The organism is Burkholderia sp. E168m22, assembly GCF_001319805.1.
In the GTDB taxonomy this organism is placed as follows: Bacteria; Pseudomonadota; Gammaproteobacteria; order Burkholderiales; family Burkholderiaceae; genus Burkholderia; species Burkholderia orbicola.
Genome location: NZ_BBSK01000122.1, coordinates 1 through 57,122 on the forward strand (window position 1 = coordinate 1; position 57,122 = coordinate 57,122).

Sequence of the window (57,122 nt, forward strand, 5' to 3'; positions counted from 1 at the left end):
ACTTCGGCGCGAGGCCGGCCGGGTCGACTTCGCGGCCGTTGCGTTCGAGCGCGGCGATCTGCGCCATGTCTTCGTCGGTCAGGCGCAGCGTCTGCGCGAGCAGGTTGCTCGCGAGGTTCTCGCGCTTGGTCGACGACGGAATCACCGAGTAGCCGAGTTGCAGCGCCCACGCGAGCGCGACTTGCGCCGGCGTCGCGTCGTGACGCTGCGCGATCGCGCCGATCACCGGGTCGCCGAGCACCTTGCCGTACGCGAGCGTCATGTACGACGTCACGTGGATGCCTTCGGCGTTCAGGAACTCGACCAGCTTGCGGTTCTGCAGGTACGGGCTCAGTTCGATCTGGTTCGTCGCGATCGCGTCCTTGCCGACCGCCGCGATCGCTTCCTTCGTCAGTTCGATGTTGAAGTTCGAGATGCCGATCTGGCGCGTGAGGCCCTTCGCCTTCGCATCGGCCAGCGCGGTCATGAACGCGTCGATCGACACGCCGTTGCCCGGGGCCGGCCAGTGGATCAGCGTCAGGTCGACGACGTCGGTGCGCAGCTTGCGCAGGCTTTCCTCGAGGCTGGCCGCCAGTTTCTCCGGCGCGTAGTTGTCGACCCAGATCTTCGTCGTGAGGAACAGGTCTTCGCGGCGCACGCCCGATGCGGCGATCGCTTCGCCGACTTCGGCTTCGTTGCCGTAGATCTGTGCGGTGTCGATCGCGCGGTAGCCGACTTCGAGGCCATTGCGGACCGAGTCGATGACCACCTGGCCTTGCAGGCGGAAGGTACCGAGGCCGAATGCGGGAATCTTGCTCATCATGTGCTCCTGAAAGAGGGGGAACGATTGCGGGATGGACGTCATTCTGGCGCTTGAGACTGATGAAATAAACGCCTTTAGAGGTCAAAAATATTTGATTTGAAATCAAATATTGGCCGGCAATTCGCCTATTGGAAGACGCTCGCCGGCCTTATGCGGCGAGCGTCTGCGGATTCGTTTTCGGATGGAATGCGGGCAGCACGTCCGCTGCGATTTCGGCCATCGTCTCGTCGAGCGGCCGCCGGTTGCGGCGGAAATGCAGGCCGATGTGCCGCACGCCTGCGTCGCGCATCGCCGCGAGTTCCTCCGTCAGCGCGATGCGCCCCGCGCGGGCGCCGAAGCGGTGCCGCTGCAGCGGTTCGTGCGGATCTTCCGCGAGGTCGAGGTGGATGAAGCTCACGTACGGCTTGTCGCCCGCCACCGCCCGCCAGTTCGCGGCGCGCTGCAGGTGATCGGCCGGCGTGCCCGGATACGCGAGGCAGCCGTCCATGTGCTCGCCGATCCACGCGGGCGTCTGCTGCGCAAGGCCCGCGACGAGCAGCGGCACCGGCGAGCGGGCGGCGGGCAGCACTTCCAGGCCGGGCGGCAGATGCCCGCGCGCGCCGTCGCGCAGCAGCGCGATCTGGTCGCGGAAGTTCGCGCCGCGCGACGCGAAGTCGCGGCCGAACAGCGGATATTCGACCGGCCGGTCGCCGCTCGCCACGCCGAGCAGCAGGCGCCCGCCGCTCAGTTCCTGGATCGTCGCGGCCGATTTCAGCGTCAGCAGCGGCTCGCGCAGCGGCAGCACGACGGCTGCGGTGCCAAGCAGGATGTCGCGCGTGATGCCGGCGAGGTAGCCGAGATACGAGAACGTTTCGAACACCTGAGCGGCGTCGCCGAACGACGGGTCGTACACCGGCACGTCGCGCACCCAGAGCGCGCGAAAGCCGAGCGTGTCGGCCAGTTGCGCGAGCTCCGCGTGGATTTCCAGGTCGGGCTCGCCGGGGTGGCGGCCGTCATGCCGGCGTTTCGCGTTGCCGGACGGCGTCCAGTCGTTGTCGAGCGGCAGTTCGATGCCGATGCTGAAGCCGCCGGCGGCGAGCTTGTCGAGGGAGGGGGACATGATCGGGTTGCTCCGTTCAGACCGCGCGCAGGCTGCCGTCGAGCCGGTAGAAATCGAGCGACGAAGCGGTGAAGAACGAGCGCGACGTGCCGGCGGCGAAATCGTCGATGTGCACGACAGTGGCGCGATCGGCTTCCTGCCACGAGATCGCGTAGGTCTCGCCGGCGATGGGCTGCCACGTGTATTCGACTTCGCCCTTCGCGCCCGCGTACGGGCCTTCGGTGATCTCGTAGCGCATGTGGCGGCCGTCCTCGTCGTACGCGTTGAGCGCGGTGAGGCCGTCGTAACGGACTTCGAAAGTCTTGCCGGCGAACGGCGGACGTTGGGTCGATGCGTTCATGCTGGTGGCTCCTGTGAAAAGGTGACGTTCAATGGGCGAGTTCGACGGGTTCGGCCGTGCGTGCCGGCAGGCCCTGACGGCTGTCGAGACGGCCGCTCAATGCGGTGAGCGCAAACGCGCCGAGCGTGACGGCGGCGGCGATCCACGGCGTGTGGCCGAGGCCGACGTTCGCGACGATCAGGCCGCCGAGCGACGAGCCGCCGGCCACGCCGAGGTTGAAAGCGGCGATGTTGAAGCCCGATGCGACGTCGGTGGCGTCCGGCGCGAAGTGGCGCGCCTGCTTGACGACGTACACCTGCAGCCCCGGCACGTTGCCGAACGCGACGGCGCCCCACGCGAGCATCGTCAGCACCGCGAGCCATTTCACGTGGATCGTGAAGGTCAGCGCGAGCAGCACGATCGCGAGCAGCAGGAAGATCCGCTTGAGCGCCTTCACGGGGCCGACGGCGTCCGCGAGCTTGCCGCCCCACACGTTGCCGACCGCGACCGACACGCCGTAGCCGACGAGCACGAGGCTGACCTGCGACGGCGTGAAGCCGGCGATCTGTTCGAGCAGCGGCGCCATATAGGTGAACGCGATCAGCGAGCCGCCGTAACCGACGGCCGTCATCGCATAGACGAGCAGCAGGCGCGGCTGGGCCAGCACGCGCAGCTGGCGGGCGAGCGGCGCGGGCGGCGTCTGCGGCAGCCCGCGCGGCACGAACGCGACCGCGCCGACGAACGCGACGAGGCCGAACAGCGCGACGATCAGGAACGTCGCGCGCCAGCCGAAGTGCTGGCCGATGAAGGTGCCGAGCGGAATGCCGGCGACGAACGCGACGGTCATGCCGCTGAACATCGTCGCGATCGCGCTGGCGGCCTTGTCCTTCGGCACGAGCGTGGTCGCGATGATCGAGCCGACCGAGAAGAACACGCCGTGCGCGAGGCCGGTGAGGATGCGCGCGACGATCAGCGATTCGTAGCCGGGCGCCTGCCATGCGACGAGGTTGCCGACGGTGAAGAGCGCCATCAGTCCGGCAAGCAGCGCCTTGCGCGGCACGCGGCCGGTGAGCGCGGTGAGGAGCGGCGCGCCGATCGCGACGCTCAGCGCGTACAGGCTGACGAGCAGGCCGGCGGACGGCAGGCTGACGCCGAGGTCGGCGCCGATCGTCGGGATCAGGCCGACGATCACGAATTCGGTGGTGCCGATGGCAAAGGCGCTGATGGTCAGCGCAAGCAACGCGAGTGGCATGACGGGATCCGGGTTTCAGTAGGAATGGATCGCAGTGTGCCGGCTTTACTTTTGCTGAAAAACTGGTCTATAAACCAAATTGTTTTGATTTCAAATCAACAATGAAGATCACCCTCGACGAACTCCAGGCCTTTGCCGCCGTGGTCGACACCGGTTCGATCACCGCCGCCGCCCAGCAGCTCGACCTCACCGTGTCGGCGACGAGCCGTACGCTCGCGCGGCTCGAGGAGAAGCTGAAGACCACGCTGCTGCGCCGGACCACCCGTCGGCTCGAACTGACGGAAGAAGGGCGCGCATTCCTGCAGAACGCGCGCGCGATCATCGAATCGGTCGAGACCGCGGAAGAGCAGATGCTCGCGCGGCGCGAGATGCCGTCCGGGCGCCTGCGCGTCGACGCCGCGACGCCGTTCATGCTGCACGTGATCGTGCCGCTCGTGCGCGGCTACCGCGAACGCTTCCCGAAGGTCGAGCTGGAGCTGAACAGCAACGAGGGCATCATCGATCTGCTGGAGCGGCGCACCGACGTCGCGATCCGGATCGGCCGGTTGAAGGATTCGACGCTGCACAGCCGGCGCATCGGCAACAGCCGGGTGCGCATCCTGGCAAGCCCCGACTACATCGAAGCGCATGGCCAGCCGCGCAAGGTCGAGGATCTCGACAAGCACACGCTGCTCGGCTTCACGCAGCCCGAATCGCTGAACGTATGGCCGATCCTCGGCACGGACGGCGAAGCATACCGCATCGAGCCGGACGTGTATTCGTCGAGCGGCGAAACGCTGCGGCAGCTTGCGCTGGAGGGCACGGGCGTCGTCTGCCTGTCGGATTTCGTGACCGCGCAGGATCGCGAAGCGGGGCGGCTGGTGCAGGTGCTCGCGCGCCACACGCTCGACGTCCAGCAGCCGATTCACGCGGTGTACTACCGCAATACCGCGATCTCGTCGCGGATCGCGTCGTTCGTCGACTACCTGATCGAGGTGCTGGGCGGCGGCGGCAGCGGCGGCGATGCGCCGGCGCGGCGCAAGGCCGCGTGGATGGAGCCGCAGTAGCGACGCAGCGCAGGCGGCGCTGCGCTGCGGGAGCGGGCGTGCCGCGCGGCGGCACGCCGTCGTGCTGCGATTACGCCTCTTCGGCCCACGACATCCCGTCGCGCGCGAGGAGCGCCGACGAAGCCGCGGGGCCGAACGTGCCGGCCGTGTACAGGCGCGGCCGGTCGCCGAGCTGCTTCCAGCCGTCGAGGATCGGCTCGACCCACGACCACGCGGCTTCCAGTTCGTCGCGGCGCATGAAATGCGTGAGGCGGCCGCGGATCACGTCGATCAGCAGCCGTTCGTACGCTTCCGCGCGCCGTTCCGGAATCGCCTGCTGCAGATCGAGGTTCAGGCTCACCGGCACCATGTTCATGCCGCTGCCCGGCTCCTTCGCGAGCATCTGCAGCTGGATCGACTCTTCCGGCTGGAGCTGGATCACGAGGCGGTTGCCGTAATTGCGCGGGCCGGTCGGGATGATCGAGAACGGCATGTCCGCGAACTCGATCACGATTTCCGACTGGCGGCGCTGCAGCCGCTTGCCGGTGCGCAGGAAGAACGGCACGTTCGCCCAGCGCCAGTTGTTGATGTGCGCGCGCAGCGCGACGAAGGTTTCCGCGCGGCTGTCCGCCGGCACGTTGTCTTCCTCGAGATAGCCCTTGACCGGCTGGCCGTCCACCGCGCCGGCCGTGTATTGGCCGCGCACCGTGTCGCGTGCGACGTCCGACAGCGACATCGGGCGCAGCGAGCGCAGCACCTTCAGCTTCTCGTCGCGCACCGCATCCGGATCGAGCGACACCGGCGGCTCCATCGCGACGATGCACAGCAGTTGCAGCAGGTGGTTCTGCACCATGTCGCGCAGCGCACCGGTATGGTCGTAGAAGCCCGCGCGGCTGCCGACGCCGACCGTCTCCGCGACCGTGATCTGCACGCTGCGGATGTTCGGCGCCTGCCACAGCGGCCCGAAGATCGGGTTGCCGAAGCGCAGCACCATCAGGTTCTGCACGGTTTCCTTGCCGAGATAGTGGTCGATCCGGTAGATCTGCGATTCCTCGAAGTGCTTGCCGACCGCATCGTTGATCGCCTTCGCGGACGCGAGATCGTGGCCCAGCGGCTTTTCGAGGACGACGCGCGAGTGCGCGTCGACGAGGTGCGCGGCCGACAGGTTGTCGCAGATCGTCGTGAACAGCTCCGGCGACGTCGACAGGTAGAACACGCGCACCGCGTCGCTACGCGCCGCTTCGGCGAGGCGCAGGTAGTCGTCCGGCGCGTTCACGTCGATCAGCACGTACTTGAACAGGTCGAGAAAGCGGCTCCACGCGTCGGCGTCGAACGCCTTCTCGTCGATGAACGGGCGCGACTGCTCGTCCATGAACTTGCGATAGCCGTCGATGCCCCAGTCGCGGCGGCCGACGGCGATGATGCGCGTCTCGGGCGGAAGATTGCAGTGCAGGTGCGCCATGTACAGCGCGGGCAACAGCTTGCGGGCGGCCAGGTCGCCGCCGCCGCCGAAGATGATCATGTCGACGGGCCGGTCGGCCGCCGTCTGGGAAGGCTGATTCGTCATGGGAGGTTCGCGGTTTGAAACGGTGAACGTGAAACGAACGTCGAGGGCAATGGGGCGCCGGATGCTCGGGCGCCGGTACGGCAAAACGCAATAGTGCACCGTTTTGATGGTTTGCGTATGCGTTCCCCCGGATGTAACAGGGCTTGCGTTCCGGATACCGTGTTGATTATGATTGAGCGCTCACTCATTAAAGGAATCGAACGTGGCCCGACCGCGCAGTCCCGACAAGCACGATGCCATCCTCGCCGCGGCCGCGCGTGCGCTCGCCGAGGACGGCGCGAGCGCGACGACGGCGCGTATCGCGAAGCTCGCCGGCGTGGCGGAAGGCACGGTGTTCACATACTTCGAGACCAAGGATGCGTTGCTGAACGCGCTGTACCTGAGCCTGAAGGCCGGCCTGCGCGAGGCGATGATGACCGGGTTTCCGGAACACGCGCCGGCCGAGCAGGCCGTGCGGCATGCGTGGAACGGCTACGTGTCGTGGGGCGTCGCGAATCCGGACGGGCGGCGCGCGCTGCAGCAGCTCGGCGTGAGCGGCCGCATCGACGATGCGCATCGGGCGGCCGGCGCGGAAGGCTTCGGCGGGATCGGCTCGCTGCTGCGTGAACAGGTCGGCGCGTCGGGCACGCTGAACCGCGACGAAGCCCATGCGTTCTGCTCGGCGTTGTTCACGTCGATCGCGGAAACCGCGATGGAATCGATCGCACGTGATCCGGCGCGGGCCGATGCATACCGGGAAGCGGGGTTTCGCGCGATGTGGGCCGTGTTGCACACGGTGTGAGTCAGGGATTGCCGTCGTGGCGGCGTGTGCCGCGACGACGGGCAGGGCGTTTCAGGCAGGGCGATGCAGGTCATGAACGATCGATACGTCGCCCAATTAATGAGTGAGTAATCATTCATTTTCATCGTTTCACCATCATCATGGAGTGGAAAATGTCGAAAGTCTGGTTGGTAACGGGGGCCGCGCGCGGCCTCGGGCGAGCGATTTCGGAAGCGGTGCTGGCGGCGGGCGACCGGCTGGTGGCGGGCGCACGCGATCCGGCGCGACTGGCCGATCTGGCCGAACGGTATGGCGACCGGCTGCTGCCGGTCGAACTCGACGTCACCGACGAAGCGGCGGCCGCGCAGGCCGTCTCGGCGGCACGCGCGGCGTTCGGCCGCATCGACGTGCTGGTGAACAACGCGGGCTACGGCCACACGGCGTCGTTCGAGCAGATGAGCGCCGACGCTTTCCGCGACCAGATCGAAACGAACCTGTTCGGCGTGATCAACCTCACGCGCGCGGTGCTGCCGACGATGCGCGCGCAGCGCGCCGGGCACATCTTCCAGGTGTCGTCGGTCGGCGGGCGCACGTCGACGCCCGGATTGTCCGCGTATCAGGCCGCGAAGCGGGCGGTCGGCGGGTTCAGCGACGTGCTCGCGAAGGAAGCGGCGCCGTTCGGCGTGCGCGTGTGCACGCTCGAGCCGGGCGGGATGCGCACCGAATGGGCCGCGCAGGCGAAGCGCGGCGTCGACGATCTGCTGCCCGACTATCAGCCGTCGGTCGGCAAGATTCTCGACCTGCTCGGTGCGTATGGCGGCCACGAGATCGGCGACCCCGCACGCATCGCGGCGCTGATCGTCGACCTGTCGCGCCGCGACGACGTGCCGCTGCGTTTGCTGCTCGGCGGCGATGCGCTGTTCGTCTGCGAGCAGGCGGAGCGGCAGCGTGCGGAAGAGGCGGCGCGGTGGCGGGACGCCACGCTGTCGACGCAGTTTCCGGATGCGAAGCTGCCGGACGGGCTCGATGCGTTGAAGGTGATCGAGTAACGGTGGCCGGCAGCATGGCCGCTGCGTTCAGCGTGCGCCGTGCTGCCGCTGCGCGGCTTTCTCCCATGCCGCGCCGGCGGCGTCGATCGCTTCGATGATCGGCGACGGATTCCACGTGCCGGGCTTCCACACCGCGACGATCGAATGGACGAGGCTGCCATGCCCGACCTCCGTGTCGATGCGCGTGACGGACGGCCAGCAGTTAGCGTCGAAATGCGTCGGCAGGAAGCCCCAGCCATGCCCGTGCTGGAGCAGGTGACGTACGGTTTCGAGTTCGTTCGCGTACACGAGCCGGTCCGACACCTGCAGCAGTTGCGCGAACTGCGTGCTCAGCGACCGGTGCATCACCACTTGCGGCTTCGCGGCGAGCGCGGGGACCGTGACCGGCGACCCGTTCGCCGGAAACAGGTCGGCCGACGCGTAAAAGCCGATCTCGATCGCGCCGACGGCCCGCCATTCGAGCTCGGCCGCGATGAACCGATTGCGTGCCAGGCTGATCGCGACCTGCGCGGCGCCGGACACGAGCGCCGCCTCGGCCTCGTCGCGGGACGCGCTCCACGTGCTGACGTCGATGCCCGACGCGGCGAGATCGTCGATCAACGCATGCAGCAGCGTGCGCGGCACGAACGGATCGTAGGCGATGCGGATCGCGTCGGCGATGCCCGACGGCACGCCTCTCGCCGCGGCGCCGAACGCTTGCGCCTGCCGCAGCAGCAGGCGCGCCTGGCGTTGCAGGCGTTCGCCCTCCGACGTCAGCGACAGCACCCGTCCACTGCGCGCGAAGAGCGGAAAGCCCAACTCGATTTCGAAGAATTCCAGCAGTTCGCTGACGGTCGAGCGGTCCTTGCCGAGATGCGCGGCGGCTTTCGTGATGCTGCCGTGTTCGGCAATGCACGCGAACGCCTCGATCTGCGCGAGCGAGTAAGTCAGTGCGCCCATGATGTCCCTTCCGGCGGATGCGGGGGATTTTCCCACATGTGCCGTTTTGCCTCGTCGACGCGCGCACTCGATACTGATTTTCGAGGGCGCGATGCGGGAGCCGCCGTGGGCGTGATCGACGCGCGTATGCCGCGCGTCGGACGCCGGTGACGATGGCACCGCCCGCGCCGCGCCCTGAAACGTTCGGGCCGTGCGGCGGAAACCTTCTTGCGCAGGCGCGACCGGACATCGTCGACAAGGACACACACAATGAAACCGAGGTTCGATCGTTCATTCGGCATCGCGCTTGCAGCGGCCATCGTCGCGGGCAGCGCAGTGACGGCGTCGTTCGCGCAAGCCGCGTCGTCTGCCGCGCTGCCCGCCGCCGCGACGTGCGGCGGCGTCGCGCTGGCCACGTGCCCCGCACCGTTCGACGCGACGCTGCCCGACCCGAAGCGGATGCTGACGTGGAGCCAGCCGGATCGCGTGATCGGCTTTCGCAACGACTATCGCAACTATCCGGGCGACGTGTTCCACCATGGCGCGGCCATGCCGTTCGTCGATGCCGCCCGCATGCTGACCGACATGTCGTACGAAGTGCACGGCAAGCGCTACACGCTGAAGGACTACCTGAAGCATCAGGACGTGGCCGGCCTGCTGGTGCTGAAGGACGGCAAGATCGCATACAAGTATCTCGGCGACGGCAACACCGATACGACGTTGTGGACGTCGCGCTCGGTCGGCAAGTCGGTCGTGTCGACGCTGGTCGGGGTCGCGTTGCAGGAAGGGAAGATCAAGTCGCTCGACGATCGCGTGACCGATTACGAGCCGGACCTGAAGGGCACCGCGTGGGACGGCGTGACGCTGAAGCAGTTGATCCAGCATACGTCCGGTGTCGCGTGGAACGAGAGCTACACGAATCCGGACTCCGATTTCGCGAAGCTCACCCAATGCGAGGCGCGGCCCGGCACGTATGCGTGCGTGCGCACGCTGGTCAAGGGGCTCGGCCGCGCGCATCCGCCCGGGCAGACCTGGTCGTACAGTTCCGGCGGCGCGTGGCTGCTCGGCGACGTGCTCGAACGCGCGACCGGCATGTCGCTCGCCGCTTATCTCGAAAAGACGATCTGGAAGCCGTACGGGATGGCGAGCGATGGCGTGTGGCACGCGTATCGCGAAGGGCAGCACGACGTCGGTGCGCATGGTTTCAACGCGACGCTGGAAGACTGGGGGCGCTTCGGCGAATTCGTGCTGGGTGGCGGCAAGCTGCCCGACGGCACGCGGATCTTGCCGGACGGCTGGCTCGACCGGGCGTCGGACTGGACGCAGGCGCGACAGTCGGTGTCGGCCGGGCACCCCGACGGCATTTACGGCTACCAGTGGTGGAACAACGCGGTGCCGGTCGATGCGAAGGGCACGGACCCGACGCCCGCAGCGTCGATGCGCGGCGCGCTGTGGGCGCTCGGCATCTTCGGCCAGGTCATCATGGTCAACCGCGCGGAGCATCTCGTGGTCGTGCAATGGTCGACGTGGCCGAAGGCGGAGCCGTCGTTCGATACGCTGCCGCTCGAAGCGTCGGTGTTCTACAGCGCGATCGCGCGGGAGTTGCGGCATTGAGCGTGCGCGTCGCGGCCACCTTGTTGCGGTGCATTGCCTGCCGCAACGCGCGGAAGGCCGGACGCAGGCGCGCCGGCCTTCCGGGGTGACGATGGCGCGATCGGGGTTCTCAGCGCCCCAGCGCGTAAAACGCCGCGTTGGGCCGCATGTTGGTCACGTTCGCGATGCGGTTGGACATCCCGAAGAAGGCCGAGATCGCCGCGATGTCCCAGATGTCGTCCTCGGTGAAGCCGTGCGTCTTCAGCGTGTCGAAGTCCGGCTCGCCCACTTGATGCGCGGCCTGCGACACCTTCATCGCGAAGTCCAGCATCGCCTTCTGCCGGGCGGTGATGTCGGCCTTGCGATAGTTGGTGGCGACCTGGTCGGCGATCAGCGGGTCCTTCGCGCGAATCCGCAGGATCGCCCCGTGCGCGATCACGCAGTACTGACACTGGTTCGCGGCGCTGGTGGCCACGACGATCATTTCGCGTTCGGCCTTGCTGAGATTGCCCGGCTTGTCCATCAGCGCGTCGTGGTACGCCATGAACGCGCGAAACTCGTCCGGGCGATGCGCGAGGGTGAGGAACACGTTCGGGATGAAGCCCGATTTCTCCTGGACGGCCGCGATGCGTGCGCGAATGTCGTCGGGCAGGTCTTCGAGCGCCGGCACCGGGAAGCGGCTGACGGGCGCATTGTCTGAAGCGGTCATGAAGTTTCCTCGATAAAGCGGCACGAATGACGATCACGCGTTCACGTCGACGACGACGCGGCCGCGCACCTTGCCGTCGATCAGTTCCGCGGCCAGCGGGATGACCTCGCTCAGGCCGACCCGACGGCCGATGGCGCCCAGCTTCTCGACGTCGAGATCGGACGCGAGCCGGCGCCAGGCCTCCAGCCGCTCGGCGCGCGGGCACATCACGCTGTCGATCCCGACGAGCGTGACGCCGCGCAGGATGAACGGCGCGACGGTCGCGGGGAAATCCATGCCGGCGGCGAGGCCGCAGGCCGTCACCACGCCGCGGTAGCGCGTGGTCGCGCACACGTTGGCGAGGACGTGGCTGCCGGCCACGTCGACGGCGCCGGCCCAGCGCTCCTTGCCGAGCGGCTTGCCGGGTGCGCTGAATTGAGCGCGATCCAGGATCTCCGCCGCGCCGAGTTGCCGCAGGTAGTCGGCATCGGCCGGGCGGCCCGTCACGGCGACGACGCGATACCCGAGCCGCGCGAGGAGGGCCGTCGCGACGCTGCCCACGCCGCCGGCCGCGCCCGTCACCACGATCTCGCCGTCGCCAGCGCGCACGCCGTGCCGTTCCAGCGCCATCACGCACAGCATCGCGGTGTAGCCGGCCGTGCCGATGGCCATCGCCTGTTGCGGCGAAAACGCGGACGGCAGCGGCACCAGCCAGTCGCCGTCGACCCGCGCCTTCTGCGCGAGGCCGCCCCAATGCGTTTCGCCGACGCCCCAGCCGTTGAGCACGACCTGATCGCCGGCGCGGTAATCCGGGTGCGTGCTCGCTTCGACTTCGCCGACCAGATCGATGCCCGGCACCATCGGGAACTTGCGCACGACCGGGCTCTTGCCGGTGATCGCCAGCCCGTCCTTGTAGTTCAGCGTCGAATAGCCCACGCGGATCGTCACGTTGCCGGCGGGCAACTGCGCGTCGTCCAGCGTGTGCAGCCGCGCGTGCTGGCCGGTTTCGTCCTTGTCGATCACGATGCCCTGGAACATGCGTCCTCCTTTCTAGACCGATCGTCTAATTAATCGTAAAAAAATTCAGCGGCGTGGCAATCCATTGAAGAAAAACTGCGCGAACAGCGCGAGTGGCTGGTCGCTGCGTTCGAGCTTCGCGCGCAGCACCGCACCTTCCCAGCCGATCCAGAAGAACGCGGCCAGCGCGGCGGGGTCGGCGGACTCCGCCAGCTCACCCGCCTGCTGCGCGGCGTCCAGGCATTCGGCCAGACGGCGCTGCCAGTCTTCGAACGTGGCGCGCAGACGGGCGCGGAAGCTTTCCGGCAGCGTGCCCATTTCCTGGCCGAGGTTGCCGATCAGGCAGCCGCGGTTGTACGCATGGCGGGCCATGCCGTCGCGGGCGTCGTCGACGAACGCGCGCACGCGCGCCAGCGGCGAGCGTTCCAGCTGGCTGAAATGGCGGTCGAGCTTGCGGGCGAAGAACTCGGCGTAGCGGTCGATCAGTTTGAGACCGAACGCTTCCTTGCTGTCGAAGTAGTGATAGAAGGAGCCCTTCGGCACGCCGGCGCGCCCGAGGATCTCGTCGAGCCCGGTGGCGGAAAAGCCCTTTTCGGTGAGGATCTCGAGCCCGGTGCGCAGCAGCATGTCGCGCGTGGCGACGAGGTCGTCGTGCTGTTTGGGTGGCCTGCCGCGGCGGCGCGGCGGATCGGTTCGAGCGTCCATGCGCGAATAATAGACCGTTCGTCTCGAAAATCAAGGGCCCGCGTGCCGAGCCGATTGGACAGGCCGATTGGGCGGGCCGTCGCGTCGGTGCGGCGACGCATGCGTCACGCCCCCGGGGCCGGGGCGGGGCATGGTGTGGACGTGGCCTTGGTCAGGCGACGAGCGGTTCGCCGACCTGAACCACGCCTTGCTCAAAGCGGCGATCAGATGCCGTAGACGGTCTCGCAGAGCGCGACACTCGCGCCCAGCTTCCGCGATAGATCGGCGGCGGCATCCAGCTGCGGTCGATCCAGTTCACCCGATTCGTGCGCGACGCTGAGGCGCGACGCTGGACCGGACAGCGTCAGCGCCGCCATGAACTTGTCGCCGGCGCCGAAGACCGGCACCGCGAACGCTGCCGTGTGCACATCGCGTGCACCCGCGGTGAAGAGGGGTAGTGCGGGCGGCTTGTCATAGATCGGTTCGCCAAGACCCCAGAAACGGATCACCTGGCTGATGGCCGTGTCGTCGAGCGGCAGCATCGTGCCCGCGAGCCGCGTTTCACGCAGGCCTTCGGACGGCTCGACCCGAAACAGGCAAAGCCGCTGCCCGTTGTCGTGCACGTAGTACGATGCGCTTTCCTTCGTCAGCGCGGCCAGCGCGTGCAGCGCCGGTTCGACCACCGTGGACAGATGGAAGGATTGCTCGTACAGCTTGCCGAGGTACAGCACGCGGTGCCCAAGCGAATAGTTGCCGGACTGGGCGCGCACGACATAGCCCATTCGCTCCAGCGAGTTCATCAGCCGATAGACCGTCGTCTTGTGCATGCCGGATGCTTGCGACAGCGTCGCGAGCGACTGCGATTCGGCGCCCGGCTTGAAGCAGTCCAGCAGCGAAAGCGCCTTTTCCACGGCAACCACGCCGTCATTTCCCATTCCTTCTCTCCCGTCGACACACGACGGGTATTGTACAGAGTAAAACGCTGGTTTACCACGTAAAAGGGTAAACGCCAGTGCCCTGGTATGGGTTGTCTCGTTATAGTGATTTCACTATGTACACCAGTGTTGTACAGAGTACAACGCGCAACCCGAGGTCGAGTCATGAGCAAGCCATCCGTCAGCATTTCTCCGATCAATCGCGACATCGAACGCATCTCGCCGGAACTGGTTCAGGCGGCCGCGCGTTACCAGGCCGCGATCCTTGCCGACGTCGCGGGCCGCCGCGGCACGGTGCATGGCCGCGTGCGGCCGCTGTCGCCGAAGATGAAGGTCGCCGGCCCCGCAGTCACGGTCGAAGTCCGTCCGGGCGACAACCTGGCGATCCATGCGGCGCTCGCCGTCGCGAAGCCGGGCGACGTCGTCGTGGTCGACGGCAAGGGCGACATCTCGTGCGCGCTGCTCGGCGAAATCATGGCGGCGCAGGCGAAGGCGAGCGGCATCGCCGGCATCGTCATCGACGGCGCGGTGCGCGACGCGCACGAACTGGCCAACGGCGACTACCCGATCTTCTCGGCCGGCCTCAATCCGTGCGGTCCGACCAAAAGCATCGCGGGGCGCGTGAATGCACCGATCTCGCTGGGCGGCGCGACGGTCAATCCGGGCGACCTGGTGGTCGGCGACGCAGACGGCGTCGTCGTCATTCCCCGCGCCGACGTCGCGCGCATCGTCGATCTCGCGCAGAAAAAGCTGGACTTCGAAACCGCGCGTATCGCGGCGATCCACAAGGGCGACCTTCGTCCGGGCTGGATCGAGAAGGAGTTGCGTGCAGCCGGCATGCTGGCCGAAGGCGAGGCACTGTGATGCGGATCGCTTCGCACAAGCCCGTGGTCCTCGTGACCGCCGCCGACCTTGCGCCGCAAGCGCTCGAGATGCTTGCGCAGTTCGACGTCGTGTTCGCCGGCAAGCAACCGACCGAGGACGACATCGTGGCGCTCTGCATCGAGCACAAGCCGGTCGCGATCATCGTCCGGTACGGCAAGATCAACGCCCGCATCATGGACGCGGCCGAAAACCTGCAGGTGATTTCGAAGCACGGCAGCGGCATCGACGTGATCGATCAGGACGCGGCTGCCGCACGCGGTATCGCGGTGCGCGCCGCGGTCGGCGCGAATGCGGCCGCCGTCGCCGAGCACGCATGGGCGCTGCTGCTCGCGTGCGCGAAGTCGGTTCCGCAGCTCGATATCCGCATGCGCGAAGGCCATTGGGACAAGGCGACGCACAAGTCCGTCGAACTCGACGGGCGCACGCTCGGCCTCGTCGGACTCGGCGCGATCGGCCGGCGCGTGGCCGCGATCGGTGCGGCGTTCGGCATGAAGGTGCTCGCGTTCGATCCGTTCGCGAAGGAAGCGCCCGCCGGTGTGAAGCGCGTGGCGCTCGACACGCTGTACGCGGAGTCGGACGTCGTGTCGCTGCATTGTCCGTTGACGGCCGACAACCGCCGGATGCTCAACCGCGACACATTCGCACGTTTCAAGCGCGGGGCGATTCTGGTCAATACCGCACGCGGTGGCTTGATCGACGAAGCCGCGCTTGCCGACGCGCTGGCGAGCGGCCAATTGCGCGCGGCCGGCCTCGACAGCTTCGATGTCGAGCCGATGACGGTGCCGCACCCGTTCCAGCAGATCCCCAACGTGATTCTGTCTCCGCATGTCGGCGGCGTGAGCGATGCCGCGTACGTGAACATGGGGAAGGGCGCGGCCGCCAACGTTCTCGCGGTGCTCGACGAACGCGCGCACAGCGCGGCTTGAACCCTGAACATCGAGGTACGCATGTTTTATCTGACGAGTCCCGACGTACGCGAAGCCGAAGTATTCACGCGCATGCCGGAGAAGTTTCGCAAGCCGGACGTCCGCACGGAATGGGCGCGCGCGAATCGCGGCGGCATGGTCACCGATTCCTTTCTCGAAGGGCCGGTCTGGGACCCGGACGGCTATCTGTTCGTCACCGACATTCCGCACGGGCGCATCTTCCGCATTTCGCCGTCGGGCGACTGGGATCTCGTCGTCGAATACGACGGCGAGCCCAACGGGATGAAGCGCTTCGACGCATCGCACCTGATCATCACCGACTACCGGAACGGCCTGATGCTGCTCGATATCGAGCGCGGTGAAATTCGCCCGCATCTCGAGCGCCGCAACACCGAGCGCTTCAAGGGCGTGAACGACCTGACGTTCGACTCGGCCGGCAACCTCTATTTCACCGACCAGGGGCAGACCGGGCTGCACGATCCGACGGGCCGCGTGTATCGGCTGTCGCCCGACGGCAAGCTCGACATGCTGCTCGGCACCTGCCCGAGCCCGAACGGGCTCGTCCTGTCGCGCGACGAGAAGGTGCTGTTCGTCGCGATGACGCGCGGCAATGCCGTGTGGCGCATGCCGTTGCAGGCCGACGGGTCGGTCAGCAAGGTCAGCCAGTTCTTTACCTCCTACGGACCGAGCGGGCCCGACGGCCTCACCGTCGATCTCGAAGGCCGCCTGTTCGTCGCGAATCCGGGGCTCGGCCGCGTGTGGGTGCTCAACCATTGCGCGGAGCCCGTCGAGATCCTGACCGGACCGAAAGGGGCGTCGCTCACGAGCGTGTGCTTCGGCGGCCCGGACATGAAGACGCTTTTCATCACCGAATCGACGTCCGGTTCCGTCCTGAAAGCGGACATGAGTATTGCCGGCCCGCTGCCGAAACAGGCAGCGAAACGGGCAGTGAAGCAGGACTGAGACCCACGAGCCGGGAAGCCGCGCATCGGCTTCCCGCCCGCATGCCGAAAGATCGCGCCGCCAGCCGCGCGACGAAGGAGACAAGCATGACCATTTCGCACGCGCTGCATGCCGGCGATGACGCCCCGCGCGCCGACGCGCCGTCCTCGGCGCAGCTTGCCGGCGACGATTACGCGGCCAGCGAGCGCACGCTCGCCAAGGCGTTCCGGCGCATTCTGCCGTTCATCTTCGTCTGCTACGTGATCAGCTATCTCGACAGGACCAACGTCGGTTTCGCGGCGCTCACGATGAACAAGGATCTCGGTCTGACGGCCGAGCAGTTCGGTGTCGGTGCAGGCCTCTTCTTCATCGGCTATTTCCTGTTCGAGATTCCGAGCAACCTGATCATGCAGAAGGTCGGGGCGCGCGTATGGATCGCGAGAATCATGATCACGTGGGGCCTGTTCTCGATGGCGACGGCATTCGTCGTCGGACCGAAGAGCTTTGCGGCCGCGCGTTTTCTGCTCGGGCTCGCCGAGGCGGGGTTCACGCCCGGCATCTACCTGTATTTCACGCACTGGTTTCCCGGCAAGTGGCGCGCGAAGGTGACGGCCGCCTTCCTCGTCGGCATTCCCGTCGCGAACATGATCGGCTCGCCGATTTCGGGCGCGCTGCTCGAACTCGGCGGCCTGCATGGGCTGCGCAGCTGGCAGTGGCTGCTGCTGATCGAAGGCGTCCCTGCGGTGATGCTCGGCATCGCGTGCCTGTTCGTGCTGGCCGACCGTCCAGAGAAAGCCGCGTGGCTCAGTGACGAAGAGAAGGCGTCGCTCGCGAAGCGCCTCGCGTTCGAGCAGCGCGACATCGGCGCGAAGCACGGCAGCACACTGCGCGACGCGATGACGAACTGGCGTGTGTTCGTGCTCGCGTTCGTCAACTTCTGCGGGATCGTCGGCTCGCTCGGCGTCGGCTTGTGGATGCCGCAGATCATCAAGCAGTTCGGCGTCGAACACGCGGTGGTCGGCTGGCTGACGGCCATCCCGTATGCGATCGGCGCCGGTGCGATGCTCTGGTGGGCGCGTCTCGCCAATCGCGCTGCCAACCGTATTCCGTATGTTGCCGGTGCGCTCGCGCTGGCCGCGGCGGCGTTGTGTGCGAGCGCCTTCATTCATGCGCCGGTTTTCAAGCTGATCGCACTGTGCGTCACGGTGAGCGGAATCCTCGCGTTCCAGGCGACTTACTGGGCCATCCCGTCGGGATTCCTCACCGGCCGGGCCGCCGCGGGCGGACTCGCGCTGATCGTGTCGGTCGGCAATCTCGGCGGCTTCGTCGGGCCGTCGATGATCGGTGCGCTCAAGCAATTCTCGGGCGGCTTCACCGCGCCGCTCATCGCCGTGTCGGGTGTGCTGCTACTCGGCGCGTTGACCATCGCATGGCTCGGCGATCCGGGCTCGGGCGCCGGCGAAGCGCCTGTCACCCGCGAGGCGTGAATTTTCTTTCGCCAGAACACCCACCCACAAAAAACAGTTTGGAGACTTCATGTTGTCGAATCAGGCCAGCCAGCATTCCCGCCCGAAACCCCGCTTCATGCTCGGCGCCGTCACCGTCGCGAGCGCGGCCTCGTGGTGCGTTGCCGCGCATGCGCAAAGCAGCGTCACGCTGTACGGCATTGCCGATGTCGGCGTCGAACACGTCAACAATACGAATACCGGCGGCGCGCAGACGCGCGAAGCGTCGGGCAATCTGTCCGGTTCGCGCTGGGGACTGAAGGGCGTCGAGGATCTCGGCGGCGGCATGAAGGCCATTTTCCAGCTGGAAAACGGCTTCAACATCAATGACGGCACGACCGCGCAGTCGACGAAAGGTCTCGGTTCGAACGCCGCCACGACGTCGCGGATTTTCGGCCGGCAGGCGTGGGTCGGGCTGGCGTACCGGGGCCAACAACTCACGTTCGGCCGCCAGAACGCGCTTTTTTACGAACAGGCCGTGGCCTTCGACCCGATGGGCGCGTCGTCGCGATACTCGGTGCTGTCGGTCGACTACGCGGCGGCCGCGCGCATCGACAACTCGGTGAAGTACACCGGCGTGTTCGGCCCACTGACGGCGCAGGCCATGTATAGCACCCGCTACGACACCGGGTACGGCGCCGAGGTGCCGGGCGCGCAACTCACCGGCCGCTTCTTCAGCGCGGCGCTGACTTTCTCGCAAGGGCCGCTCGCCGCGAGCGTGTCGTACGAGCAGCGCAACAGCAACACCGTCGCGACCAACACGGGCACCGAGCGGCGCGCCACGGCCGCCGCGTCGTATGCGATCGGACCGGTGAAGGGATTCGCTGGTTATCGCTACCTTCGTGCGTCGAATGCGTTCCTGCCGGCGAACCCGATCCGTGTCGCGAACGGCGCCGAAGCCAGCACGGCGAACCTGTACTGGGCCGGCGCGCAATACGCGGTGTCGCCCGCGTTCGTGGTCACGGCGACGGCCTATTACCAGGACGTGCATTCGACGAGTGCCGACCCGTGGCTCGCCGTGCTCTGTGCGGACTATCTGCTGTCGAAGCGCACCGATATCTATGCGACGGCGGGTTTCGCGCGCAACAAGGGCGGCTCCGCGCTCGGCGTGAACGGCTATGGCACGGTCGCGCCCGATCACAACCAGACGGGTGTGGTGATCGGCATGCGCCAGAAGTTCTGAGGCGAGTGCGATGCAGACCGTTCACGCGCCCCATCTGCCGGTCAGGCCCGAGTGGCTCGCATTGCGCGACGAGCCGGTGCTCGAACCCGAACTCGCCATCGTCGACGCCCATCACCACCTGTGGGACCGCCAGACCGGGCGCTATCTCGCGGACGAGTTCGGCGCGGACGTGCGCAGCGGGCATCGGGTCGTGTCGACGGTCTACGTGCAGTGTCGATCGATGTTGCGCGCAAGCGGGCCGGAGGCGTTCAAGCCGGTGGGCGAAGTGGCATTCGCGAGCGGCGTCGCCGCGATGTTCGACAGCGGCGCATACGGCCCCACGCGCTGTTGCGAGGCCATCGTCGGCGGCGCCGATCTGTCGCTCGGCGCGGAACTCGAGGCGGTGCTCGACACGATGCTGCAGGTGTCCGGCGGGCGATTGCGCGGCATCCGCAATCCGCTCGCGTGGCATGCGAGCCCCGACGTGCGGTCGAGCCCGGTGACGCCGCCGCGCGACCGGATGTCGGAGCAGGCTTTCAGGCAGGGCGTGGCGACGCTCGGCCGCTACGGACTGTCGCTCGACGCGTGGGTCTATCACACGCAGCTCGACGACCTGTACGAACTCGTGCGCGCGTCCGAGGACGTCATCGTCGTCATCGACCACTTTGGCGGCCCCGTCGGCGTGGGGCCGCATGCCGGCCGGCGTGCCGAAGTGCATGCGCAGTGGAAACGGCAGCTCGGGCGTCTCGCCGCGCTGCCGAACACGCGCATGAAGCTCGGCGGCGCGGGCATGACCGTGTTCGGTTTCGATTTCGCCGCGCGCGAGTTGCCGCCGTCGTCGCAGGACCTGGCGGCCGCGTGGCAGCCGTATTTCGACACCTGCGTCGAGCTTTTCGGCGTCGATCGCTGCATGTTCGAAAGCAACTTCCCCGTCGACAAGGGGATGTTCAGCTATCGCGTGCTGTGGAACGCCTTCAAACGACTCGCGTCCGCGATGTCGGCCGACGAAAAGGCCGCGCTGTTCAGCCGGACGGCCGCCTCGACGTATCGCGTCGCGATTCCCGGAGACAACCCATGAAGACGACTGCAACCGCGGCGACGCAGGACATCGATTCCGCCGCCGCAGAAAAAGGGCTCACGCGCGTGACCGGTATCGAGTGGCGTGCGCTGTCGCTCGCGGGGCTCGGCTGGACGTTCGAGAGCTACGACTCGTTCCTGCTGTCGCTGCTGCTGCCGACGCTCGCGCTGCAGTTCGGGCTGAACAAGGCGCAGCTCGGCATGTTCACGAGCGTCACGGCGGCCGGACAGATCATCGGCGGCATTCTGTTCGGTTTCGTGTCGGACCGGATCGGGCGCGTGCGCACCGCGCTGCTCTGCGTCGGCATCTACTCGCTGTTTTCCGGCCTGATCGCATTTGCGCCCGATGCGCATGCGTTCGCCACGTTGCGCTTTTTCGGCGCGCTCGGCATGGGCGGGACCTGGACCGCCGGCGCGGCGCTCATCGCGGAGACCTGGCATCCGGGCCGGCGCGGCAAGGGTGGCGCGCTGATGCAGATGGGCTTGCCGATCGGCGCGATTCTCGCGATCGCGATCTCGGGCATCGTCGGCGCCACGCATGGCGGATTGGGCGGCGACAGCTGGCGTCTGCTGTTCCTGATCGGTGCGTCGCCGTTCTTCATTCTGTTCTGGGTCGCGCGCAAGACGCCGGAGTCGCCGATCTGGCTCGAGCGCAGGCACGCGAAGCCGCAGGCTCGCAAGCCCGACACGGCCGGTCACGAGAAGCTGAACGTACGCGGCCTGCTCACCGCCTTCTGCTTCATCTTCTTTCTGCAGTATCTCTATTGGGGTGTATTCACGTGGACGCCGACGTTCCTGATCACGGTGAAGCACCTCGACTTCGTGCATAGCCTGAAGTTCGTGCTGGCGCTGCAGTTCGGCGCGATCACCGGGTTCCTGCTGTTCTCGGCGTGGGTCGACCGGCTCGGCCGGCGGCCGATGTTCCTGGCCTACCTGGTGGTCGGCGCGCTGGCCGTCGGCGTGTATATCGTGTCGGCGAATCCGTTGCTGCTGATGACCGCGATCTTTCTGACGGGCTTCAGCGTGAACGGCATCTTCGCGGGCGCCGGCCCGTTCCTCGCGGAGATCATCGGCAATACGGCATCGCGCGGCTTCTTCATGGGTCTCGCGTACAACGGCGGCCGGCTCGGCGGCTTCATCGCGCCGTTGATCATCGGTGCGCTGGCGTCGACGTCGGGCGGCTTCGTGCTCGGGCTCGCGACGACGATCGTCGCGTTCGTCGCCGCGGCCGCGGTCGTGCTGTTCGCGCCCGAAACGCGCGGGAAGACGTTGTCATGACCGTCGCGACGCAAGCGGGGTGGGTGAACAGGCTGTTTCCGGCGCTGACGGAGGCATCGCTGCGGCGCTACCTGAGCGGGCAGGTCGCGTCGGTGCTCGGCAGCTGGACGCAGAACGTCACGCTGAATCTGCTGATCTATCACCTGTCCGGCTCGGCGGCGATCCTCGCGCTGCTCAACTTCCTGCTGTACGGGCCGCAGTTGATCGTCGCGCCGGTGGCGGGCTCCCGCATCGGCACGGCCAACGCGCGCCGCGTGACGCTCTGCGTGCTGACGACGTCGCTGCTGCTGACGGGCAGCCTCTTCACGTTGTCGCTGCTCGGCCTGCTCGGCGTGAAGCTGATCCTCGCGCATGCGCTGGCGATCGGCGTGTCGAGCGCGGTGGAAACGCCGGCGCGGCAGGTGCTGCTGCTGACGAGCCTGCAGGATGCGACGCACACGTCCAACGCGGTCGCGATGAACACGATGGTCTACAACGTCGGGCGCATGGTCGGCCCGACCATCGCCGGATTCGTCTATCCGACGCTGGGCCCCAGGACGTCGTTTGCGATCTATGCGCTTGCGCTGTGCTTCATGGCGGCGTGCGTGCGGTCGATCCGGACCGCGACGGTGGACCGCCCGTCGCGCGCGGAAAGCGGCCTGCGCGACGCGGTCGGCTACGTGCTGTCCGATGCGTTCTCGGCCCGCTATCTGCCGATTCTCGCGTGCATCGGCTTGTTCGCCGGCAGCTACCAGACGCTCGTGCCGCTGCTCGCGGATCAGGGTTTTCACGACGCGGCGCGCTTTACCGGCGTGTTCTTCGCGTGCGCCGGCGCCGGCTCGTTGAGCGCGGCGGTGCTGCTGTCGTCGGCGTTCGGGCCGCGCGCGTCGCGCCGGTTCATCGCCTATGCACCGTGGACGGCAGTCGGCGCGCTGGCCGTACTGGCCGCGACGACCGATGCGGCGGGATCGATTCCCGCGTTCTATGCGCTCGGCTTCAGCCTCACGTTCGCGGCCACGTCGACGAACGCGACGATTCAGCGGCAGTGCCCGGAGCATGTGCGCGGCGGGCTCGTCGGGATGTACGGCATGGCCTACAACGGCACGATGCCGTTCGGTTACCTGCTCGTCGGCAGCGCATCGGAGGCGCTCGGCGTGCGACACACCTTCGCCGCCATGGCCGCCGTGCTGGCGTGCGGCGTGGTGGCGGTCATCGCGTGGCAACGGTTCACAGGAACGCGCTCAGGCGCACAATAAACGGAGACAACATGCAAGCCGGTTTCATGGAAGCGTCCGCGATCGAGCGCCGGACCATACGAAAGATCGTCTGGCGACTCGTTCCCTTCTTGATGATCTGCTACCTGCTTGCCTTCATCGACCGGGGCAACGTGGGGATGGCGTCGCTGCAGATGAACCACGACCTCGGGATGTCGGCGCAGGTCTTCGGTTTCGGCAGCAGCCTGTTCTTCATTTCATACTTCTTTTTCGAAGTGCCGAGCAATCTCGCGCTGCAGAAATACGGCGCCCGGATCTGGATCGCGCGGATCATGATCACGTGGGGCATCGTGTCGGCGGCGACCGCGCTCGTGCACAACGCGACGACGTTCTACGTGCTGCGTTTCCTGCTGGGCGCGGCCGAGGCCGGCTTCTTCCCGGGCGTGCTGCTGTATTTGTCGTACTGGATTCCCGCGCAGTACCGGGCGCGGATTGTCGCGACGTTCATGGTCGCGATTCCGGCCGCGAGCTTCATCGGCTCGCCGATCTCCGCGCTGCTGTTGCAGATGGACGGTGTCTGGGGCCTGCGCGGCTGGCAGTGGCTGTTCATCCTCGAAGGCATTCCCACCGTGCTGCTCGGCATCGCGTGCCTGTTCATGCTGACGAACAAGCCGGAGAACGCGAGGTGGCTCGACGACGACGAGCGCGCGTGGCTCTCGAACGCGCTGGCCGCCGGCCACAAGACACGCAAGAAGGTGCCGTCGCTGCCGCTTGCGCAGCTGTTCCGCAACCGCTACGTGCTGTGCCTCGCGCTCGTCGACACGTGTGCTTCCGCGGCAGGCAGCACGCTGTCCGTGTGGCAGCCGCAGTTGCTGAAGTCGTTCGGCTTGACCGTCATGGAAACCGGCCTGCTGAACTCGGTGCCGTACGCGGTGGCCTCGATCCTGATGGTCTACTGGGGCCGGCGCTCGGACCGCCTTGGCGAACGCCGCTGGCACACGGTCGTGCCGATGCTGCTGATCGGCGTGGGGCTGTTCGCGACGTCGCTGAGCGGATCGCTGCTGCCCACGATCTGCATGCTCTGCGCGGTGCTGGTCGGCGCATATTCGTTCAAGGGCCCGTTCTGGGCGCTCGCGACCGACATGCTGTCCAACAGCACCGTGGCCGCCGGGCTCGCGACGGTCAACGCGATCGCGAACCTGCTCGGCGGCGGGCTGATGGTGAACGTGTACGGGTGGGTGAAGGCGGCGACGGGCAGCTACGCGCTCGCCTTGATGCCGCTCGCGATCCTCACGCTCGTCAGCGTCGCGACGCTGCTGCTGCTCACGCGCAATCATGCGGCCGGCAAGCTGGTCGGCAAGACGGGGACCATCTGATCATGGCGCGCATCGCGAGACGCGGGTTCCTCCGGATCGCCGGCGCGACGCTGGCTTCGGCCGCATTGCCGAGGCTGGCCGCGGCCGACGAAACGTGGTCGAGCGGCACCGAGCGGCCGGCGTTCCGGTTGCCCGACGGGGCGATCGACTGTCACATGCACATCTACGACGACCGGTTCCCGGTCGCGCCGGGTACGACGCTGCGGCCGCCGAATGCGACCGTCGCGCAATACCGAAGCGTGCAGGCGCGTATCGGCGTGAAGCGCAACGTGGTCGTGACGCCGTCGACGTACGGGACGGACAATCGCTGCACGCTGGCGGCGATCGCGCAGTTCGGCGCCGACGCGCGCGGCGTCGCCGTGGTCGACGGCACCGTGAGCGACGACGAACTTCGGGCGCTCGATCGCGGCGGCATCCGTGCGATCCGGTTCAACCTCAGCTATCCGGGCGCGACGACGCTCGACATGCTGGCGCCGCTCGCCGCGCGCATCGCGAACCTCGGATGGCATATCGAGCTGGTGGTGCAGGGTGCGCGGCTGCCGGAGCTGGAGCCGCATCTTGCAGCGCTGCCTTGCCCGCTCGTCATCGACCATATCGCGCATGTGCCGCAGCCCGGCGGGCTGTCGTCGGCCGCGTTTCGTACCGCGCAACGCCTCGTGGAAAAGGGCCATACGTGGATCACGTTGTCGGGGCCGTACGTCGACAGCAAGACGGGCGCGCCCGCCTACGACGACGTCGCGCCGGTCGCGAAGGCGCTGATCGACATGGCGCCGGAGCGCATGCTGTGGGGCACCGACTGGCCGCACCCGACGCAGAAGACGGACAAGCCGGACGACGCAAGCTTGCTGGACGTGATCGCCGGCTGGATCGGGCGGCCGGACTGGCAGCAGCGGATATTCGTCACGAACCCGGCGAAGTTGTACGGATTTGCATAGCGCGGGGAGGCGGTCGGAAGCTTGAAGCCGCTGACGAAACGATGTCATCCTAAATTGGTGAAGACGTTTGCCCGACCAACGTATCTTCGCGCATGTCGTCGAACCGAAAAGCACGCTACGACGCGTCGCGCTCCGTCACATGCTCGAGCAAATGCGCGACGAAGCGGGTGAGCTTCGGCAGCGGGCGCCGGTCTTGTCGATACACGATATGAACGGGGTGCGGCTTCGGCTCGTAACCTTGCAGCACCTGTACCAGCGCGCCGCTCGCCAGATCGTGGCTCACCAGGACTTCCGGCTGCAGCAGCAATCCCGCGCCTGCGATGGCGGCCATTCGCAGGCCGTTGCCGTCATTGCAAGTGAACCCCGATTCAGCCGAAAAGTGCGTGCTGTCATCGTCGCCGAGCTTCCAGCCGTTGCGGCTGCTCCACACCGTGTGGAACAGGCAGTGATGCGCGCTCAGGTCCTGTGGCGTTTGCGGACGCCCGTACTGAGCGAGATAGCCCGGCGACGCGCAGATCACCATGCGATACCGGGTCAGCGGCCTTGCAACGAGGTCGGCATCACCCAGTTCGCCGATGCGGATCGCCAGATCGAAACCCTCGTCGATCAGGTCGACGTTGCGATTGCTCAATTCCAGCTCGACGCGTACGAGCGGATACCGCTGCCGGAAAGTCGCGGCTAGCGGCGCGATGACACAGGCGCCGAAGGTGATCGGCGCGCTGATTCGCAACGTACCGGAGGGCGACGCGCGTAGCCGTTCGACCGACGTTTCGGCGATGCGCATGTGTTCGAGCGCACGCTTGGCGTCTTCGTAGAACACGCGACCGGCATCGGTCAGGTTCTGGCGCCGGGTAGTGCGCTCGAGCAGGCGCGCAGCGAGACGCTCCTCCAGTTCGCGCACATATTTGCCGACCATGACCGCCGAGATTTCCAGCCGCCGCGCCGCCTCGGTGAAGTTGCCGCCTTCGACGACGGCAACGAAGGTTTCCATGGCACGCAGTCTGTCCATATTGCGAACTGTAGGTTAGGAGTGTCGGAAATTAGAGCATATTTATGGGGTCCCCGGTTCGGTGAAGAATGGCGACGTTCCAACCTGAACGCGAAAAGGAGTGTTCGATGAAGATCGTCGTAATCGGTGCCGGCGGGGACGTCGGTCGTGCCGCGGCAGATGAGCTTGCGCGTGATGGCAAGCATGAAATCATTCGCGTTGGCCGCACCCGCGGAGACCATCAGGTCGACATCACGCGTGACGACAGCGTCGGTTCGCTGTTCGGGCAGATCGGGCGCGTCGATGCCATCGTCGTCGCCGCAGGCAACGTCATATTGGCGCCAATCGAAAAGATGACGGCGGCCGATTTTCATCGAGGCCTGCAGGACAAGCTGCTCGGTCAGGTGCGCGTCGCGCTGGTGGGGCAGCATTACCTGAGCGATGGCGGCTCGATCACGCTGACGTCCGGCATCGCCGTCGATGATCCGATTGCGCAGGGTGCTCACGCCGCGGCGTCGAATGCCGGAATCGAAGGGTTCGTGCGTGCTGCTGCGTGCGATTTTCGTCGGGGTATCCGAATCAATGCGGTCAGTCCCACCATGCTGATCGAATCCGCGGAACGGTTCGGGCCGTTCTTTCCCGGTTACGAAGGTGTGCCGGCGACACGTGTGGCAATGGCGTATCGGCGCAGCGTGGAGGGCGTGCATAGCGGCCGCATCTATCGGGTTGGGCACTGAAATTAGCGCGCTTGCGGCGAAGGCTGCAAGCAGCAGTCTAAAGGTCGTCCGGGCAGATGCGTCATTGAACAAGGTTTCACGGGCTGGAGGGACGATTTATTAATACAGTGCATAGGTCTTAGCAAGCGCGTAGCTTGATCCCGTCGAGCGCCGAACGTATCGTTCGAAGCGTAGATCAACACGTCGCCATTGATATCAATCCACACACAATAAGCGGGCGGCTTCGGATGTGCATGGGTAGAGAGACATCGAGCCTGGCGCGTACAAGCCATCGCAGATTGGTTTGAGGCAATTCCACCCTCCGGGGAGGGTTCCCCACTGCTCGTGGCGAAGATAGGCGCCAGATGGCCTTGGCCAAATCATTGCAATTATTATGGAGTCCATACCTTGAAAATCCGTCTTGGTGTTTTTGCTATTGCACTCGGTATGCTCGCACCGTTGTTTGCGTCGGCTCAGTCGGTGTCGAACGGCCCGACTCGTGAACAAGTCCTTCAGGAAGCGAACCAATATGCAGCTGCGGGTTTCAACCCGGCGCGTGCGAACCCACGTACGTGGGTTGACGATGCACAAGCAGCATCGCGAGAGGTTGCAGGCATGCGCACCGCGGCCCAGCCCACGTCTCATGTTGCGTTCGGCGGCGACGCGGACAAGTGAAATGGTTCGGCGTACGACCGTGGCCGCTCGTTGCGGCGATGCGGGGCGAGGCGCTGCTTCGGGGAGCGCTAGTGGAAAGGAATTGGCTGCGTGTTGGATATGGCGATGGTATGGTGCTGTCAATGACGAGACGGTGGATGATCGATCATGGAAGACAGTACACTGCGCGATTCCTTTGGCGGGTTGACGGCACTCATCGCCGTTGCTCGCGCGAAAAGTTTTACTCGAGCTGCCGTGCAGTTGGGTGTGTCCCAATCCGCAGTCAGTCACGCAGTTCGTGCGCTGGAGGAGCGGCTCGGCGCTCGACTGCTCGCGCGAAATTCGCGTACCGTCACGCCGACTGAAGTAGGCGAGCGGCTCCTTCACATCGTTGCGCCGCGCTTGAAGGAAATCGACGCGGAGATGTCCGCTCTGTCGGATCTCGGTGGCAGCCCGAGGGGCTCCATTCGCGTCACCGCACCGGACTATCCGAGCCGGACGATTCTCGCTCCCAAGCTGAAAGAGTTTCTGCCCAAATATCCTGATATCAAGGTCGAGCTGAGTATCGACAATCGCTTTGTCGACCTCGTGGCCGAGCAGTTCGATGCCGGAGTCCGGCTTGGCGAAGCGATTGCGCAGGATATGATCGCCGTTCAAATCGGTCCTGACGTTCGCTTCACCGTCGTGGGCACGAAGCGGTACTTTGCCACCCATGCAGTGCCTCGGACACCCGGTGATCTCATACACCATAGCTGCGTGAACTTGCGACTGATGGCGCATGGCGGATTATGGGCGTGGGAGTTCGAAAAAGGCGGACGACCGGTCAATGTTCGCGTCGACGGTCAGTTGGCGTGCAACGACATTTACGAATGCCTGGCCGGTGCGGTGGCGGGGCTTGGGCTAGCGTATGTTCCGGAAGATCTCGCCGAACCGTATATCAAGGCGCAGCACTTGATACCGGTCTTGACGGACTGGTGTCCGTCTTGGGGTGGGTTCTATCTGTACTATCCCAGCCGGCGACAACCGTCGGGAGCGATGGCCCTTCTTGTATCCGCGTTGCGTCATGCGCATTAGTGTGCGAGCGCTCTTCTCGTCTGCGCGGGCCAGATTGCAAGTGAAGACGTCGCGTCCCTCTGCATGGAATCGATAAATGTCACGGGAAAACTACAGCGAGTTGCTCGCATTGATTGCGGTTGCGCGCGAACGTAGCTTTACTCGTGCGGCCGCGCAGTTGGGTATCTCGCAGTCGATGCTCAGCCATACGATTCGCGGAATGGAGACGCGGTTGGGTGTGCGCTTGCTTACACGTACCACCCGAAGCGTATCCGTGACCGAAGCTGGAGAACGATTGCTGCAGGTCGTCGAGCCCAGGTTCAACGACATTGAAGCAGAGCTCAAGAGCATCATTGAAATGCGGGACGTTCCAGCAGGAACGATCCGCATCACAGCGCCGGAGCATGCCATCGATACGTTGCTCTGGCCGCGCCTTGCGAAGATCCTCGCGTTGTATCCGCAGATCAAGGTGGAGGTGAACGCCGACTATGCGTTGACCGATATCGTCCAGAGCCGGTACGACTTTGGGGTGCGTCTCGGCGACGAGTTGTCGAAAGATATCTCTGCCGTCCGCATTGGACCCGACCAACGTTTCGCGATCGTGGCTGCGCCGTCGTATTTCGCTTCGAAACCAGTGCCGACCAAGCCGCAGGATCTGGTCTGTCACGATTGCATCAACCTTCGCCTTCCGACCTTGGGAAACCTGTGCGCATGGGAACTCGGTAAAGGTCAGCGAAAAGTGAATGTCCGGGCCGACGGGCGGCTCGTATTCAACGGCATTTACCAGGTGTTGAACGCGGCACTGTCTGGTTACGGGCTGGCCTACCTCCACGAGGACCTGGCGCAACCCCATCTCGAAACCGGGAGATTGGTGCCGGTGTTGAAACCATGGTGGCGCACGTCCCCCGGATATCACATCTACTACTCGGCTCAGCGCGAGATTTCGCGAGCGATGCACGTTCTGATCGACGCACTTCGACACACGAAGTAGCTGTTCACGTCGAAGTGGTTGAGCAATCCAGCACGTTCTCATCGTCGGATTTATCAATCCGATGCATCGGTCTATTCCGGAATCGGCGTATTCGCCAATGGCCTCCTCGACCTATTATGGGCTTCGAAGCCGGGGCCGCTAGCGATGCATTCCTGTCGCTCACGTCGAGCCGTCGGTAGCCAATACCTCCGTTGAGATGCACCAATGCTTTATCCGCGCGCCGGATGGGTTGGCGTTGCTGCGTCCTGCATTTTTGGGAGCGAACATCATGACCCCTTCATCTTCTTCATTCGTTTCCTCGCCGCGCCAGACAGGAAGCGCGGTAGGCGCCATGGCGCTGTGTGTGGCGATGCTGATCGCCTCGGAGTTCATGCCGGTCAGCTTGCTGACGCCGATTGCGCATGACTTGAATGCAACCGAGGGCATCGCTGGTCAGGCGATCTCGATTTCCGGTTTCTTCGCCGTCCTGGCCAGCTTGTTCGTCGCGCCGCTCGCCGGGCGTTTCGATCGTCGGCATGTGTTGATGAGCATGACGGTTCTGATGCTGATATCGATCGTGCTGATCGCCGTGTCGCCGAACTTCGCGGTGCTGATGATTGCGCGGGCGTTCCTGGGGCTTGCGGTCGGAGGTTTCTGGTCGTTGTCCACAGCCACGGTGATTCAACTGGTGCCGGCACAACGCGTACCCAAGGCGCTCGGAACGATCTATATGGGTAATGCGATCGCGACAGCCTTTGCTGCTCCGATTGGCGCGTACGTCGGTGGCCATTTGGGTTGGAGATTCGTATTTGCTGCGCTGGTGCCTTTGGTACTGGTGAATCTAGTATGGCAAGCGGTAAGCCTGCCGAGCATGCCCCCCCGAGCAGCCATTCCCATCACCCGGTTGTTCGGACTGCTGAAGCGCCGAAACGTTGCGGTCGGAATGGTTGCGGTCATGCTCACCTTCGCCGGCTCCTACGGGACGTTCACCTACTTCCGTCCGTTTCTGGAAGCGGTAACCGGAGCAGACGCCAATCAACTGTCGATGCTATTGCTCGGATTGGGCGTGGCCGGTTTTGCTGGGACCCATTTCGCGGGCACGATGCTGCACCGCAACCATGTTTACCCTCTGTTGCGCTGGTTGCCGATTGCGCTCGCCGCCGCGACGCTGGGATTGGTGCAGTTCGGCCACCTGTTCGCGGGCGCCGCGACGATGATGATCGGCTGGGGCGCCGTGAATGCAGCGATTCCCGTCACGTGGTCCACCTGGCTGGCGAAGGAAATCGACGACGAGCCCGAAAGCGGTGGGGGCTTGATGGTCGGATCGATTCAGCTGGCGATCATGCTGGGCGGCGCGCTAGGGGGAGAACTCCTCGATCGCATCGGCGTGTTCGCTCCGTTGATGGGCGGGGTCGTGTTGCTCGTTCTTTCGGCATTGCTCATTGGTAATGGTGCGCGCCTGAAGAAGACCGAAAAGCTCGACTGACCCGGTTTTGGCGGCACGTACGCCGTTCGCTTCCGAAGCTGCGCCGCCAGCAAAGGCTGGCGGAATTGCCCGAAGTGCCGGCTGCTGGAAAGCAGTGTCAGCGGCATCGACGTCGAAGGTGCTTCCTGCCGAAGCGGTTCGAGCGTACGCCAACACAGCGCTTCACAGCGTACTTGGCCAACGCGGATTAATCAATTCTGCTCATGGCCGCATTCAACAATTCAAGGTTCAGCGCAGGCCGCATAACCGTAGCATCGAGGCTTGCGTAAATCTCAGATACGGATGGCGTCATGGTAAAGCTTGCGGTCAATGGTGAGAGTCGTTCGTTTGACGGCGATCCGAGTATGCCGGTGCTTTGGTATTTGCGCGACGAGCTCGGGCTGACGGGGACGAAGTTCGGGTGCGGCATGGCGCTGTGTGGCGCGTGTACCGTTCTCGTCGATGGCAGTCCGATTCGATCGTGCGTAACACCGCTTGCGAATGTCGCAGGTCGCAAGGTAACGACGATCGAAGCCGCCGAGCAATTGCACATAGGCCAAGCGCTGCAGGCCGCCTGGATCGAGCACCAGGTGCCTCAGTGCGGCTATTGCCAGTCCGGGCAGATCATGTCGGCGATCGCGTTGCTTTCCACGAAGCCGCGTCCGACCGACGACGATATCGACGCAGCAATGAGCGGAAACGCGTGCCGATGCGGCACCTATGTCCGGATTCGTGCTGCCATACACAAGGCCGCGAATGTGCTCGCAGCGCGAGCGTAACGCCAGCCAGGATTCTCGGCTATCACGACGCTCGTGACAAAAAACAGGAAGCAATCCATGACGAACCACGCCGGTGTTCCGAACGAAGACGCGGAATCGACTGTGAGCGACAGTCCCTCCATCGCAATGTCTCGCCGCAACTTTCTGGGCAGCATGGCGGCGTTCACGCTTGCGCTCAGCTTCCACGGAGGCACGGCCCGCGCGGCGGCCGTGATCGGAAAGTCGACGGCACGGTTGTCTTTCGAGCCCAATGCATTTATCCGCGTTGCCGCGGATGGCAAGGTGACCGTGATCTCGAGTTACCTCGAAATGGGCCAAGGGACGTTTACGGGGCTGGCTACGCTCGCCGCCGAGGAGCTCGACGTGAGCTTGAGTGACATCACCGTGACGGGGGCGCCTGCCGATGTGGAGCATTACATCAATCCCGTCCTCGCGGCGCGAGGGTTCAAGGTGCAGGCGACCGGCGGCAGCACGGCGATGGCTGGCGCCTGGGTTCAAATGAGGCACGCGGCAGCCACCGCGCGGACCATGTTCGTTGCCGCCGCAGCCAAACGGTTCGGTGTGCCTCGGAACGAACTCGTGGTAGAGAACGGCGTCGTCGTCCACCCGCGTTCGGGACGCCGGGCAACGTACGGTAGTCTGGTGGCCGCGGCTTCCGCGGAACCGATCCCCAAGGAAGTCGTGCTCAAGGATCACGCCCGATTCCGATTCATCGGCAAGAACGGTACGCGTCGCTTGGACGTTCCCGCCAAGGTCAACGGTAGTGCGATCTACACGCAGGACATTCGACTTCCGGGCATGCTCGTCGCCGCGATCGCGCATCCTCCGAAGTTGTGGGCAAAGATACGCAGTATCGATAGCGCCAAGGCGCTGGCCGTCCCCGGCGTGGTCGCGGTGGTGCGGGTTCCAGGTGACGACGAGATTCAGGGTGGTGCGGCGGTACTTGCCCGTAACACGTGGGCGGCCCGTCAGGGAAGGGACGCGCTGAAGATCGAGTGGGACGAGCGCGGTGCGCTGACCGCGGATTCTTTCATGATCGTCGCGAAGTTTCGCGAACTGGCCGGTACGCCGGGCGTGGTGGCGAAGGCGCGCGGCAAGGTGCTGGACGGCACACCCAGCGGTGCCAAGGTGATCGACGCGATCTATGAGCAGCCCTATCTGGCACATGCGCCGATGGAGCCGCTCAACTGCGTCGTGCATTTGACGAAGGACCGCTGCGAAATCTGGAACGGCGAGCAATGGCACACCGGAGATAGCAATGCAGCCGCGAAGGAACTTGGCTTCGCGCTGAACCAGGTCCAGCTGCATCAGCTCTACGCAGGGGGGAGTTTCGGCAGGCGCGCCAATCCGCGATCGGATTTTGTCCGCGAAGCCGTTCGCATTGCGATTGCTGCCCGTAAAGCGGGCATCGACGCGCCGATAAAAATGGTGTGGATGCGCGAAGACGACATGCGCGGTGTTCAATATCGCCCGCTGACCGTCCATCGTGTGCGTGCGATCGTCGATGCGTCCGGACAGCTGGCATCCTGGCACCATCGTATCGTCGGGCAGAGCTTCATGCCGTCGCCCGATCCCACGACGGTCGACGATAACCTCGTGGAAGGAGCGGCCGACACGGGCTATGCGATTCCGAATTTCCGGGTGGAGCAGCATAGCTACAACGCGTTCGCGATACCCGTGGCGTGGCTTCGGTCGGTAGGGCATACGCACACCGCGTTCGTGGTCGAGACGATGATCGATGAACTGGCCGCGGCGGCCGGGAAAGATCCCTATGCGTTTCGACGGCAACTGTTGCAGTCAAGCCCACGCGACCTCGGTGTGCTCGATCTCGCCGTCGAAAAGGCAGGGTGGGGCAAGCCGCTGCCTGCATCGAAACCCGGCGACCGGCGAGCGAGAGGCATTGCCGTCCACGCGTCGTTTGGTACGCACGTCGCTCAGGTAGCCGAAGTCACGCTGCGCCAGGACGGCTCCTACTCCGTAGACCGGATCGTATGTGCCGTCGACTGCGGCACGGTGATCAACCCTGACATTGTTGCCTCCCAGATCGAGGGCGCTGCCGCGCTCGGCCTTTCGTTCCTGCATCAAGCGATAACGTTCAAGCAGGGACAAGTCAAGGAAAGCAATTTCCACGACTATCCGATTCTGCGTATGAATGCGATGCCGCGAGTCGAGGTGTACATGGTGTCGTCGACTGCCGCGCCTACGGGCATCGGCGAGCCCGGCACGCCGCTTCCTGCGCCGGCCGTGGCGAATGCGCTTGCTGCCATCACCGGCCGGCGGATTCGCGCATTGCCTTTGCGTGATGACGTGCTCGCAGCTTGAACGGGAATATCGACTTGAAACGAATTGACACCATGAAGATCCTTCGCCGGATCGCTTGCTTTGGACTGCTGGTCATTCTCGTCGCTGCAGGATGGTTCGCATACACCGCGCTTCGACCGTCCGGGCCCGAACCGGTGTCGCCTTTCGCGGGCGTGCCGGCGGATCTACCGGCAGGTGTCGCGCGCGGCGCCTACCTCGCGCGGGCGGCGGATTGCGTCGCATGTCATACGGCTCCGGGCGGCACGCCCTATGCGGGCGGACGCGCGTTCGACCTGCCGTTCGGGAAGATCTATTCCACCAACCTCACGCCCGACAAGGAAACCGGCATAGGCGACTGGACTGACGACGCGTTCGTCAGGGCGGTGCGTCAGGGTGTCGGTCGGGCCGGGCACCTGTATCCGGCGATGCCTTATACGTCATATACGGCAATGAGCCGCGAAGACGTGCTGGATATCAAGACGTATCTGCTTTCCCTGGCACCGGTGCGACAGGCTGCGCCGCTCAATACGCTCGCGTTTCCGTTCAACCAGCGTTGGGGCATGGCGTTCTGGAATGCGATCTTCTTCCACGAGCAGCGATTCAGGCCCGATCCAGCGAAAAGCGTCGAGTGGAATCGCGGCGCGTATCTGGCAGGGCCGCTCGGGCACTGCGGCGAATGTCATACGCCACGAAATGCCGGATTTGCGATGCAATCCCGCGCGTATCTGTCGGGTGCCGACATCGATGGCTGGAAAGCGTATAACACGACGCAGGACGATCTTTACGGCATTGGCGCATGGCGGGACGAGCAGATTGCCGGCTATCTATCGACAGGGCATGCGCGCGGCCGCAGTTCCGCGGCGGGCCCAATGGCGGAGGTCGTCGAGCATAGTCTTCAACATTTGACGTCAAACGACATCGGCGCGTTGGTCGCATACCTTCGCGGGATAACGCCTGTGAAGGGTGGCGGTGCAGGCCCCGTTGAGCTTGCGCCGGCCGCTGCGCGCGCGTCGAATCCGGTCCTGCCGGGGGAAAGCGCCCGCGACGAAAATGGTCGTGGTCGACGTCTGTTTGCCGCGGACTGCGCGGGATGCCATCAATGGAACGGTGCAGGACGACAATCGCCGTATGCCGACCTCGTCGGCAGTCGTGCGGTCAACGATCCATCGGGTACAGCGCTGATGCAGGTGCTGCTCCATGGAACGAATGTGCAGATCAATGGACAGACCCACATGATGCCGTCATTCGGAAGTGTGTACTCGGATGCTGATGTGGCGGCTGTCTCGAACTACGTGATCGCGCATTTTGGCGATAAAAAGGGCACGGTGACCGTACAGCAGGTTCACGGGAAGCGCCGCGACTGATCACCGGATGAAAGCACGCGTTGCTGAAGCGATCGGCGGGCGACGGTCCGTTGCCGTGGAGCGTGCGCCGCCGATGCCGCCGCGGGCGGCGTCGGCATGGCCCTCCCTCAATGGACGAAAGGTCTTGGGGCAACTGTGGTCGGTATGGCCGGCTCAGAGTAGAACGTCGAACTTGCGCGGAAGGACCGCAAGGATGTGGTTGCGATGAGCGAAGAGCTGTTTCGCGTCATTCGCCGTGGCTGCCGGAATCGTTCCGTCGAAAGATCGCTTCGGCCGCTCCTCCAGGTAGTCCGAAAACCATCGGCTGCCCGTCAATGCTCTGCCGCATACGAAGCGAAAACCTTCTTGAGGTATGCCAGCAATACTTTGACGTTCGGACTACTACGGCGGCTCTCCGGCCAAAGGGCGGTGATAGTGGAGCGCGGTTCGACGAACTCGGTGAGGATCGGCACGAGTTCCCCGCGCCGGACGTACGCTGCCGCGACATACGTCGGCGAAATGCCCACGCCTCCGCCAGCCGCCATGACGGCAGCCACCGCATCGCTGGTATCGACGACGATGTCCGCATCCGGCGTGAGGCTGAGCGGCCCTTCGTCCGTGGCAAACGTCCAGCGAAGAACTTGCCCCGAACTTTGAAAGCGAAAGTTCACGCAATCATGCTCCACGAGTTCGTCAGGATGCCTGGGAACACCGCGTTTGGCGAGGTAGTCCGGAGACGCATAGGCGCCGATGTAGTGAGGCGAAAGCGCTCGCGAGACCAAACGAGAGCCCGTGAGATCCCCGACGCGAACGGCCACATCGATACCTTCACCGACGAGGTCGACGAAATGATCGCCCAGGCGCAGGTCGATCGACAGCTTGGGAAAGCGCTGGCGAAACGCGGGTAGGGCGGGCGCGATGAGATGAACCCCGATCGGCAGCGGCGCGGTCACTTTCAGGATGCCCGCAGGCTCGGATCGCGCCGAGGCAGCGGCCTGTTCGATCGCTTCCATTTCCGACAGCAGGCGCAGCGTGCGTTCATGCAGGTCGCGCCCTTCCTGAGTCAGCGTCAATGACCGTGTCGTGCGGTTGAACAGTTTGATCTCGAAGTGACGCTCCAGACGCTGGATACTTTTGCTTATCGCGGAAGGCGTGACGCCGAGCGCCCGCGCCGCAGCCGAATAGCTTCCCAACGATGCCGCGCGGCTAAATGCGATGAGGCCGGTGAGACGGTCCAGGCTGATTTGTTCCATGGCGGAAATATAGAAGCGAATCGGGCGCTGATTATCAATGTCGGCCGTCAAGTATAGAGTCTCTGCACGGCGCCGTTTCGAGTTGCGCCGGCTGACAGGGACCCACTCCATGACCTCTGATTTCGATTCCCATTCACTCAAGAGCAAGTCCGTCCTCATCTTCGGCGGAACGTCCGGAATCGGCCTTGCGGCAGCCAAACAGGCCAAGGCCGCGGGTGCAAGCGTCACGGTGGTCGGGTTCAATCCGGAGGGTGCCGAACAGGTCGCCATCGAGAATGGATTCGCGGGTTGGCGGAGCGCCGACGTGACCCGGCCGGAAACCATCGTCTCGGCACTGGCCGACATCGCTCACGTCGACCATCTCGTTCTCCTCGCGGGAACCTTCGTGGCAGGCAAGGTACTCGACGCGGATGTCGACTATCTGCGGCGGGCGTTCGACGAGCGCGTTTGGGCCGCCGTCCATACTTTGCGCGCGCTGGGTGACCGCCTGGCGGCCGATGCCTCCGTCACGTTTATTTCCGGCGTGTTGGCCGACCGACCCAATGCCTATGGCACCGCCATTCTTGCGTCGGCATCGGCCGCGATGGAGGCGCTGGCCAGAGGGCTGGTTCTGGAACTTGCGCCTCGCCGTGTCAACACCGTTTCGCCCGGCACCACCGACACGCCGTTGCTCGCTCGCACGCTCGGCGAAGGTCGTGACGCGTACGTCAACGCATTGAAAGACAAATTGCCGTTGCATCGGTTGGGAACCGCCGAAGAAGTGGGCGCGGCAGTGGTGTTCCTCATGAGCAATGGATCGATGAACGGCGAGACGATTCATGTCGACGGCGGCGCTCGCCTCGTCTGAACTGGGTGAAGCGTTGCCGGCATTTCCACGTTGGCGAAAACAAGAAGGAGGTTGGGGTGCCTACGCTGTTTGATCCCTTGCGACTCGGTGCGATTGAAGTGCCCAACCGTATCCTCATGGCGCCGATGACGCGTGCGCGGGGAACGCGCGAACACGTACCGACCGCGATGATGGCGGACTATTACAGTCAGCGTGCCTCCGCGGGGCTGATCATCTCGGAGGCGATCGGCATCTCCCGGCAGGGCCTGGGATGGCCTTACGCCACCGGGCTGTGGACAGCTGCGCAAATTGCCGGCTGGCGCACGGTGACCGATGCCGTGCACGAAGCGGGCGGCCGCATCATTGCGCAGCTGTGGCATATGGGGCGAGTCGTGCATCCGAGCTTTCTGGATGACGCACCGCCTGTCTCCTCGTCCGAGACGACGGCGCCCGGCCACGCTCATACCTACTCGGGCAAGCAGCCCTACACGCAGGCACGCGCACTCGAGACAAAAGAAATTCCCGCGATCATCGAGCAGTTCGCCGCCGCGGCACGAAATGCGCTGCAGGCTGGCTTCGACGGCGTACAGTTGCATGCGTCGAACGGTTATCTGATCGATCAATTCCTGCGAGACAGTGCCAACTTCCGCGGCGACGCGTATGGCGGATCGATCTCGAATCGGCTCCGGCTGCTCATCCAGGCAACCCGGGCTGTCGCGGATGTAGCGGGTCCCGGCCGTACCAGCGTCCGCCTGTCTCCGAACGGCGAAACGCAGGGCGTGCGCGACAGCGATCCCTTGCCGTTGTTTATCGCGGCCGCCGAGGCGCTGTCCGCGGTAGGGATCGGGTTCCTGGAACTGCGCGAGCCTCCGCTGAACGGCAGTTTCGGCGTCGGGTACCTCGACCCGCTCGCGGCGAAAATTCGACCGGCTTTCAAAGGACCGCTGGTGCTCAACTCGGATTTCGACGCCACTCGAGCTCAGGCAGAACTCGATGCGGGCGTCGCCGACGCCGTTACGTTCGGGCGCCCGTTCATTTCCAATCCGGACTTCCCTCGGCGTCTGGCCGAAGCGATTCCGCTCGCGTCAGACGACCCGGCCACATGGTTCACGCAAGACGCGCAGGGCTACATCGATTACCCGTTCGCGGCGTCGACGTAACCACTCCTTCCTGAGGCGGCTCGAGATCGGACGGCACCCGCGGGCGTGCTTTTCGCCTGCCGGCCGCATTCCGGCGACCACCCTGCGAGATCGCGCGGGCCGCGACGACGACTTCCGCAGCACCCGTTACTTCCCTGCAACCGTACGAAAGGAACACGATCATGTCATTCATTACCACGCGGGACGGCGTAGACATTTTCTATAAAGACTGGGGCCCCCGGGACGCTCAGCCGATCGTGTTCCATCACGGCTGGCCGCTCTCCGCGGATGACTGGGATACCCAGATGCTCTTCTTCCTGGCGAACGGGTATCGCGTTATTGCCCACGACCGGCGCGGACACGGGCGCTCGTCGCAGGTCGCAGAAGGTCACGACATGGATCATTACGCAGCGGACGCGTTTGCGCTCGTCGAGACACTGGACCTCAGGCATGCCGTGCATATCGGCCATTCCACCGGCGGGGGCGAAGTGGCGCGCTATGTTGCGAGGCACGGCGAGCCGACGGGGCGTGTCGCAAAGGCCATTCTCGTGAGCGCCGTGACGCCGCTGATGCTGAAGACGCCATCGAATCCCGAAGGCCTGCCGCTGGATGTCTTCGACGGGCTACGCAAGGGGCTCGCTGAAAATCGCGCGCAGTTCTTCGTAGACGTGCCCGCGGGCCCGTTCTACGGGTTCAATCGTCCTGACGCGACCGTTCATCAGGGCGTGATTCAGAACTGGTGGCGCCAGGGAATGATGGGTAGCGCGCAAGCCCACTACGAGGGTATCAAGGCGTTTTCGGAAACGGACCAGACCGAAGATCTCCAGTTGATCGGCGTGCCGACGCTGGTGCTTCACGGCGAGGATGACCAGATCGTCCCGTACAAGGACGCGGCGCTCAAGGCGATCAAACTGTTGAAGAACGGCAAGCTGAAAACGTTCCCGGGCTTCTCCCATGGGATGTTGACCGTCAACGCGAGTGTCTTGAACGCGGAACTGCTGGCATTCGTTCAAGAATAAGACTGGCGGGACATCGCGCACCTGCTGGTGCGCGATGTCCCGCGCCTGCTTTTCCCCCCCATTTTGAGGAGCCGAGATGACTACCGATGTTTTGGCCGTGGCGCTTCGATTCTTTTCGCTTTGGACCGAAAACCGCATCGACGACGCGCTGTCGATGCTCTCCGATGATGTCCTCTACGACAACGTTCCGTTCCCCGACATCGTTGGACGGGACAATGTTCGCCAATTCCACGGCGACTTCGGGATCGGTACGACGTTCAAGGTCGACTGGACGGTGACCCATATCGCCGCAGCGGGAAACGTCGTCCTCAATGAGCGGATCGACGTCTTTCAACACGAATCAGGCGGAAAAATCACGCTTCCCGTGATGGGTACCCTGACCATCGTCGATGATCGAATCACGGTTTGGCGAGACTACTTCGATCCCGCGGACTTCGATCGGCAGTTGAGTGCAATCAAGAAGTAGTCTTACGCCGCAGTAGCGGGTACCCAATCGAAAACTACAAGCCGGACCGGCGCATCCGTACTAACCCTGATTAAAAACACTTATCACGGTGAAAAATTCCGCATCTTCTTGAACCGATATCGGCTGGCTATAGTGGCTCGCTTTCCCGCATGCAAACGCCGCGTGCGAGACACGCTGACAATCAGCAGGAGCCCCTTGATGACCACCGATACCCCCAATACCCGCTTCACCGAAGTCGAGGATCTGATGCCCGCCGCCGGCGGGCTGCGCGAGATCCGCCACCACATCCACCATCATCCCGAGCTCGCGTACGAAGAGCACGACACGGCCGCGCTCGTCGCGGACAAGCTCGAGCAATGGGGCTGGCAGGTGACGCGCGGGGTCGGCAAGACGGGCGTGGTCGGCACGTTGCGGGTGGGCGACGGCACGCGCAGCATCGGCATTCGCGCCGACATGGATGCGCTGCCGATCGTCGAGGCGACCGGCCTGCCGTATGCGAGCGGCACGCACGGCAAGATGCACGCGTGCGGCCACGATGGCCACACGACGATGCTGCTGGGCGCCGCGCAGCATCTCGCGAAGACGCGCAACTTCTCGGGCACCGTCCACCTGTATTTCCAGCCGGCGGAAGAGCACGGCGTCGACAGCGGCGCGAAGAAGATGATCGACGACGGCCTGTTCGAGCGCTTCCCGTGCGATGCCGTGTTCGGCATGCACAACCATCCGGGCGCGGCGCCCGGCGTGTTCCTCACGCGGCGCGGCCCGTTCATGTCGGCCGGCGACAAGGCGATCATCACGATCGAGGGCGTCGGCGGCCACGCGGCTCGGCCGCACCTGACAGTCGATCCGGTCGTCGTCGCGGCGAGCATCGTGATGGCGCTGCAGACGATCGTCGCGCGCAACGTCGACCCGTCGCAGCCGGCGGTCGTCACGGTCGGCTCGATGCACGCGGGCACCGCGAACAACGTGATTCCGAACGGCGCGCGCCTCGAACTCAGCGTACGGTCGTTCAGCCCGGAAGTGCGCGCGCTGCTCAAGCGCCGCATCACCGAGCTGGCCGAAACGCAGGCCGCGAGCTACGGCGCGAGCGCGAACGTCGAGTACATCGAAGGCTATCCGGTCGTCGTCAATACGGATGCCGAAACGGATTTCGCCGCGCAGGTCGCGCGCGAACTCGTCGGCGATGCGCACGTGGTCGAGCAGACCGACCTGCTGATGGGCAGCGAGGATTTCGCGTTCATGCTGCAGCAGCGGCCGGGCTCGTTCGTGCGGCTCGGCAACGGCGAAGGCGAGGACGGCTGCATGGTGCACAACCCGAAATACGACTTCAACGATCGCAACCTGCCGATCGGCGCGGCGTTCTGGACGCGCCTCGTCGAGCGTTACCTCGGACAGTAATCGCGGCGGCGGCGGGCGGCCGGCGCTTCCGGCCGCATTGACAGGAGAGGATAGCGATGCAGAAAGATCATCTCGCGCTGCACCCCGCGTCGGCGGAGGCCGCCGACACCGGCGCGCCGGGCGCGCCTGCCGTCACGCGGCGCGGCGCGATCGCCGCGGCCGTGATCGGCAACTGGCTGGAATTCTTCGATTTCACCGTGTACGGCTTCTTCGCGGTGCTGATCGGCAAGCTGTTCTTCCCGTCGAGCGACCCGACCACGTCGTTGCTGCTGTCGGTCGCGACGTTCGCCGCCGGCTTCTTCACGCGGCCGCTCGGCAGCGTCGTGCTCGGCGTCTACGCGGACCGCAAGGGGCGCAAGGCCGCGCTGAACCTGACGATCATGCTGATGGCGCTCGGCACCGGCCTGATCGCGATCGCGCCGACCTATGCGCAGGTGGGCGTCGCCGCGCCGCTGCTCGTCGTGTTCGCGCGCTTGCTGCAGGGTTTCTCGCAGGGCGGCGAATTCGGCGCGGCGACGTCGACGCTGCTCGAACAGGGCGGCACGTCGCGCCGTGGGTTCCGCGCGAGCTGGCAGCTCGCGACGCAGGGCGGCGCCGCGCTGATGGGTTCAGGGTTCGCGGCGTTGCTGTCCAACACGATGACGAAGGACGCGCTGGAAGGCTGGGGCTGGCGGCTGCCGTTTCTCGTCGGCGTGCTGATCGCGCCGGTCGGGATGTATCTGCGCCGCCGGCTCGCGGACGACGCGCCCGGAGACCGCCATCACGGCATCGAACGCGGCGTGCTGCGCGAGCTGTTCTCGAAGCACACACGCACGGTGTTGCTGCTGATGCTCACGGTGATGGGCGGCACGGTGTCGACCTACATCCTCACCTTCTACATGCCGACCTACGCGATCCATACGCTCGGCCTGCCGATGAAGCTGTCGATGTTCGTCGGCGTCGCGTCGGGCTGCGTGATGCTGGTCACATGCCCGCTGTTCGGCTGGCTGTCGGACCAGCTCGGCAGCCGCCGCCTGCCGATCTTCGTCGGCCGCGGCGTGCTGGTCGCGCTGCTGTTCCCGGCGTTCTGGCTGATGAACCATCATCCGACGCTGTCGGTGATCCTGCCGCTGACCGCGCTGATGCTGCTGTTCTATTCGCTCGGCTCGGCATCGGAAATGGCGCTGATGTGCGAGTCGCTGCCGCGCCACGTGCGTGCGACGGGCATCTCGATCGCGTATGCGCTCGCGGTGACGATCTTCGGCGGCACCGCGCAGCTGATCGCGACCTGGCTCGTGAAGACGACCGGCAGCAAGCTCGCGCCGGCCGGCTACGTGGCCGCGTGCGTGGTGCTGTCGCTGATCGCGGTCGCGATGCTGCGCGAGACGGCGCGGGAATCGCTGGACTGACGTGCGAGGCGGGTGGCCTTACCGCCCGCGCACCACCCGTAAATACGACGCGAGCATCGTCGCGAGTTCCTGCGCGGCGGGCGTCAGCGGCACGGCCGCGCGCTGCAGCAGGCAGATGTCCTGCGCTTCGGCCTGCTCGCGCACCGGCACCTTCACGAGCGCGCCGGCGAACGGCCCGTGCCGCGTGATCGCTTCGGTTTCGAGCGCGAGGGAATCGGTCTGCGTGACGATCTGCAGCGTCTCGAACATTCCTTCGACGGTCGCCAGAATCTTCGGCGGCGGCTGGCCGTGCGTATCGAAGTACGCGAGCAGCCGGTTGACGACCGGGTCGGCGCTCAGGTTCGGCGAGCGCGTCGACACCCATCCGTAGTCGCCCAGCTCGGCGAGCGATTGCGCGTGCATCGCCGGATGCCCGTTGCGGCAGACGACCACCGGCGCCGACGTGCGCAGCGGCGTGACCGCGAGATCGGTCGTGTCGGTCTGCTTCGCGACCAGCGCGATCGCGAAATCGACCGCACTCTCGCGCAGCCAGCCGATCATCATCCGCGACGTGCCGGTGCGCAGGTGCACGTCCACCTTGTCGAAGCGCGCGCGGAACGCGGTCAGCACCGGCGCGAACGCGTCGATCAGCGGCTCGGTCACGAGGCCGAGCGTGACGGTGCCTTCGTAGGCACCGCTCAACTGACGGATTTCCCGCTCGACCTGCTCGCATTCGCCGAGGATCGAACCGGAACGCGCGAGCAGCCGCTGGCCGACGGCCGTCGGCACGATCCCGCGGTTGGTGCGCGTGAACAGCGTCGCGCCGAGCGTCGCCTCGAGGCCCTGCAGTTGCTGCGTGACGCCGCTTTGCGCGAGATCGAGCGCGCGGGCGGCCGCGCGCAGGCTGCCGTGCTCGACGACGGCCTGGAAGATGCGGAGCTGGGACAGCGTGAACGCCATGGGAAGCAGCGAGGCCGGTGATCGGAAATACCGATCATGATAAGCCAGCCGATGGTTCCGGCGGCCGCGCGCGGCCCCTACGATCGCAGGCAGTCCGGCTCATGCCGTTCGTTCCTCTTCCTGCCCGTCGTCGACCATGAAACGTTTCCTCGTCCCGCTCGTTTTCCTGTGCATTGGCCTGGCGGCCACGTCCGCATATGCGCTCGACGCGCACGTGGTGCGGCTCGGCATCGACCCGACCTATCCGCCGATGGACGCGAAGGCGCCCGACGGCAGCCTGAAGGGCTTCGACGTCGATCTCGGCAACGAGATCTGCCGCCGCGCGCAGTTGCGCTGCCAGTGGGTCGAGCTCGAATTCTCCGGGATGATCCCCGCGCTGCAGGCGCGCAAGATCGACGCGATCCTGTCGTCGATGGCGATCACCGCGAAGCGCGAGAAGCAGATCCTGTTCTCGTCGAAGCTGTTCCGCTTCAAGTCGCGGCTCGTCGCGCGGCCCGGCAGCGGGCTCGACGGCACGGCGGCGTCGCTGGCCGGCAAGCGCGTCGGCGTGCAGTCGGGCACGCAATTCGAATCGTGGGCGCTCGCGCACTGGGCGCCGGCCGGCGTCGGCGTGGTGCCGTACAAGAGCCAGGACGACGTGTTCGCCGATCTCGTGAACGGCCGCCTCGACGCGGCGCTGCTCGGCACCGTGGAAGCCGACTACGGGTTCCTGCGCCAGCCGCGCGGCAAGGGTTTCGCATTCGTCGGCGCGCCGCTCGACATGGGCGATCGCGGCGTCGGCATCGGCATGCGGCAGTCGGATACCGCGCTGAAGGCGTCGATCGACGGCGCGATCGCGTCGATGCTGAAGGACGGTACGTACGACCGGATCGCGAAGCAGTATTTCGATTTCAATCCGTACGGCGACTGAGCGCCGCGCCGGCCCGTTCGCCCGATTCCCCGCTTTCATCCATTCGAGACCATCGATGCAGATTCGCACCACGCCGCTCCTGTCGCCGTCGATCGGCACGCAGCGCACGCTGACGAGCTTTCATTTCGGGCCGGCCGGCAGCGGCCGCAAGATCTACCTGCAGGCCGCGCTGCACGCGGACGAGACGCCCGCGATGCTCGCGGCGTTCGTGCTCAAGCAGCGCCTCGCGCAGCTCGACGCCGAAGGCCGGCTCGCGGCCGAAATCGTGCTCGTGCCGGTGTCGAACCCGGTCGGCCTCAATCATCATCTGCTCGGGCAGTTCATCGGCCGTTTCGACCTCGCGAGCGGGCGCAACTTCAATCGCGGCTTCCTGCCGCTCGCGGAGATCGCCGCGCGTGCGCGCGACCGGCTCGGCGACGACGGCGCACGCAATCGCGCGGTCGTGCGCGAATGCGTCGGCGCGGCGCTCGATGAAATCGCGCCGCGCACCGAGTTCGATGCGCTGCAGCTGGCGCTGCTGAAGCTGTCGCACGACGCCGACGTCGTGATCGACCTGCATTGCTCGCTCGAAGCGGTGATGCACGTCTACACGAGCGATACCGCGTGGCCGGACGTCGAGCCGCTCGCGCGGTATCTCGGCGCCGAGGTGTCGCTGCTCGCCGAGGATTCGGGCGGCCATGCGTTCGACGATGCCCATCACCTGCTGTGGTCGCGACTGCGCGCGCAGTTGCCGGACGGCACGCCGATGGCGGCCGGCACCGTGGCCGTGACGGTCGAGTGTCGGGGTCAGCGCGACGTGACGTACGAATACGCGCAACGCGACGCCGACGCGCTCGTCGACTATCTGGCGTGGTGCGGCGCGGTGCGCGGCGAACGTGCGCCACTGCCGCCGCTGGCCGCGCCGGCCACGCCGCTCGCGGGCAGCGAGCAGTTTTATGCGCCGGTGAGCGGAATCCTCGTGCACCGCGCGGCGATCGGCGCGACGATCCGTGCGGGCGATCCGCTGTTCGACATCGTCGATCCGCTGACGGACGCGATCACGACGATCTCGAGCGCGACCGATGGCGTGTTCTACATGCGCCGCGCGATCCGTTTCGTGACGGCTGGCGCGCCGCTCGGCCGCGTGACGGGCACGGTGCCGGTGCGAAAGGGGATGCTGCTGGGCGCGTGAGCGGGGCGGTGTCCTGCCGACGCGATGCAATTTCGTTCTCGTCAGATTGACCGTGTGCGAGTGCGTCACTAAATTGTGCGACGCGGAGTGCGCTCCGTGTTCCGTGAGAAGAACGTTGCAGAGATCAGAGTTTGAGCGGGCGGCCTTGTGCCGCCCGTCTTTTTATTGGGCGCTTTATCGCGTCACCGATATGACGATCTCGCCCGGCGCTCAACCGCGCCGCGCCACCAGCTCCGATACCGTCTGCGCGGCCTGCTGCAGCGGCCCGAGAAACTCCTTCACCATCTGCTTCGCGGTATGCCGCTGCGCGTTGCCGCTGATGTTCATCGCGGCGATGACCTGCCCGCGCCGGTTGCGGATCGGCGCGGATAGCGACATCAGCCCCACTTCGAGTTCCTGATCGACCACGGCCCAGCCTTGTTGACGCACCTGCGCGATCGCCGCCTTCAGTTCGCCGAGGTCGGTGATCGTGCGCGGCGTATGCGCGCGGATGGTGCTCTGCGCGAGCGTTTCATCGAGCGCCGCATCGTCGAGCGCGGACAGCAGCACACGGCCCATCGACGTGCAGTACGCGGGCAGCCGGCTGCCGATCGACAGGTTGATCGTCATGATCTTGCGGGTCGGCACGCGCAGCACGTAGACGATCTCGGTGCGGTCGAGCACTGCGGCCGAGCAGCTTTCGTGGATCTGCGCGGACAGTTGCTCCATCACCGGATCGGCGAGATTCCAGAACGGCATCGAGGTGAGATACGCGAAGCCGAGCTCGAGGATCTTCGGCGTGAGCCGGAACAGCCGGCCGTCGGCCTCGACGTAGCCGAGCGTCTGCAGCGTGAGCAAAATCCGGCGGGCCCCCGCGCGCGTGAGGCCGGTGGCCGATGCCACCTCGGTGAGCGTCTGCTCCGGGCGCGCCGCGTCGAACGCGCGGATCACCGCGAGGCCGCGCGCGAACGACTGTACATAGGAGTCGCCGGGTTTCGTCTGAATATCGTCGGTTGTCATGAGCGCCTGGAATGTCGTGCAGCCGAGAAGATAGCGCATGGGGCCCGACACGCCAACCTCCCGACGGGCCGTGCCCTTGACAGGTCGTCCCCGCACTCCCTATGATGCGTTGAACGTTCGATACACGATCTTATGTTCGTATGTAGAACATCCGAGCGCATCCCGGCGGGCAATGCAAGGGGCGCGCCCTGTTCATTTCCCTGCCTTTCACGGGACCGGAGACACTGATGACCGAAGCTTTTCTGTGTGATGCGATCCGTACGCCGATCGGGCGTTACGGCGGTGCACTGTCCGGCGTGCGCGCCGACGATCTGGGCGCGGTGCCGCTCAAGGCGCTCGTCGAGCGCAATCGCGACGTCGATTGGACGGCGATCGACGACGTGATCTACGGCTGCGCGAACCAGGCCGGCGAGGACAACCGCAACGTCGCACGCATGTCGGCGCTGCTCGCGGGCTTGCCGGAGGGCGTGCCGGGTTCGACGATCAACCGCCTGTGCGGTTCCGGCATGGATGCGGTCGGCGTGGCCGCACGCGCGATCAAATCGGGCGAAGCCGCGTTGATGGTTGCGGGCGGCGTCGAGAGCATGACGCGCGCGCCGTTCGTGATGGGCAAGGCCGCGAGCGCGTTCGCGCGCCAGGCCGACATCTACGACACGACGATCGGCTGGCGCTTCGTCAATCCGTTGATGAAACAGCTGCATGGTGTCGATTCGATGCCGGAAACCGCGGAGAACGTCGCGGTCGACTACAACGTCAGCCGCGCGGATCAGGACCTGTTCGCGCTGCGCAGCCAGCAGAAAGCCGCGCGGGCGCAGCAGGACGGTACGCAGGCCGAAGAAATCGTGTCGGTCACGATTGCGCAGAAGAAGGGCGATCCGGTGGTCGTGTCGCGCGACGAGCATCCGCGCGAAACGTCGCTCGAAGCGCTCGCGAAGCTGAAGGGCGTCGTGCGTCCGGATGGCTCGGTCACGGCCGGCAACGCGTCGGGCGTGAACGACGGCGCCGCCGCGCTGCTGCTGGCGAACGAAGCAACCGCGAAGCGCTTCGGCCTGACGCCGCGCGCCCGCGTGCTGGGGATCGCGACGGCCGGCGTCGCGCCGCGCGTGATGGGCATCGGCCCGGCGCCGGCCACGCAGAAGCTGCTCGCGCGGCTCGGCATGACGATCGACCAGTTCGACGTGATCGAACTGAACGAGGCGTTCGCGTCGCAAGGTCTCGCCGTGTTGCGCATGCTCGGCGTGGCCGATGACGATCCCCGCGTGAACCCGAACGGCGGCGCGATCGCGCTTGGCCACCCGCTCGGCGCATCGGGTGCGCGCCTCGTGACGACCGCGATGTACCAGCTGCATCGCACGAACGGCCGCTTCGCGCTGTGCACGATGTGCATCGGCGTCGGTCAGGGCATCGCGATCGCGATCGAACGCGTGTGACCGGCGTGATGCGGTGAAGCGGCCGGATATGCGCCGCTTCACCGCTGTGCTGTATCCGCCACGATGGGCGGCACGAGGTGTCTCGTGCCGCCCATCGTCGTTAACCGGCCTGCGACAGTTGCCTGAGGCGCGCGTCGAGCGCGTCGATCTCGGTGTCCGCGAACACCTCGATGCCATGCTCGCGCAGCAGCGCCGCCGTGACGCCGGCGCCCGCCTGCCGCCGGCTCGCGAAACTTCCGTCGTAAATGAACGTGCTGCCGCACGACGGGCTGCCGTCGGCGAGGATCGCGAAGCGGCAATCGTGTGCCTGCGCGAGGGCCAGCGCGGTTTGCGCGCCGGCAACGAATGGCGCCGTCACGTCGGCGCCGTTCACGTCGACGATCCTTGCGTGCCCCGACAGCACCTGCTGCCCCGATGCGCCGCCGGCGATCTCGGCAGGCGGGCGCGGCACGCTCAAGCCGCCCGCCAGCTCCGGGCAGACGGCCACGAGACGCCCCTCGCGCTGCCACCGTTCGAGCGCCTCGTGCGCGGCGGTCTTCGCCGAGCCGTTGTAACGGACCGGATGGCCGACCACGCACATGCTGACGAGGATCTTCGGCGTGGCGGGCGGTGGCGGGGCGTTGTTCAATGTCGCACTCCGTGACGGCTGATGGCAGCTGATGACGGCTGGGGCGGGGCGGAAAATTCTACGCTTCATCCGTGTGCCGGACCGTCACGCGGTCGGCCCTTCGAGGTGAATATCCTCGGGCTCGAGCGCGTAAAGCTCGGGATCGGGCGCCGTGCTGACCGTGAAGCCGAGCCGCAGGTAGAAGTCGATCGTGCGCTGCGACGGCGTCGCCGACACATACAGGCGCTCGGCACCCATCGCGCGTGCCTGCACCTGCGCCGCGCGGTAGAGCTGTTCGCCGAGCCTGCAACCGCGCCAGTCGTGGCTTACATGCAGGAACTTCAACTGCAGCATGTCGCCCCGCGGGCCGAGCGGCCGGCTGTCGACGATCGCTGCCGCGACGAGTCGCGCGCCGTCGAACCGGCCGAGAAACCAGCCGCCGCGGTCGTGGCAGTCGAGCAGGATCGGCGTGTAGTGGTCGGCTTCGCCGTCGGGCCAGCCGGCCACGTCGTAGAACTCGGGCACGAGATGCAGCGCGCCGTCGCGCAATACGTACAGGTGTTCGATGATTTCGCGCCGGTCGATGGTCCACACGAGCGGCACGTCGTCGCGGGCCAGCAGGCGGGCCGACAGCGCGTCGCGCTCGGCGGCGGTGCGGCGGGTCATGCGGCCCTCCGGTGCGCGGCGATTGCGTACATCAACGGCAGGCGCGGCATGCCTTCGGGCGGCACCATCCGGCGGCCCGCCAGCTCACGCATGCCGTTGAAGCCCTTCCAGCCGTTCGAGTACGGATATTCGTTCAGGCGGTCGATCGCGAGCCCGGCCGAGACCAGCGCATTCACGACGTCGCCGATGCCCCACATGAACTCGTAGCTCGGATGCGGGTTCGCGAAACCGACGATGCCCGGATGATCGTGCTGCTCGCCGAGCCCCGTGCCGACGCCGCGACGTAATCGCCGACGCCTGCGGGTTCCTCGGTCGCGTCGCCGTTGAAGTAGTCGTAGCGCGGCTGCCACTGTTCGTCGAAATACAGTGAGAACGGGTGGAACTCGACCATCGCGAAGCGGCCACCCGGCGCGAGCAACGAGGCGATCCCGCGCGCCCATGCGCTCAGGTCCGACAGCCAGCAGATCGCGCCGTACGACGTGAACACGCGATCGAAGCGCTCGCCGCGCGCGGCGGCTGCGGGCATCCAGTCGAGTATGTCGGCGCGCTCGAAGCGCGCGGGCAGGCCCGCGTCGGCCGACAGTTGCCGCGCGAAGTCGATCGCCTCGTCGGAGATGTCGACGCCGGTTGCGTCCGCGCCGTCGCGCACGAGGCTCAGCGTGTCCTGTCCCGCGTTGCATTGCAGGTGCAAGAGCCGCAAACCGGTGAGATCGCCGAGCAGTTCGCGTTCTTCCGGAAACAGCGTCGAGCCGCCATTGCGGAAAAATGCAGCCTGATCGCCTTTATGGCTGTTATGCGCGACCGTCGCCGTATTCCAGGACAGCCGATTCAGTTCATGCAATGCCTTTTTCATCGGATTCGAATTCAGGTCGAATGGAGCAGGATAAGCGAATCGTTTCGCCGCACGCAACGGCCGCCGGCATTGTCAATGCCGCGCGGCGCTTCGTGACAGCCAGATAAACGCGCGCGGTGATTATCGCCGGATTATTTGATCGAAATCATGGCAATGGCTGGATTGCCCATTTTGTGCGCAACGGAATTAAGGTTTTTCGCTGAATTGCCGACAGTAAGGACGAGAGTGTCGTAAAGCGAGCAACCGTTTTTCGGCTACTGAGCGCGATTTCAGCGCGGCGCGGACGACAGATCCGCCTTTCGGAGCCTTGCATGCGCAACAACCAGCCCGTTACCCAACAGGAATTCGATTTTCCCGACGACGTCACGCTGATGTCGACGACCGATGCCGACAGCATCATCACCTACGCGAACACGACGTTCGCGCAAGTGAGCGGGTTCTCGAACGAGGAACTCGTCGGCCAGCCGCACAACGTGGTGCGTCACCCGGACATGCCGAAGGAGGCGTTCGCCGACATGTGGGCGACGCTGCGGCGCGGCGAGCCGTGGACAGCGCTCGTGAAGAACCGCCGCAAGAATGGCGATCACTACTGGGTGCGCGCGAATGCGATTCCGGTGATGCGCAACGGCGCGCCGCAAGGCTACATGTCGGTGCGCACGAAGGCGCCGCACGACGAGACCCGGGCCGCGGATGCGCTGTATCGCGCATTCCGCGAAGGCAAGGCTGGCCAGCGCCGGTTCCACAAGGGCCTCGTCATCCGCACCGGGCTGCTGCGGATCGCATCGCTGCCGCAGACGATGTCGGTGCGGGCGCGCGTCCATTCGGCGCTGTGCGTGCTGGCGCCGGCCGTCGTCGGCGCGGGGTGGGCCTGCGGGCTCACCGGCGGCAGCCTCGCGGCGTTTGCCGGCGTGACGGTCGGCGCGGCGGCCGCCGCCGGCTGGTGGCTCGACGCGCAGATCGTGCAACCGCTGAAGCGGCTGCACGAGCAGGCGCTGAACGTCGCGACCGGCGAGAGCCGGCGCGGCGTGCGGATGAACCGGGTCGACGAGATCGGCATGACGCTGCGCACGATCAATCAGCTCGGGCTGATGTTCCGCTGGCTCGTCGACGACGTCAGCGAGCAGGTGCACAACGTGCAGCGCGCGAGCAACGAGATCGCGCAGGGCAACGGCGACTTGAGCGCGCGCACCGAACAGGCCGCGTCGAGCGTGCAGCAGACCGCCGCGTCGATGGCCGAGATGACGGCGACCGTGTCCAGCAATGCCGAGACCGCGCTGCAGGCGAATCAGTTGTCGGTGTCCGCGAGCGATGCGGCCGAGCGCGGCGGGCAGGCGGTGAGCGAGGTCGTCACGACGATGAGCGAGATCACCGCCAGCTCGCGCAAGATCGCGGACATCATCGGCGTGATCGACGGCATCGCGTTCCAGACCAACATCCTTGCGCTGAATGCGGCCGTGGAGGCGGCACGTGCAGGCGAACAGGGGCGCGGCTTCGCGGTGGTGGCCGGCGAAGTGCGGGCACTCGCGCAGCGCAGCGCGAACGCGGCGAAGGAGATCAAGACGCTGATCGGCGCGAGTGTCGAGCGGGTCGAGTCGGGCGCGCGGATCGTCGATGGGGCTGGGAAGACGATGGAGGACATCGTCACGCAGGTGAAGCGCGTATCGGACCTCATCGCGGAGATCAGCTCGTCGACGGCCGAGCAAAGTACGGGTGTTGCGCAGGTCGACCAGGCGGTCGTGCACCTGGACAACATCACGCAGCAGAACGCGGCACTCGTCGAACAGAGCACGGCGGCATCGGAGAGCCTGAAGCAGCAGGCGACGCGGCTTGTGGATGCAGTGAACGTGTTCAGGTGATGGCGCGAAAGGGGGCGCGACGTGCGGGTGATCGATGAACGCCGGATGTCGCGCACAGCGCCCATTCAGGTTTGCGGGTTAAATCGAATGACGTGGAATGGGAGATATTCGTATTTCCGATTGCGTGTTTGCGCATTAAATCGCGCCGAAATCATGACGTGCAATGATCAGACGAATAGCCGCCAAACCGTTGCCAGACAAGGCGTTTCATTTTATCCATGAACAAGTTATTCGGAAAAAACAAGTTGATGCATCTTTAATGCATATTTACCCGAATACGGCATAATGTTTTCGCCGAATTTGCCGAAAGTGCAGGAGCCTGACTCACATGCATGCGAATCGATCGCCATGCGCGGGGTCTCGAATCAATCGACGAGCGGACGCAAGATCCGCCACCCGGAGCTCCACACCATGCGCAACAACCAGCCCGTCACGCAACGCGAATTCGAATTTGCCGACGATGCGACGCTGATGTCGACGACCGATGCCGACAGCTATATCACTTACGCGAACGCGGCATTCATCCAGGTCAGCGGCTTTTCTCCCGAGGAGATCGAAGGCCAGCCGCACAACGTGGTGCGGCATCCGGACATGCCGAAGGAGGCGTTCGCCGACATGTGGGCGACGCTCAAGGGCGGCGAGCCGTGGACCGCGCTCGTGAAGAACCGCCGCAAGAACGGCGATCACTACTGGGTGCGCGCGAACGCGATTCCGGTGATGCGCAACGGGCAGCCGAAGGGCTACATGTCGGTGCGCACGAAGGCGACGCGCGACGAGATCGCGGCCGCCGAGGCGCTGTATCGCGATTTCCGCGAAGGCAAGGCCGGCAGCCGCCGGTTCCACAAGGGATTGATCGTGCGCACGGGCGCGCTGCGCGTCGCGTCGCTGTTCCAGACGATGTCGGTGCGGGCGCGGCTGGTGTCGACGCTGTGCGTGCTGGCGCCGGCGGTCGTCGGCGCCGGCTGGGCGGCCGGGTTGACCGGAGGCGGGCTCGCGGCGTTCGCCGGTGCGGCGGTCGGCGTGACGGCGGCGGCCGGGCTGTGGCTCGACGCGCAGATCGTGCGGCCGCTGCGGCAGTTGCGCGACGAGGCGTTGCGCGTGGCGACCGGCGAGAGCCGCAGCGGCGTGCGGATGAACCGCGTCGACGAGATCGGCATGACGCTGCGCACGATCAACCAGCTCGGGCTGATGTTCCGCTGGCTCGTCGACGACGTCAGCGAACAGGTGCTGAACGTGCAGCGCGCGAGCAATGAAATCGCGCAAGGCAACAACGACCTGAGCGCGCGCACCGAGCAGGCGTCGACGAGCGTGCAGCAGACGGCCGCGTCGATGGCCGAGATGACGGCGACCGTATCGAGCAATGCGGAGACGGCGCTGCAGGCGAACCAGTTGTCGGTGTCCGCGAGCGAGGCGGCCGGGCGCGGCGGGCAGGCGGTGAACGAAGTCGTCGCGACGATGAACGACATCACCGACAGCTCGCGCAAGATCGCGGACATCATCGGCGTGATCGACGGCATCGCGTTCCAGACCAACATCCTCGCGTTGAATGCGGCGGTCGAGGCGGCGCGCGCGGGCGATCAGGGGCGCGGCTTCGCAGTGGTCGCTGGTGAAGTGCGCGCGCTCGCGCAGCGCAGCGCGAACGCGGCGAAGGAGATCAAGACGCTGATCGGCGCGAGCGTCGAGCGCGTCGAGTCGGGTGCGCGGATCGTCGACGGCGCGGGCAAGACGATGGAGGACATCGTCACGCAGGTGAAGCGCGTGTCGGATCTCATCGCGGAGATCAGCTCGTCGACGGCCGAACAGAGCACGGGCGTCGCGCAGGTCGACCAGGCGGTCGTGCATCTGGACAACATCACGCAGCAGAACGCGGCGCTCGTCGAGCAGAGCACGGCGGCATCGGAAAGCCTGAAGCAGCAGGCGGCGCGGCTGGTGGAGGCGGTGAACGTGTTCCGCTGATCGCGGGAAGGGAAAGTGACGCGGGCGCGACGGAGAGGCGCCGGCCCGCGTCGGGCCGCCCGGTTCCGGCCGGGCGGCGAGGGCCTGTCGCCGGGAAGCGGCAGGCCCGAACCGTCAGACGGCCAGGCAGAGGTACTTGATCACGACGTAGTCGTCGATGCCGTAGTGCGAGCCTTCGCGGCCGAGGCCCGACTGCTTGACGCCGCCGAACGGCGCGACCTCGTTCGAGATCAGGCCCGTGTTCACGCCGACCATCCCGTATTCGAGCGCTTCGGCCACCTTCCACACGCGGCCGATGTCGCGGCTGTAGAAGTACGCGGCGAGGCCGAACTCGGTGTCGTTCGCGAGGCGGATCACCTCGTCGTCGCTGCCGAACTTGAACAGCGGCGCGAGCGGCCCGAACGTCTCTTCCTTCGCGACCTTCATCGCCGGCGTGACGCCCGTCAGCACGGTCGGCTCGAAGAAGCCGTGGCCGAGCGCGTGGCGCTTGCCGCCCGTCACGACGGTTGCGCCCTTCGCGAGCGCGTCCTCGATGTGCGCCTCGACCTTCAGCACGGCCGCTTCGTTGATCAGCGGGCCCTGCGTGACGCCCGGCTCCGTGCCGCGGCCGACCTTCAACTGGCCGACGGCCGCCGCGAGCTTCTGCGCGAACTGGTCGTACACGGCTTCGTGCACGTAGAAGCGGTTCGTGCACACGCACGTCTGGCCGCTGTTGCGGTACTTCGACGCGATCGCGCCCTGCACGGCCGCATCGAGATCGGCGTCGTCGAACACGATGAACGGCGCATTGCCGCCGAGCTCCAGCGACACCTTCTTGACCGTCGCCGCGCACTGCGCCATCAGCAGGCGGCCGACCGGCGTCGAGCCCGTGAACGACAGCTTGCGCACGATCGGGTTCGACGTCAGTTCGCCGCCGATCGCCTTCGGGTCGCCCGTGACGACGCTGAACACGCCGGCCGGCACGCCCGCGCGTTCGGCTAGCACGGCCATCGCGAGCGCGGAGAACGGCGTCGCTTCCGCCGGCTTCACGACGATCGGGCAGCCTGCCGCGAGCGCCGGGCCGACCTTGCGCGTGATCATCGCCGCCGGGAAGTTCCACGGCGTGATCGCCGCGCATACGCCGATCGCTTCCTTCGTCACGACGATGCGCTTGTCGCTCGCCGGCGTCGGGATCGTGTCGCCGTACACGCGCTTGCCTTCTTCCGCGAACCATTCGAGGAACGACGCCGCGTAGCCGATCTCGCCCTTTGCTTCGGCGAGCGACTTGCCCTGCTCGGTCGTGAGGATCAGCGCGAGGTCGTCGGCGTTGTCCATCATCAGGTCGTGCCACTTGCGCAGGATGACCGCACGTTCCTTCGCGGTCTTCTTGCGCCACGCCGGCCATGCGGCGTTCGCGGCGTCGATCGCGTGACGCGTTTCCGCCGTGCCCATCGCCGGCACGGTGCCGAGCAGGCCGCCGGTGGCCGGGTTGCGGACCTCGAACGTCTCGCCGTTCGTCGCGCCTTGCCATTCGCCGTTGACGTACGCCTGCTGGCGGAACAGCGACGGATCTTTCAGTGCCAGGGTTTCCTGAACCGTGCTCATATGCATCACCTGCTTCGAAAAAGGACGGATGAAAACGGCCGCCGCCGTCTTCACGACGGCGGCGGCGCATTCAGTTGAAGTGGACGGGCACTCAGGCCGGCACGCCGACCGTTTCCTTCAGCACTTCCTCGAGGATCACCAGCGCTTCGTCGAACACGGCTTGCGGGATCGTCAGCGGGAACAGGAAGCGCACGACGTTCGAGTACACGCCGCACACGAGCAGCAGCAGGCCGCGCTCGAGCGCACGCGTCTGCACGCGCTTCGTGAATTCGGCATCCGGCTCGCCCGAACCCGGCTTCAGGAATTCGACCGCGATCATCGCGCCGGGGCCGCGCACGTCGGCGATCTGCGGCACGTCGGCCTGCAGCGCATTCAGCTTCGCCTTCAGCACGTCGCCGAGTTGCGTCGCACGCTCGCACAGCTTCTCTTCGTCGATGATCTCGAGCACCGCGTGCGCCGAGGCGACTGCCAGCGGGTTGCCCGCGTAGGTGCCGCCGAGGCCGCCGGGGGCGGCCGCGTCCATCACGTCCGCCCGGCCGACGACGCCCGACAGCGGCATGCCGCCCGCGAGGCTCTTCGCCATCGTGATCAGGTCGGCCAGCACGTCGTAGTGCTGCATCGCGAACAGCTTGCCGGTGCGCGCGAAGCCCGTCTGCACTTCGTCGGCGATCAGCAGGATGCCGTGTTCGTTACAGATCTTGCGCAGCGCGCGCACGAATTCGGCCGGCGCCGGGTTGAAGCCGCCTTCGCCCTGGACCGGTTCGAAGATGATCGCGGCGACGCGCTTCGGATCGATGTCGGCCTTGAACAGCATCTCGATCGCCTTGATCGAGTCGGCGGTCGTCACGCCGTGCACGGCGTTCGGGTACGGCGCGTGGAACACGTCGCCCGGGAACGGGCCGAAGTTCAGCTTGTACGGCGCGACCTTGCCGGTCAGCGCCATGCCCATCATCGTGCGGCCGTGGAAGCCGCCCGAGAATGCGATGACGCCCGGACGGCCGGTTGCCGCGCGCGCGATCTTGATCGCGTTTTCGACGGCTTCGGCGCCGGTCGTGAAGAACGCCGTCTTCTTCGGGAAGTCGCCCGGCGCGCGCTCGTTGATCTTTTCCGCCAGTTCGACGTACGACGCGTACGGGACGATCTGGTAAGCGGTGTGCGTGAAGTTGTTCAGCTGATCGGCGATCGCCTTGACGATCTTCGGGTGACGGTGGCCCGTGTTCAGCACCGCGATGCCGGCGGCGAAATCGATGAAGCGGCGGCCTTCGACATCCCACAGCTCCGCGTTCTCGGCGCGGGCGGCGTAGAAATCGCACATCACGCCGACGCCGCGCGGGGTGGCGGCGTTCTTGCGGGCCTGCAGGTCGGCATTCTTCACGGTCATCTCCTTGATGTTCTGTCCGGTGGGT

Annotated in this window: 51 protein-coding genes and 1 pseudogene; 33 read left to right on the forward strand and 19 right to left on the reverse strand. The window is 65.8% G+C overall.

Going from position 1 to position 57,122, the window contains the following annotated elements; all coding sequences use genetic code 11:
* The 4 genes from dkgB to AP428_RS28535 all read right to left on the reverse strand — a co-directional run.
* Positions 1-799: 2,5-didehydrogluconate reductase DkgB (gene dkgB, locus AP428_RS28520; RefSeq protein ID WP_054928432.1), on the reverse strand; the 799-nt coding region annotated here is incomplete at its 3' end.
* A gap of 151 nt (positions 800-950) precedes the next feature.
* Positions 951-1,901: an LLM class oxidoreductase gene (locus tag AP428_RS28525; RefSeq protein WP_011549009.1), complete on the reverse strand. Its 951-nt coding sequence runs from the start codon at positions 1,899-1,901 to the stop codon at positions 951-953.
* Positions 1,902-1,917: 16 nt separating this feature from the next.
* Positions 1,918-2,241, reverse strand: a complete 324-nt coding sequence (locus tag AP428_RS28530) for a hypothetical protein (protein WP_011549010.1) — start codon at positions 2,239-2,241, stop codon at positions 1,918-1,920.
* Between the two features lie 28 nt (positions 2,242-2,269).
* Complete coding sequence (locus AP428_RS28535) at positions 2,270-3,472, reverse strand: MFS transporter (RefSeq protein WP_011549011.1); 1,203 nt, start codon at positions 3,470-3,472, stop codon at positions 2,270-2,272.
* A gap of 101 nt (positions 3,473-3,573) precedes the next feature.
* Between AP428_RS28535 and AP428_RS28540 the strand changes: the two genes are divergently transcribed.
* Positions 3,574-4,518: a LysR family transcriptional regulator gene (locus tag AP428_RS28540; protein WP_011549012.1), complete on the forward strand. Its 945-nt coding sequence runs from the start codon at positions 3,574-3,576 to the stop codon at positions 4,516-4,518.
* Positions 4,519-4,588: 70 nt separating this feature from the next.
* Here the strand turns inward: AP428_RS28540 and zwf are convergent, their stop codons facing one another.
* Positions 4,589-6,064 carry a glucose-6-phosphate dehydrogenase gene (gene zwf / locus AP428_RS28545; protein ID WP_011549013.1) on the reverse strand — a complete coding sequence of 492 codons (1,476 nt, stop codon included), beginning with the start codon at positions 6,062-6,064 and terminating at the stop codon, positions 4,589-4,591.
* Positions 6,065-6,266: 202 nt separating this feature from the next.
* Between zwf and AP428_RS28550 the strand changes: the two genes are divergently transcribed.
* Complete coding sequence (locus AP428_RS28550; RefSeq protein ID WP_011549014.1) at positions 6,267-6,845, forward strand: TetR/AcrR family transcriptional regulator; 579 nt, start codon at positions 6,267-6,269, stop codon at positions 6,843-6,845.
* Between the two features lie 152 nt (positions 6,846-6,997).
* Positions 6,998-7,873, forward strand: coding sequence for an SDR family NAD(P)-dependent oxidoreductase (locus tag AP428_RS28555; protein ID WP_054928438.1), 876 nt, complete (start codon positions 6,998-7,000; stop codon positions 7,871-7,873).
* 27 nt (positions 7,874-7,900) lie between these two features.
* Here AP428_RS28555 and AP428_RS28560 read toward each other — a convergent pair whose 3' ends face one another.
* Positions 7,901-8,812, reverse strand: a complete 912-nt coding sequence (locus AP428_RS28560; protein ID WP_011549016.1) for a LysR family transcriptional regulator — start codon at positions 8,810-8,812, stop codon at positions 7,901-7,903.
* 249 nt (positions 8,813-9,061) lie between these two features.
* Between AP428_RS28560 and AP428_RS28565 the strand changes: the two genes are divergently transcribed.
* Positions 9,062-10,405, forward strand: a complete 1,344-nt coding sequence (locus AP428_RS28565) for a serine hydrolase (protein ID WP_011549017.1) — start codon at positions 9,062-9,064, stop codon at positions 10,403-10,405.
* A 109-nt stretch (positions 10,406-10,514) separates the two neighbouring features.
* Here the strand turns inward: AP428_RS28565 and AP428_RS28570 are convergent, their stop codons facing one another.
* The 4 genes from AP428_RS28570 to AP428_RS28585 all read right to left on the reverse strand — a co-directional run bounded on the left by AP428_RS28570 (position 10,515) and on the right by AP428_RS28585 (position 13,708).
* Positions 10,515-11,093 (reverse strand): peroxidase-related enzyme, encoded by a 579-nt coding sequence (locus AP428_RS28570; RefSeq protein ID WP_011549018.1) that lies wholly within the window; start codon positions 11,091-11,093, stop codon positions 10,515-10,517.
* A 33-nt stretch (positions 11,094-11,126) separates the two neighbouring features.
* Positions 11,127-12,110, reverse strand: a complete 984-nt coding sequence (locus AP428_RS28575) for an MDR family oxidoreductase (RefSeq protein ID WP_011549019.1) — start codon at positions 12,108-12,110, stop codon at positions 11,127-11,129.
* Between the two features lie 45 nt (positions 12,111-12,155).
* Positions 12,156-12,794, reverse strand: coding sequence for a TetR/AcrR family transcriptional regulator (locus AP428_RS28580; RefSeq protein ID WP_011549020.1), 639 nt, complete (start codon positions 12,792-12,794; stop codon positions 12,156-12,158).
* A gap of 203 nt (positions 12,795-12,997) precedes the next feature.
* Positions 12,998-13,708 carry an IclR family transcriptional regulator gene (locus tag AP428_RS28585; protein WP_011694857.1) on the reverse strand — a complete coding sequence of 237 codons (711 nt, stop codon included), beginning with the start codon at positions 13,706-13,708 and terminating at the stop codon, positions 12,998-13,000.
* A gap of 165 nt (positions 13,709-13,873) precedes the next feature.
* Here AP428_RS28585 and AP428_RS28590 point away from each other — a divergent pair, with 165 nt between their 5' ends.
* The 10 genes from AP428_RS28590 (at position 13,874) to AP428_RS28635 (ending at position 24,987) form a co-directional block, all read left to right on the forward strand.
* Complete coding sequence (locus tag AP428_RS28590) at positions 13,874-14,572, forward strand: RraA family protein (protein ID WP_011549022.1); 699 nt, start codon at positions 13,874-13,876, stop codon at positions 14,570-14,572.
* Positions 14,572-15,519: an NAD(P)-dependent oxidoreductase gene (locus AP428_RS28595; protein WP_011549023.1), complete on the forward strand. Its 948-nt coding sequence runs from the start codon at positions 14,572-14,574 to the stop codon at positions 15,517-15,519. The genes AP428_RS28590 and AP428_RS28595 overlap by 1 nt, the downstream gene beginning before the upstream one ends.
* A 21-nt stretch (positions 15,520-15,540) precedes the next feature.
* Positions 15,541-16,482 (forward strand): SMP-30/gluconolactonase/LRE family protein, encoded by a 942-nt coding sequence (locus AP428_RS28600; protein WP_011549024.1) that lies wholly within the window; start codon positions 15,541-15,543, stop codon positions 16,480-16,482.
* 86 nt (positions 16,483-16,568) lie between these two features.
* A complete protein-coding gene (locus tag AP428_RS28605; RefSeq protein WP_011694856.1) occupies positions 16,569-17,948 on the forward strand; it encodes an MFS transporter in 1,380 nt (459 codons plus the stop codon).
* A gap of 49 nt (positions 17,949-17,997) precedes the next feature.
* Entirely contained in the window at positions 17,998-19,149 is a 1,152-nt protein-coding gene (locus tag AP428_RS28610) for a porin (protein WP_011549026.1), read from the forward strand.
* A gap of 10 nt (positions 19,150-19,159) precedes the next feature.
* Positions 19,160-20,206, forward strand: a complete 1,047-nt coding sequence (locus AP428_RS28615; RefSeq protein WP_011549027.1) for an amidohydrolase — start codon at positions 19,160-19,162, stop codon at positions 20,204-20,206.
* Positions 20,203-21,483: an MFS transporter gene (locus AP428_RS28620; protein WP_011549028.1), complete on the forward strand. Its 1,281-nt coding sequence runs from the start codon at positions 20,203-20,205 to the stop codon at positions 21,481-21,483. Before AP428_RS28615 ends, AP428_RS28620 begins: the two co-directional genes overlap by 4 nt.
* Entirely contained in the window at positions 21,480-22,718 is a 1,239-nt protein-coding gene (locus AP428_RS28625) for an MFS transporter (RefSeq protein WP_011549029.1), read from the forward strand. The genes AP428_RS28620 and AP428_RS28625 overlap by 4 nt, the downstream gene beginning before the upstream one ends.
* 11 nt (positions 22,719-22,729) lie before the next feature.
* On the forward strand, positions 22,730-24,052 hold the full coding sequence (locus tag AP428_RS28630) for an MFS transporter (RefSeq protein WP_011549030.1): 1,323 nt from the start codon (positions 22,730-22,732) through the stop codon (positions 24,050-24,052).
* Positions 24,053-24,054: 2 nt separating this feature from the next.
* Positions 24,055-24,987 carry an amidohydrolase gene (locus AP428_RS28635; protein ID WP_011549031.1) on the forward strand — a complete coding sequence of 311 codons (933 nt, stop codon included), beginning with the start codon at positions 24,055-24,057 and terminating at the stop codon, positions 24,985-24,987.
* 115 nt (positions 24,988-25,102) lie between these two features.
* Here the strand turns inward: AP428_RS28635 and AP428_RS28640 are convergent, their stop codons facing one another.
* Entirely contained in the window at positions 25,103-25,996 is an 894-nt protein-coding gene (locus AP428_RS28640; protein ID WP_011549032.1) for a LysR substrate-binding domain-containing protein, read from the reverse strand.
* 107 nt (positions 25,997-26,103) lie between these two features.
* Here AP428_RS28640 and AP428_RS28645 point away from each other — a divergent pair, with 107 nt between their 5' ends.
* From AP428_RS28645 to AP428_RS28675, 8 genes are all read left to right on the forward strand, one after another.
* Positions 26,104-26,712 (forward strand): short chain dehydrogenase, encoded by a 609-nt coding sequence (locus AP428_RS28645; RefSeq protein ID WP_011549033.1) that lies wholly within the window; start codon positions 26,104-26,106, stop codon positions 26,710-26,712.
* 387 nt (positions 26,713-27,099) lie between these two features.
* The gene (locus AP428_RS36145; protein ID WP_260525823.1) at positions 27,100-27,366 is read left to right on the forward strand and encodes a DUF4148 domain-containing protein; all 267 of its coding nucleotides are present in this window, start codon (positions 27,100-27,102) and stop codon (positions 27,364-27,366) included.
* A 147-nt stretch (positions 27,367-27,513) separates the two neighbouring features.
* Positions 27,514-28,419: a LysR family transcriptional regulator gene (locus tag AP428_RS28650; protein WP_011549035.1), complete on the forward strand. Its 906-nt coding sequence runs from the start codon at positions 27,514-27,516 to the stop codon at positions 28,417-28,419.
* Between the two features lie 76 nt (positions 28,420-28,495).
* The gene (locus tag AP428_RS28655; protein ID WP_011549036.1) at positions 28,496-29,389 is read left to right on the forward strand and encodes a LysR family transcriptional regulator; all 894 of its coding nucleotides are present in this window, start codon (positions 28,496-28,498) and stop codon (positions 29,387-29,389) included.
* A gap of 268 nt (positions 29,390-29,657) precedes the next feature.
* Complete coding sequence (locus tag AP428_RS28660; RefSeq protein ID WP_011694870.1) at positions 29,658-30,854, forward strand: MFS transporter; 1,197 nt, start codon at positions 29,658-29,660, stop codon at positions 30,852-30,854.
* 290 nt (positions 30,855-31,144) lie between these two features.
* Positions 31,145-31,612 carry a (2Fe-2S)-binding protein gene (locus AP428_RS28665; RefSeq protein WP_011549037.1) on the forward strand — a complete coding sequence of 156 codons (468 nt, stop codon included), beginning with the start codon at positions 31,145-31,147 and terminating at the stop codon, positions 31,610-31,612.
* A gap of 57 nt (positions 31,613-31,669) precedes the next feature.
* Positions 31,670-33,934 carry a xanthine dehydrogenase family protein molybdopterin-binding subunit gene (locus AP428_RS28670; protein ID WP_011549038.1) on the forward strand — a complete coding sequence of 755 codons (2,265 nt, stop codon included), beginning with the start codon at positions 31,670-31,672 and terminating at the stop codon, positions 33,932-33,934.
* Between the two features lie 32 nt (positions 33,935-33,966).
* On the forward strand, positions 33,967-35,277 hold the full coding sequence (locus AP428_RS28675; RefSeq protein WP_011546824.1) for a cytochrome c: 1,311 nt from the start codon (positions 33,967-33,969) through the stop codon (positions 35,275-35,277).
* 311 nt (positions 35,278-35,588) lie between these two features.
* Here AP428_RS28675 and AP428_RS28680 read toward each other — a convergent pair whose 3' ends face one another.
* Positions 35,589-36,509 carry a LysR family transcriptional regulator gene (locus tag AP428_RS28680; RefSeq protein WP_011546825.1) on the reverse strand — a complete coding sequence of 307 codons (921 nt, stop codon included), beginning with the start codon at positions 36,507-36,509 and terminating at the stop codon, positions 35,589-35,591.
* A gap of 109 nt (positions 36,510-36,618) precedes the next feature.
* Between AP428_RS28680 and AP428_RS28685 the strand changes: the two genes are divergently transcribed.
* The 6 genes from AP428_RS28685 (at position 36,619) to AP428_RS28710 (ending at position 42,745) form a co-directional block, all read left to right on the forward strand.
* Positions 36,619-37,356, forward strand: coding sequence for an SDR family oxidoreductase (locus AP428_RS28685; protein ID WP_011546826.1), 738 nt, complete (start codon positions 36,619-36,621; stop codon positions 37,354-37,356).
* A gap of 56 nt (positions 37,357-37,412) precedes the next feature.
* Positions 37,413-38,495 carry an alkene reductase gene (locus AP428_RS28690; protein WP_011546827.1) on the forward strand — a complete coding sequence of 361 codons (1,083 nt, stop codon included), beginning with the start codon at positions 37,413-37,415 and terminating at the stop codon, positions 38,493-38,495.
* Positions 38,496-38,656: 161 nt separating this feature from the next.
* On the forward strand, positions 38,657-39,493 hold the full coding sequence (locus AP428_RS28695) for an alpha/beta fold hydrolase (RefSeq protein WP_011546828.1): 837 nt from the start codon (positions 38,657-38,659) through the stop codon (positions 39,491-39,493).
* A 76-nt stretch (positions 39,494-39,569) separates the two neighbouring features.
* Positions 39,570-39,959: a limonene-1,2-epoxide hydrolase family protein gene (locus AP428_RS28700; protein ID WP_011546829.1), complete on the forward strand. Its 390-nt coding sequence runs from the start codon at positions 39,570-39,572 to the stop codon at positions 39,957-39,959.
* 198 nt (positions 39,960-40,157) lie between these two features.
* A complete protein-coding gene (locus tag AP428_RS28705) occupies positions 40,158-41,357 on the forward strand; it encodes a M20 aminoacylase family protein (protein ID WP_011546830.1) in 1,200 nt (399 codons plus the stop codon).
* Between the two features lie 56 nt (positions 41,358-41,413).
* Positions 41,414-42,745 carry an MFS transporter gene (locus AP428_RS28710; protein ID WP_011546831.1) on the forward strand — a complete coding sequence of 444 codons (1,332 nt, stop codon included), beginning with the start codon at positions 41,414-41,416 and terminating at the stop codon, positions 42,743-42,745.
* An 18-nt stretch (positions 42,746-42,763) separates the two neighbouring features.
* On the opposite strand, the gene AP428_RS28715 is transcribed toward AP428_RS28710, so the two are convergent.
* Positions 42,764-43,684 (reverse strand): LysR family transcriptional regulator, encoded by a 921-nt coding sequence (locus AP428_RS28715; protein WP_011546832.1) that lies wholly within the window; start codon positions 43,682-43,684, stop codon positions 42,764-42,766.
* 136 nt (positions 43,685-43,820) lie between these two features.
* On the opposite strand from AP428_RS28715, the gene AP428_RS28720 reads away from it, so the two are divergent.
* A complete protein-coding gene (locus tag AP428_RS28720) occupies positions 43,821-44,594 on the forward strand; it encodes a transporter substrate-binding domain-containing protein (protein ID WP_011546833.1) in 774 nt (257 codons plus the stop codon).
* Between the two features lie 55 nt (positions 44,595-44,649).
* Positions 44,650-45,765: a succinylglutamate desuccinylase/aspartoacylase family protein gene (locus AP428_RS28725; protein ID WP_054928433.1), complete on the forward strand. Its 1,116-nt coding sequence runs from the start codon at positions 44,650-44,652 to the stop codon at positions 45,763-45,765.
* Positions 45,766-45,975: 210 nt separating this feature from the next.
* On the opposite strand, the gene AP428_RS28730 is transcribed toward AP428_RS28725, so the two are convergent.
* Positions 45,976-46,764 (reverse strand): IclR family transcriptional regulator, encoded by a 789-nt coding sequence (locus AP428_RS28730; RefSeq protein ID WP_027813851.1) that lies wholly within the window; start codon positions 46,762-46,764, stop codon positions 45,976-45,978.
* Between the two features lie 227 nt (positions 46,765-46,991).
* On the opposite strand from AP428_RS28730, the gene pcaF reads away from it, so the two are divergent.
* The gene (gene pcaF, locus AP428_RS28735) at positions 46,992-48,194 is read left to right on the forward strand and encodes a 3-oxoadipyl-CoA thiolase (protein WP_054928434.1); all 1,203 of its coding nucleotides are present in this window, start codon (positions 46,992-46,994) and stop codon (positions 48,192-48,194) included.
* A 100-nt stretch (positions 48,195-48,294) separates the two neighbouring features.
* Here pcaF and AP428_RS28740 read toward each other — a convergent pair whose 3' ends face one another.
* The 3 genes and pseudogenes from AP428_RS28740 to AP428_RS28750 all read right to left on the reverse strand — a co-directional run bounded on the left by AP428_RS28740 (position 48,295) and on the right by AP428_RS28750 (position 50,320).
* Positions 48,295-48,822: a DUF523 domain-containing protein gene (locus AP428_RS28740; protein WP_054928435.1), complete on the reverse strand. Its 528-nt coding sequence runs from the start codon at positions 48,820-48,822 to the stop codon at positions 48,295-48,297.
* 84 nt (positions 48,823-48,906) lie between these two features.
* The gene (locus AP428_RS28745) at positions 48,907-49,467 is read right to left on the reverse strand and encodes a GNAT family N-acetyltransferase (RefSeq protein ID WP_054928436.1); all 561 of its coding nucleotides are present in this window, start codon (positions 49,465-49,467) and stop codon (positions 48,907-48,909) included.
* Positions 49,464-50,320, reverse strand: a pseudogene (locus AP428_RS28750) (class I SAM-dependent methyltransferase). The gene AP428_RS28745 and the pseudogene AP428_RS28750 overlap by 4 nt, the downstream one beginning before the upstream one ends.
* 311 nt (positions 50,321-50,631) lie before the next feature.
* Between AP428_RS28750 and AP428_RS28755 the strand changes: the two are divergent.
* Together AP428_RS28755 and AP428_RS28760 are read left to right on the forward strand one after the other, a co-directional pair.
* Positions 50,632-52,176 carry a PAS domain-containing methyl-accepting chemotaxis protein gene (locus AP428_RS28755; RefSeq protein WP_054928437.1) on the forward strand — a complete coding sequence of 515 codons (1,545 nt, stop codon included), beginning with the start codon at positions 50,632-50,634 and terminating at the stop codon, positions 52,174-52,176.
* Positions 52,177-52,587: 411 nt separating this feature from the next.
* The gene (locus AP428_RS28760) at positions 52,588-54,132 is read left to right on the forward strand and encodes a PAS domain-containing methyl-accepting chemotaxis protein (protein ID WP_011694867.1); all 1,545 of its coding nucleotides are present in this window, start codon (positions 52,588-52,590) and stop codon (positions 54,130-54,132) included.
* Between the two features lie 114 nt (positions 54,133-54,246).
* On the opposite strand, the gene gabD is transcribed toward AP428_RS28760, so the two are convergent.
* The gene (gabD, locus tag AP428_RS28765) at positions 54,247-55,716 is read right to left on the reverse strand and encodes an NADP-dependent succinate-semialdehyde dehydrogenase (RefSeq protein WP_011546842.1); all 1,470 of its coding nucleotides are present in this window, start codon (positions 55,714-55,716) and stop codon (positions 54,247-54,249) included.
* Positions 55,717-55,807: 91 nt separating this feature from the next.
* Positions 55,808-57,091: a 4-aminobutyrate--2-oxoglutarate transaminase gene (locus AP428_RS28770; RefSeq protein WP_027814522.1), complete on the reverse strand. Its 1,284-nt coding sequence runs from the start codon at positions 57,089-57,091 to the stop codon at positions 55,808-55,810.
* Between the last annotated feature and the right edge of the window lie 31 nt (positions 57,092-57,122).

Excerpts from the sequence above, each read along its gene's own strand:
- AP428_RS28710 (WP_011546831.1), top strand. The coding sequence starts at position 41,414 with ATGCAGAAAGATCATCTCGCGCTGCACCCCGCGTCGGCGGAGGCCGCC.
- AP428_RS28700 (WP_011546829.1), top strand. The coding sequence starts at position 39,570 with ATGACTACCGATGTTTTGGCCGTGGCGCTTCGATTCTTTTCGCTTTGG.
- AP428_RS28695 (WP_011546828.1), top strand. The coding sequence starts at position 38,657 with ATGTCATTCATTACCACGCGGGACGGCGTAGACATTTTCTATAAAGAC.
- AP428_RS28570 (WP_011549018.1), bottom strand. The coding sequence starts at position 11,093 with ATGACCGCTTCAGACAATGCGCCCGTCAGCCGCTTCCCGGTGCCGGCG.
- AP428_RS28640 (WP_011549032.1), bottom strand. The coding sequence starts at position 25,996 with ATGGACAGACTGCGTGCCATGGAAACCTTCGTTGCCGTCGTCGAAGGC.
- AP428_RS28715 (WP_011546832.1), bottom strand. The coding sequence starts at position 43,684 with ATGGCGTTCACGCTGTCCCAGCTCCGCATCTTCCAGGCCGTCGTCGAG.
- pcaF (WP_054928434.1), top strand. The coding sequence starts at position 46,992 with ATGACCGAAGCTTTTCTGTGTGATGCGATCCGTACGCCGATCGGGCGT.
- AP428_RS28660 (WP_011694870.1), top strand. The coding sequence starts at position 29,658 with ATGACCCCTTCATCTTCTTCATTCGTTTCCTCGCCGCGCCAGACAGGA.
- AP428_RS28680 (WP_011546825.1), bottom strand. The coding sequence starts at position 36,509 with ATGGAACAAATCAGCCTGGACCGTCTCACCGGCCTCATCGCATTTAGC.
- AP428_RS28535 (WP_011549011.1), bottom strand. The coding sequence starts at position 3,472 with ATGCCACTCGCGTTGCTTGCGCTGACCATCAGCGCCTTTGCCATCGGC.
- gabD (WP_011546842.1), bottom strand. The coding sequence starts at position 55,716 with ATGAGCACGGTTCAGGAAACCCTGGCACTGAAAGATCCGTCGCTGTTC.
- AP428_RS28575 (WP_011549019.1), bottom strand. The coding sequence starts at position 12,110 with ATGTTCCAGGGCATCGTGATCGACAAGGACGAAACCGGCCAGCACGCG.
- AP428_RS28595 (WP_011549023.1), top strand. The coding sequence starts at position 14,572 with ATGCGGATCGCTTCGCACAAGCCCGTGGTCCTCGTGACCGCCGCCGAC.
- AP428_RS28625 (WP_011549029.1), top strand. The coding sequence starts at position 21,480 with ATGACCGTCGCGACGCAAGCGGGGTGGGTGAACAGGCTGTTTCCGGCG.
- AP428_RS28745 (WP_054928436.1), bottom strand. The coding sequence starts at position 49,467 with ATGACCCGCCGCACCGCCGCCGAGCGCGACGCGCTGTCGGCCCGCCTG.
- AP428_RS28525 (WP_011549009.1), bottom strand. The coding sequence starts at position 1,901 with ATGTCCCCCTCCCTCGACAAGCTCGCCGCCGGCGGCTTCAGCATCGGC.
- AP428_RS28565 (WP_011549017.1), top strand. The coding sequence starts at position 9,062 with ATGAAACCGAGGTTCGATCGTTCATTCGGCATCGCGCTTGCAGCGGCC.
- AP428_RS28605 (WP_011694856.1), top strand. The coding sequence starts at position 16,569 with ATGACCATTTCGCACGCGCTGCATGCCGGCGATGACGCCCCGCGCGCC.
- AP428_RS28725 (WP_054928433.1), top strand. The coding sequence starts at position 44,650 with ATGCAGATTCGCACCACGCCGCTCCTGTCGCCGTCGATCGGCACGCAG.
- AP428_RS28705 (WP_011546830.1), top strand. The coding sequence starts at position 40,158 with ATGACCACCGATACCCCCAATACCCGCTTCACCGAAGTCGAGGATCTG.
- AP428_RS28720 (WP_011546833.1), top strand. The coding sequence starts at position 43,821 with ATGAAACGTTTCCTCGTCCCGCTCGTTTTCCTGTGCATTGGCCTGGCG.
- AP428_RS28615 (WP_011549027.1), top strand. The coding sequence starts at position 19,160 with ATGCAGACCGTTCACGCGCCCCATCTGCCGGTCAGGCCCGAGTGGCTC.
- AP428_RS28665 (WP_011549037.1), top strand. The coding sequence starts at position 31,145 with ATGGTAAAGCTTGCGGTCAATGGTGAGAGTCGTTCGTTTGACGGCGAT.
- AP428_RS28755 (WP_054928437.1), top strand. The coding sequence starts at position 50,632 with ATGCGCAACAACCAGCCCGTTACCCAACAGGAATTCGATTTTCCCGAC.
- AP428_RS28620 (WP_011549028.1), top strand. The coding sequence starts at position 20,203 with ATGAAGACGACTGCAACCGCGGCGACGCAGGACATCGATTCCGCCGCC.
- AP428_RS28670 (WP_011549038.1), top strand. The coding sequence starts at position 31,670 with ATGACGAACCACGCCGGTGTTCCGAACGAAGACGCGGAATCGACTGTG.
- AP428_RS28630 (WP_011549030.1), top strand. The coding sequence starts at position 22,730 with ATGCAAGCCGGTTTCATGGAAGCGTCCGCGATCGAGCGCCGGACCATA.
- AP428_RS28555 (WP_054928438.1), top strand. The coding sequence starts at position 6,998 with ATGTCGAAAGTCTGGTTGGTAACGGGGGCCGCGCGCGGCCTCGGGCGA.
- AP428_RS28600 (WP_011549024.1), top strand. The coding sequence starts at position 15,541 with ATGTTTTATCTGACGAGTCCCGACGTACGCGAAGCCGAAGTATTCACG.
- AP428_RS28655 (WP_011549036.1), top strand. The coding sequence starts at position 28,496 with ATGTCACGGGAAAACTACAGCGAGTTGCTCGCATTGATTGCGGTTGCG.
- AP428_RS28580 (WP_011549020.1), bottom strand. The coding sequence starts at position 12,794 with ATGGACGCTCGAACCGATCCGCCGCGCCGCCGCGGCAGGCCACCCAAA.
- AP428_RS28675 (WP_011546824.1), top strand. The coding sequence starts at position 33,967 with ATGAAGATCCTTCGCCGGATCGCTTGCTTTGGACTGCTGGTCATTCTC.
- AP428_RS28590 (WP_011549022.1), top strand. The coding sequence starts at position 13,874 with ATGAGCAAGCCATCCGTCAGCATTTCTCCGATCAATCGCGACATCGAA.
- AP428_RS28560 (WP_011549016.1), bottom strand. The coding sequence starts at position 8,812 with ATGGGCGCACTGACTTACTCGCTCGCGCAGATCGAGGCGTTCGCGTGC.
- AP428_RS28635 (WP_011549031.1), top strand. The coding sequence starts at position 24,055 with ATGGCGCGCATCGCGAGACGCGGGTTCCTCCGGATCGCCGGCGCGACG.
- AP428_RS28540 (WP_011549012.1), top strand. The coding sequence starts at position 3,574 with ATGAAGATCACCCTCGACGAACTCCAGGCCTTTGCCGCCGTGGTCGAC.
- AP428_RS28585 (WP_011694857.1), bottom strand. The coding sequence starts at position 13,708 with ATGGGAAATGACGGCGTGGTTGCCGTGGAAAAGGCGCTTTCGCTGCTG.
- zwf (WP_011549013.1), bottom strand. The coding sequence starts at position 6,064 with ATGACGAATCAGCCTTCCCAGACGGCGGCCGACCGGCCCGTCGACATG.
- AP428_RS28760 (WP_011694867.1), top strand. The coding sequence starts at position 52,588 with ATGCGCAACAACCAGCCCGTCACGCAACGCGAATTCGAATTTGCCGAC.
- AP428_RS28730 (WP_027813851.1), bottom strand. The coding sequence starts at position 46,764 with ATGACAACCGACGATATTCAGACGAAACCCGGCGACTCCTATGTACAG.
- AP428_RS28650 (WP_011549035.1), top strand. The coding sequence starts at position 27,514 with ATGGAAGACAGTACACTGCGCGATTCCTTTGGCGGGTTGACGGCACTC.
- AP428_RS28610 (WP_011549026.1), top strand. The coding sequence starts at position 17,998 with ATGTTGTCGAATCAGGCCAGCCAGCATTCCCGCCCGAAACCCCGCTTC.
- AP428_RS28645 (WP_011549033.1), top strand. The coding sequence starts at position 26,104 with ATGAAGATCGTCGTAATCGGTGCCGGCGGGGACGTCGGTCGTGCCGCG.
- AP428_RS28530 (WP_011549010.1), bottom strand. The coding sequence starts at position 2,241 with ATGAACGCATCGACCCAACGTCCGCCGTTCGCCGGCAAGACTTTCGAA.
- AP428_RS28685 (WP_011546826.1), top strand. The coding sequence starts at position 36,619 with ATGACCTCTGATTTCGATTCCCATTCACTCAAGAGCAAGTCCGTCCTC.